This is a genomic window from Mesorhizobium sp. (genome assembly GCF_004962245.1).
GTDB lineage: Bacteria > Pseudomonadota > Alphaproteobacteria > Rhizobiales > Rhizobiaceae > Mesorhizobium.
This window is the reverse complement of record NZ_SUHQ01000024.1, coordinates 1-57,116: the sequence shown is the minus strand read 5'-3', so window position 1 is coordinate 57,116 and position 57,116 is coordinate 1. Positions and strand designations below refer to the sequence as shown.

The following is a 57,116-nucleotide window of genomic DNA, read 5'->3' as shown; positions in this document are numbered from 1 at the left end:
CTTGATTGTGTTGGCTGCGCTGGCGAGAAACAATTTCGCATGGTGCCGAATGCCGGCGCTTCATGGCGCGTTGTGTGCGTCAGTGTGCGAATACCCTCGCCGGAGATGCACAAGTTTTGGCACTGCATCAGGTATGCGGGAGCATGACGATGTTTGCCGAGTCCCAGTAGACGCGGGTACGGTCGCCAATCGACGGTAAAGCAAGGCGACCGTTGCGCTGCACCTGGACGCGGACAGGGGACTGGTCGTCGAGACGCACAGTGTAGAACGAGCGGCTGCCGATGAAGACGACATCCTCGACTGTACCTTCGGCCGATTGGGCTGCCGTCTCGCCGCCCTGGAAACTCAACGATTCCGGGCGGATGGAGACAGTGATACGTTCCGATACGTGGCGATCCGCGGTCTCGGCGCCGAGGAAGGGGATGCCGGCCGGCGTGACCGCGGTGGTGCCAATGCCGTTGACTGCGCTGACGGTCGCATCGAACAGGTTGGTCTCGCCGAGGAATTTCGCGGCAAACAGCGATTTCGGCCTGGCATACATGTCCTCGGGCCGGTCGATCTGGACGATGCGGCCCTTTTCCATCAGGACGACGCGGTCCGACAGGATCATCGCCTCGTCCTGATCATGGGTGACATAGACGAAGGTGGCTCCTGTCTCGGTGTGGACGCGCTTCATCTCGGCCAGCATGTGCTGGCGGATCTTCAGGTCGAGTGCGGCCAGCGGTTCGTCCAGCAGGAGCACCTTGGGGCCGTTGACAAGGGCCCGCGCCAGCGCCACGCGCTGGCTCTGGCCACCGCTGATCTCATCGATGTAGCGGTTGGCGAAATTGTCGAGCTGCACGATGTGCAGCATGCGGTTCACCCTCTCCTTGACCTCGGCCTTGGACATGCCCTTGACCTTCAGGCCGAAGGCGACGTTTTCGAAGACATCGAGATGAGGAAAGAGCGCATAACGCTGGAAAACCATGTTCACGGGGCGGCGTTCCGGCGGTGTGCCGGCGCAATCGCTGCCGTCGATGCTGACAGTGCCCGAGGTCAGCGTTTCGAAGCCGGCGATCAAGCGCATGAGCGTGGTCTTGCCGCAACCTGAAGGTCCGAGCAGCGTCAGGATCTCGCCTTGGCGGATCGAGAGATTGATGTCAGTCAGTGCGGTAAAATTGCCGAAGACTTTCTTGCCATCGCGGATTTCGATGATCGTCTTGGGATTGGTCATGGCAAAGGTTCCAACTGTTCGAGGCGGCCGGCAATCGCAGAGCGTCGGCGCGCCTGACCGATCACCCAGGATGCAACCAGGATTGCGATCGAGAAGAAGAGGGCGAGCGTCGAGATAGCGTTGACGAGTGGCGTCACCGTGCGGCGCATCATCGACCAGATGTACATGGGCAGGGTCGTTTCCGTGCCGGCGACGAAGGAAGTGACCACGAACTCATCGAAGGACACGGCAAAAGCCAGGATGGAGGACGCGATCAAGGTCGGCGCGATCAGCGGCAGGGTAACGCGGGCAAAGGTCTGCATCTGAGAGGCGCCAAGATCGCGCGCGGCCTCCTCCAGCGAGGGGTCGAACAACGCCAGCCGCGCCTTCATCGCCACGATCAGGATCGGGATCGCGATGACGACATGGGCGATGACGATCGTGGCGGTCGAGAGCTGGGTGCCCGACTGCGCGAAGAGTACGAGCAGCGAGACGCCGACGAACAGACCTGGCAGCGCGATCGGCGTCACGGTCAGCGCTTCTATCATGCCGCGGCCGGCGTGGCCGAAGCGCAGCCAGGCCAGCGACGCCGTGGCGCCAAGCAGCAGCGTCACCAGCGCCGTGAGGAAAGCGATCGTCATGCTCTTGATGACCGCAGATGCCAGTTGCGCATTGCCGAACAGTTCCTCGTACCAACGCAGCGAAAATCCCGCAAAGGGGAAGGACAGCGCTGGCGAAGCGTGGAACGAGAACAGCACGATGATCAACAGCGGGGCGAGGAGGAAGGCCAGGATGGCCCAGACGATGATCCGCAACAGCACAGTCAGATCTCCCGTTCGGTTTTCGCTCGCCGCTTGACGATCAGGCCGGTGGCGCGGCCAAGCACCGTGATGACGACGTAGAGGATGATCGAGACACCGAACATCAGGAAAGCCTGCGCCGCGCCGAGCGGCCAGTTGCCGGTCTTGCGGAACTGGTCGGCGATCAGCAACCCTGTCGTCTGGCCCGACGAGCCGCCCAGCATCTGCGGCGTCACATAGTCGCCCGCAACAAGGATGAAGGTCAGCATGAAGGCACCGACCAGGCCATTGGCCGCATTAGGCGCGATGACCTTGAAGAATGCGCCGATCGACGACGTACCCAGGTCACGCGCCGCATCGACCAGGTCGCGCTTGATCTCGCTCAGCGAGGACACGACCAGCAGGATGCAGAACGGCAGGTAGATGTGGACCAGCGTGATCGTCACCGCGAAGGGGCTGAACAGGAAAGCCGAGACCGGGTGATCGATGACACCGAACTGCAGGAGCACGGTGTTGAGCACGCCACTCGTGCCAAGCAGTGTGCGCCAGGCGTAGATGCGCACCAGATAGCTCGAGAACCAGGTGATGAGGATGAGATAGAGGATGGTCTGCGAACGGCTGACATAGACCAGGTAGTAGCCGACCGGGATCGACAGGATCAGCGTGATCGCGGCGGTGAAGAGGCCGATGCGGATGGCGTTGAAGGTGACCTTCCAGAAGACCGGCGAGGCCAGCGAGCCGAGATAGTTCTCGAACTGGAAGTCCGGCACGATACGATAGGACGCAGACGACCAGAAACTATAGGCGAACAGGATCAGGCTTGGCACGACGAAGAAGACAAGCATGTAGAGTATCGCCGGCGTGGCCAGCAATGCTCCCGTCCTCGTGCGTGAAAGGCTCATTCGCAGCACTCCCAAAGCTTCGCCCATCGCCCGCCCGCTCGAGCAGGCTCCGTTCGACACTGTCCGCGCCGATCAACAGCGCCTTCGTGGTTCCCGTCGGCAGGTCGTCAGATCGATCGATCCGTCGCCTGCTCTTGCCTGGTGATAGTCCGCGGTTTCGCGCCGGTTAACAATTTCGCACGACAGGGTTTCATGAAGCGATGTTGCGCACGATGCGCGAAGTATCGCTTCCAAATCGAGGCATCAGCGCTGGGACAGAGAAGCCGTCAGGCGTTCACGCCGGCCGCATCGAAAGCGGCAGCGATCGAGGTCGCGGATTTGGCCGCGACCTCTTCGGTCGACATGGCTGCCAGCATCGGGGAAAACACCTCCGGCCCGACCTGGTTGAGGCCGCCGCCTTGGGCCAGGATCCGAATGATCTCTGCGTTGGGAAAGCCACCGTCGCCGGGGAAGAGCCTGTTGTAACAGTCATCCTTGATGGAGACACCGGCCGGAAGGTCAAGCGGGCCGTCATTCAGCTGCAGGCAGTGGATCATGTGGCCGGGAAGCTGGCGAAGCGTGTCGAGCCTCGAGCGACTCCTGACGAAATGCCAGACATCGAAAACCAGACCGGAATTCGGCTGGTCCGCGGCGCTGACGATTTGCCAGGCCATGTCCAGCGTCGGCACGCCCCACAGTGGGATGAATTCGAGGTCGCAGGTGACACCGTGCGCCGCGGCACGACGGCAGATGGAGGCGTAGTGCTGGGTGATCTCGTCGATCGACATGGCATTCAACGGGAAGGTGGCATTCAGGCTCATATGCGTGCAGCCCAGCCCATCGGTCAGCCGAAAGAAGGCATCCGGCGTCGTGTCGACGGTGCGGATATAGGCTTCGTCCATGTTGTCGGGACGCCAGATGCGTGGCCAGGTGTTGAGCGGATCGAGCCGGGTGATCGAGACGCCGTGATCGGCCGCGCGGGACTTCATCTCGGCAAAACTCATGCCGCTTTCCAGCAGGCGCTCGACCTCCAGGGGCATCAGCGACAGTTCGCCGAATCCGGCCAACTGCGTCGCGCGCAGCTTTTCCCCGAAGGGCAGGTGCGCCACGTTGGAAAACGGCATCATGGTCGAATTGACGGTGGCCACCAAAATCGCGCTCCTTCTAACCGGACGTTCGGCATTCTGTCGGACCGCCCCAATTGACACGGCTGCGCTCGCTCCCGCAATTTCGTGGCGAACGCATTGGCGAGCGTGTTTGACGCTTTGGCCGCGTCGGATTGCGTCAGCCGAGCTGGATCATTTCGGAGCCATCGCCGAGGAATTGCAAGGCCTCGCGCGGGATTGAGGGGTCGCCGCGGTCGAGCACGGTCAGTGCGTCGAGGTGCTCGCGCTTGAGCAGTCCAGGTCCCCGGTAGTGCAGCGCCACCTTGGTCGAATAGGGCTGGCGGAACATGGTGGCCGCGATGCCTGTGGCGATGCCGAACATGAATTTCGATGAGCTGCGCTTGACCGGCGCATAGACGCCGAAGGTCAGCTCGTTACGCTGAATGCCTTCGAAGTCGGCGGTGAAAAGTCGGCCGGCTACCGGAAAGACGAAGCCGTAATATTTGAAAACATATTCCGTCTTCGTCGGATCGTCGTAGCTCGGAAACCGCTCGATATAGTAGTGCTGCAGGAACTGGTTGTTCTTGTAGATGCAGAACGCCGAGCGCAGGATGAACCCCTTGTAGATCGACGAGTACTGGTAGCGGTCCCAGACGCCAAGCACCTCCTTCTGGTCGCCGCTCGATTCGACGATCATCGCTTCGACGAACTTGTTGAGCTCGGGCGAACGGCGCACATTTTCCATCGCGTGGAAAAAATTGCCCTCGACGAGGGTGCGGAACTCGTCCGGCTGAGAAAACAGGATCGGCACGCTCAGGCCGAAGTAATTGGCGATCAGCCGCAGGTTCTGCGGCGACGGCATGTGCAGCCCAGAAAGATATTTGTTGAATTGCTGACGATTCAGATTGATCTTCCGGCAGACGGCGGAGATCGAGCCGTGACGCTCGCAGAGCAGGCGCAGGTTGGCCGAGAAGTGGGCCACCTGGTTTTCGTCGTGTTCCATCGACTTCGCCCGCTTTAAGTCACATGTCGCATATGTTGCGTCATATCGCGTCAATATTCAAGTGTCTGCGAAATTGTGCGTCAATGACTATTTCCTGAAACTCTGCCTCGATCCTGCTGCCGGGCGCCGAGCCATCGACCCGCCGGCTACGCGAAAAACGAGGTGGAACCAATGAATTTGACGGGCGGACAAATCGTAGCACGCGCGCTGAAGGAGTACGGCGTCGAATATGTCGCCGGCGTTCCCGGCCACGGCATCTGGTCATTGTTCGACGCATTTCTGGAGTCCGGCTCGCAGATCCCGTTCATCCAGGTCATGCACGAGCAGAGCGCCGTGCACATGGCCGACGGCTATTTCCGCGCTTCGGGTAAGCCGATGGCGTGCTCGACCTCGATCGGCCCGGGCGCGACCAACACCATCATCGGCCTGGCGACCTGCTATACGGACTCCATTCCGGCCTTCTACGTTTCCGGCGGTCCGGCGACGCACATGAAGGGCCATGGCGTCATGCAGGAGTTGGAGCGCCAGCAGGAGAATGCGTTCCCGCGCATCACCGAGCAGGTGACAAAGCGCGTGTACAAGGCGGGCCGTGTGGACGAACTGCCCTTCATCATGCACCGCGCCTTCAACACAATGCTGTCGGGCCGCCCCGGGCCGGTGCATGTGGAAGTGCCGATGGACCTTCAGACCGAAGCGGCCGACGTCACCATCCATCCGCTCGCCTCGCGCATGGCGATCGGCGTCGCCTATCCCGATCCGGTCGCGGTCGAGAGGGCGGCGGCGTTGCTGTTGTCGGCCGAGCGGCCGGTCATTGTCGCCGGCGGTGGCGCAATCAGCGCCAATGCCTCGGAGGCGCTGCTTGCGCTGGCCGAGAAGGTCGGGGCTGCCGTCTCCTCGACCTGGAATGGCAAGGGCGCCTTCCCCGAGGATCATCCGCTGTCGATCGGCGCCGTCGGTCAGACCGGCACGGCCTGCGGCAATCAGATTACTGCCAGCGCCGATGTCGTCATGTCGGTTGGCTGCCGCTTCACCGACTGGTCGGCGTCGAGCTATCGCAAGGGCGCGTCCTTCTCCATTCCGCCCGGCAAGCTTATCCATATCGATCTCGACCATAATGAAATCGGCAAGAATTATCCGACCGAAGTCGGCATCGTCGCCGATGCCCGCGCCACGCTCGAGGCGATGCTGGCGTTGATCTCGGACCAGCAGTCGAGCCGCGCGCTCGGCCGGCGAGAACGCTTCCATGCCGATATCCGCAAGGCCAAGGCCGAATGGGAAGAGATGCTGGCGCCGCGCCGCGACTCGAACGAAAGCCCATTCACGTCGCAGCGGCCGCTCGGGGCGCTGCGCAAGGTGATGGACCGCTCGGGCATCATCCTGGCCGGGTCGGGTAACACGCAGGGCGCGGTCAAGCAGACGTTCCCGGTCTATGAACCACGAACGCACCTCACTTCGGGTTCGTTCTCGCCGATGGGATGGGCGGTACCGGCGGCACTCGGCGCAAAGCTCGCACAGCCTGACCGCCAGGTGGTTGCAGTGGTCGGCGACGGCGATTTCATGATGTCTCTGCCGGAGATGGGCACGGCTGTGATGAACAATATCCCGGCCGTGTTCCTGGTCCAGAACAACCGCGGCTACATGTCGATCCGTGGCGGCCAGCGCAAGTTCATGGGGCGCCATGTCGGCAGCGAGTTCAACCACCATAAGGGCAACGGCGAGCCCTACAGCGCCAACATTGCCGAAGTGGCCAAGAATTTCGGCATGGAGGCCTGGAAGGTCGAGGACTCGGCCGATCTGGAAAAGACGCTGAAGGCTGCGCTCGATAGCGGCGCGCCGGCACTGGTCGAGGTGACCACCTCCCGCGATGCGGCCGGGCCGTTCGTCACCGGCTGGTGGGATTTCCCGTCGCCTGCCTACTACGAGAAGGAGCAGGCGGAGTACGCCGCCGGCCGCGAACTCGAACAGCACATGTGAGTTCGAAGAGCGGCTGCCTTTCCAAAAGACGCCGCTCCGGCTTCGCCCTCGAATGAAGGGGCAACGAAACGCCTCGGCAAAGGTCCAGACATGATCAGACGGCTGAAATCGTCGAAGGCTGCTATCGGATTTTCGCAGGATGCCACGTTGACGGCGACTGTGGAGGCGCTTCTGGCGGATGTCGCCGCGCGCGGCGATGCGGCGGTACGGGAACTGTCGACCAAGTTCGACGGGCTTGACCGGCCGTCCTACAGGCTGAGCGACGCCGAAATCCAGGCGTGCGTCGACAGCCTCACGGCTCAGGAGCGCGACGACATCGGCTTCGCGCAGGACCAGGTGCGAAACTTCGCACAGGCGCAGCGCGATTCCCTGCTCGACATCGAAGTCGAGACGTTGCCCGGCGTGATCCTTGGCCATCGGCACATCCCGGTCGAGAATGTCGGCTGCTACGTCCCTGGTGGGCAGTACCCGCTGCTGGCCTCCGCTCACATGTCGGTCTTGACGGCGAAAGTCGCCGGTTGCGGGCGTGTCATCACCTGTGCACCGCCTTTCAAGGGTCGTCCAGCGCCGCTGATCGTCGCCGCCCAGCATCTTGCCGGCGCCGACGAGATCTACTGCATGGGCGGAGTCCAGGCGATCGGCGCGATGGCCTATGGCACCGAGACCATCAAGCCGGTCGACATGCTGGCCGGACCGGGCAACGCCTATGTCGCGGAGGCCAAGCGCCTCCTGTTCGGTCAGGTAGGTATCGACCTTTTCGCCGGGCCGACTGAAACACTGGTCATCGCCGACGACACGGCCGATGGTGAACTGTGCGCCACCGATCTACTCGGTCAGGCCGAGCACGGCGTGAATTCGCCGGCGGTGCTTTTGACCAATTCCGAAAAGCTCGCCCGCGACACCATGCGTGAGATCGAGCGATTGCTGAAGATCCTGCCGACCGCGGCCATTGCCGGCAAGGCCTGGGAAGACTGCGGCGAGGTGATTGTCTGCGATACGCTGGAAGAGATGGTGGAGGAGGCCGACCGCATGGCTTCCGAGCATGTCCAGGTGATGACTGCCGATCCCGACTACTTCCTCGCCAACATGACCAATTACGGCGCGCTGTTCCTCGGCCATCGCACGACCGTGGCTTATGGCGACAAGGTGATTGGCACCAATCACACGCTGCCGACCAAGACGGCGGCGCGCTATACGGGCGGCCTCTGGGTCGGCAAGTTCCTGAAGACCTGCACGTATCAGAGGATCGTGACTGACGAGGCTTCGGCGATGATTGGCGAGCGCTGCTCGCGGCTTTGCATCATGGAAGGCTTCGCCGGCCATGCCGAGCAGGCAAATGTGCGGGTACGCCGCTTCGCGCGCAAGAATGTCGGCTATGGGCAGGCGGTCGAGGCGGCGTGACCAGCATGCGGCGAGCACCCACGAGGCATACGCAGTGACGGAACTCTCCGCCGACATCGTCATCATCGGATCGGGCATCGGCGGCGCGACGGCTGCTTCCGTGCTTGCCGATACGGGCGCGCGGATCCTTATCCTCGAACGCGGCGAGCTACTTCAGGATACGCCCGAGACGCGCGACGAGCGCGCAATCTTTCAGCGCAAACATTTCCGCACCAAGGAGTCCTGGCTCGACGGCACGCGGACGCCGTTCAGCCCCGGCAATTTCTACAATGTCGGCGGCAATTCAAAATTCTATGGCGCGATCATGTACCGCAACCGCGCGGAGGATTTCGCCCCACAGCAGCACATGGAGGGCTCGACGCCCGGTTGGCCGTTTTCTTATGACGAGATCGAGCCGTGGTATGGCCAGGCCGAGCGGCTGTTTTGCGTCCGCGGCGAACTGGGCGACGATCCGACGGAACCGCCGCATTCAACCCGCTACGATTTTCCGGCCGTTCCGGACGAGCCCTCGATCGGCAAGGCCCGGCAGCGGCTGAAGAAGATCGGCATCCATACGAGTTCGCTGCCGATCGCGATCGATCATGTCGCGTGGCTGAAGCGCGCGCCGACGCCATGGGATGCCTTTCCCGACACCTTCACCGGGAAGATTGATGCGGAGACCGGTCCGCTCGCAGCGGCACTCGCGCACGACAATGTCGAGCTCTTGACCGGCGCGGAGGTGCTACGCCTCGACACGGACGCCTCGGGCAAGACGATCACGCAAGCAATGATCCGTCACAAGGGACAGGACGTGCCGGTGCGCGCCAACAGCTTCATCCTGGCGGCAGGTGCGGTCAATTCCGCAGCGCTCCTGCTGCGCTCGGCGAACGGGCCGCATCCGAACGGTCTCGCCAACGGCTCCGACCAAGTCGGCCGCAACTTCATGAACCACAATTGCTCCGCGATGATCACGCTCGATCCGCGCTTGCGCAACACCGCGGTCCATTCCAAGACCTTCGGCTTCAACGACTTCTATCTGCACGACACCAAGACCGGGTTTCCACTCGGCAACGTGCAACTGCTCGGCAAGATATCGGGGCCGATCTTCAAGGCCAACATGCCCAGCGTGCCTGAGTTCGTTACGGGGCTGATCGCCCGCTATTCCTTCGACTGGTACGTTATGAGCGAGGACCTGCCCAATCCGGAAAGCCGGGTCATGGTCGACGGGTCGGCGATCGTGCTCGACTGGCAGCGCTCCAACATGCTCGGTCATAGGACGCTGGTCGAGCGGGTGCGCGGTGTGTTCAAGGCGGCCGGCTTTCCGATCGTGCTTTCGCGCGCTTTCGATCGTCGTACGCCGTCGCATCAGTGCGGCACAGCCAAGATGGGCACTGATGGAGCGACCTCGGTCGTGGATACGCATTGCCGATCGCATGACGTCGAGAATCTTTACATCATGGACGCAAGCGTACTGCCGACCTCGGCCGCGGTGAATCCGGCGCTGACCATCGTCGCCGTAACACTGCGCGCTGCATCGAAGCTGCGCGCCGAGCTGGTCCAGCAATCGAATGCACAGGAGGACCGATGACTAGATCCGTGAAAGTGGCCGTTCTGGGCGCCTGCGGCTGGATGGGCAAGGTCCACACAATGTCCTACCAGAACATACCGTTCATCTTTGGCTCGGACAAAGGCACGGCCGAAATTGCCTGGCTGGTCGACGGAAGCGAGCAGGCGCTGAAGAAGGCCGGCAAGCTGGTCCCGAATGCGAAACTGTCGACCGACTGGCGCGCAGCGGTGGCCGATCCGTCAGTGGAGTTGGTCGATATCTGCCTTCCCGACAGTCTGCACCACGAGGTCGCCAAATCGGCGCTTCTCCAGGGAAAGCATGTCTATTGCGAAAAGCCGCTTGCCAACTCAGCGACCGAGGCGCGCGAGCTCGCCGACATCGCGGCTGAGAAGGGTGTCATCACACGCGTCGGCCACGCGTTCCCGCGCAACCCGATCCACGACGTTGCCAAGGACATCATCGATTCCGGCGAGATCGGTGACATCAAGCTGTTCAGGGCGTGCCAGCATGTCGATGTGCTGGGCGATCCGAACGCACCCTTCATGTGGCGCGCGGACGGTAAGCTCGCGCCGACGGGCATCGTCGGCGATACCGGCAGCCACGTCTTTTCTTTCATGGAGCGGCTGGTCGGGCGCGTGTCCGAACTGATCGCCGATTGCGCGATCGTCACGCACAAGCGCCCCGTCGTCGCCGGGTTCAACTATGGCAGCGGCGCCGCGCTCACCGGCAATGAGGACATGGCCGAAGTGACCAACACCGACGCCACGAACCTGCTCTGCCGTTTCAAGAACGGCGCGATGGGCATCGTCGATTTCAGCCGTGTCGCGACCGGCCGCAAGTTCAAGCAGACCTATGAGATCTACGGCACCAGGGGCAGCATCGCCTACGACTATGACGAGGTAAACCGCCTGCGCTTCTACACCAACGACGACCGCGTCGGCCGAAGGGGTTTTCGCGAGATCGACGTCGGGCCGGAGAACGCCACCTATGCCGCGTTCCTGCCCATCGCGAACTTCGCGCTCGGCTACAATGAATCCAAGCAGATCGAGATCGCCGAGGTGGTGCGCTCCATCGTCACCGGCGAGCAGATGTGGCCGACCTTCGAGAGCGGCCACCACATCACCCAGATCGTCGACGCCTGTCTCGATTCCTCGCGGCTTCGCCAATGGGTCTCGATCGACTGACTGGAAGTGTTCCGATGGCCCTGCGCAGAGCGAAGAACTCCATCCATGCCGGTTTGGCCCCGGCCAGGCCGCGCGCCCCGACGGTCGCCATCGAGTCCCTCGACGGCTTCGGCTGGGGTCTCATCGGCGCCAGCACCATCGCGCGTGAATACATGGTCGACGCGATCCGCCGCAGCGGCGGCCGGCCGCTTAGCGTGATGAGCCATGACGGCGCGCGCGCCGCCGGCTTCGCGCGCGATCTCGACATTCCCGACTCGTGCTCCGATCTCGACGCGCTGCTCGCCGACCGGCGAATCGGCGCGGTCTACATCAGCTCAACCAACACGCAACACCGGCATCAGGTGCTGGCCGCCGCGGCAGCCGGCAAACATGTGCTGTGCGACAAACCGCTGGCCACCCGCTCGACAGATGCCCTGAAGATGGTGCGTGCCTGCGAGAAGGCCGGCGTGGTGCTTGCCGTCAACCACCATCTGCGGTCGTCACCGGTGCACCAGACGATGCAGCGGATGATCGCGGCCGGCGAGATAGGCGCCGTCCGCTCGCTGATGATCGTCCATGCCGGCTATCTCAGACCCGTTCTGCAATCGTGGCGGATCAAGGACGCGGCCGAGGGCGGCATCTACCTTGATCTCAGTGTCCACGACATTGACCTGGCTTCGTTCCTGTTGGAGCAGACGCCGGTGACGGCGGTCGCGTTGGGCGCAGGCGTGGCGCTCGGTTCCAACACCGTCCACGATCATGCGATGTACGCCCTGAAGATGAGCGGTGGCACCTTCGTTCAGGTGCACGAGAGCTTCGTCACGCCCGACGTGGAAAGCCAGGTCGTGGCGCTGGGCTCGGAAGGGGCGCTGATCGCGGCCGGCACACTGGCGCAGCGTTCCACGGGAACGCTGATGCGGCGGGTGAATGGGCGCAACGAATCGATCCCGCTGCGCGCCAACGATCTCTACGCGGATACGGTCGAGCAATTCCTGGGTGCCATCGCCGGGACTGGCAGCCCCCGCGCCACGGGACGCGACGGGCTGGCGGCGCTCGCTGGCGCTGAAGCCGTGGGAAAGGCTGCCTCGACCGGCAGGGCGGCTGCCGTCAAACGTCACGAGTAGGCCTAGATCCGGGCGAGGGGTGATGATCGATGCCCCACGCAGTTGCGTCTACCGACCGGCCAGCCTCTCATCCGCAGACCATGCCGCCAACAACCGGCCGGCCCGCCGGCAAGCAGGATTCAAATGATTGCCGCCGAGAAAAAGCCGCCGTCACGCCTGGCCTCCTTCATGGTTTTTCTTGCAGGCGGCATTGGTATCGGCGCGTGGGCCGCCAGCCTGCCTTCCATCAGTGCGGGACTGCAGATCGACAAGGGCACGCTGGGCTTCGTGCTACTCTGCTTCGCGGCCGGCGCCATCCTGACCATGACCAATGTCGGCCGGCTGATGCCGCGGTTCGGCACGCGCACCCTAAGCCTGGTCGCCTGTACCGGCTTCGGGCTGGCGTTGATCGTTGCACCGCATGCGCCGAGCGTGACGTCATTGGGGCTCGTCGTCACCTTCGCGGGCGCCTCGTTCGGAGCGCTCGACGTGTTGATGAATACGGACGCCGCCTTCCTGGAGCGACGCGTCGGCCGCCATATCATGTCGTCATTCCACGCATTGTTCAGCGTCGGCAATCTGGGGGGCGCGGGCGTCTGTGGGTTGATTCTATCTGCCGGTGGCAATGTGCAGGCGTGCCTCGGCGTCACCGGAATGGGCGTGATCCTGTTCGGCACAGCCGGCTGTTGGCTGAGCGAACCGCACACATCAGTCCGCATGAGTTCGAACGAAGGCTCGGCGCGGCTTGACCCTGTCCAGCGGCGGCGGCTGTTGCTCGTCGGTGTGATTGCGTTCCTGGCGCTGTTTTCGGAAGGGGCGCTGATGGACTGGACAGCCGTCTATCTGGTCGGCAATGCCGGTGCGTCGGAGAGCGCGGGAGCCTTCGGCTTCGCGGTCTTTGCCGGCATGATGGCGGTCGGTCGCATGGTCGGCGACGCGATGGCCAATACGTTCGGGCCGGCACGGCTGTTGCGGCTCGGCGCCGCGGCAAGCGCTCTTGCGCTGGCGGTGATCCTTGGCATCTCGACGGTGCCGGTCATCTTCCTGGCGCTCATCTTGTGCGGTTTCGGCATCGCCAATGTGGTGCCATTACTGTTTGCCGCAGCTGGACGGATCGGCGGCCACGCGGCGGGCTCGGCGATGTCGCTCGTCGCCACGCTCGGCTATGCTGGCCTGCTCGTCGGCCCGGCCTTTATCGGCATGCTGGCCCAGGCCACCTCGCTGCGCGCCAGCCTGTGGGTGGTGTTCGCCGCCTTTGTCGTCATCACACTGGGTGCCGGCGCGACCCGTCCATATAAGGTCTTGACGCAAACTGGCGCATAATTTGCTTACTTATGCGCCAGTAATACACTTGCCGCGAAATTGAACAGCGATCAGGAGCGTGGTTCCATCCGCCAGAGTTGGACGAATGGAATTAGGATACCGATGGCTTACCAAGAGAACGCGCGTCGCAATCTGGCTTTTGCCGATGATTTCATCTCGGCGTCATTGGTCGACAATGTGCGCGACTTCGCCGTCGAGGACGGCGTGGTCGTCAACCTTTCGCCAAAGCCGATGGTGACGTCGGGATCGGCCGTGCCCGGCATCGTGCCGGCCTGGAAGTCGACCGCGCTGAAGGGGGCGAAGATCGTCAGCGCAGAGCGTGCGGCAGTGCTGAAGATGAACAAGACCACCAACCTCGGCGGTGTCGCCCTTCGCGGCTGGGACTGGCTCGGCAACCGGATCAAGAGCTTTCCGCGCGACACGCCACTCTACATCTCAGCGCAGGACACGATCGGCACCGTGACGACCAATCCTCTCGCCTTTACCAACGAAAACCCCACCGTCGCGGCAAATCAGGAGTTCGAGCTGAAGCTGAACCTTTGGTGGTCGCCGGGAGAAACCGACTGCTTCATCCACAATGAGCACCCTTTCCTCGAGGTGCATACCCAGATCCATGGCCTCGGTCGCATGCAGAAATTCCATGAGCGGGAGCCGTCCGCGCTCTATGAGGATATCATGATGCCGGTTGGTTACACGCATGACCCATTCTGCCGCGTCGCCGGCAGGAACCGGTGGGAGTATCCGTGGCATCGCTACTATGCGGACACGGACTCGATCTGGTTGGCTATCGAGTTGCACCCGATTTCCTAGATGCTCTGTCTCGGCGCCTGAACGGGCAAGATGGGGTCCATGTCTGCCTATTGCGTGGAAAAAGCCAATGTTGAATCAAATCCGAAAAAAGCCTTTGATTCCAATCGCAGCTCTGGCGGGCCTGATATTATTGTCGTTGGTGGGATCATATTTTTTCGGGGGAAAAATCGTGGCTTTTGTAATCCGCACAAATCAGGAGACCGTCGAGTTATCCAGAATTAAGTGCGTGGCGTATTCTGAAGTATCCCATGCGTATAGCGAGCAACTTTGCGAAGCGCCCGTTGACGCGGAATAAGCGCGGGAAGCGGCCGCCGCATGGGTCGGGCAGAACATCAGAGGATCGTGATACCCGAACCGAAGCATTCTCATCCGTATCGGCCGCGGCCAATTCTCCGGCTCGAACACATTTGCAAAGGACAGGACCGTGGACAGCATCGAACGCAACGCGCGCGCAGTCCTCCTTCCCGCTATCGACAGTCTGGAATTGACTGATGATTTGAAGCGCTACTTCGACGAAGGTGGCCGATCTCTGCTGCTCGGCGAGACACGGGCCGAATATGTTTCGCGGCGAATGAGCGATGCCAGATGCGCCTCTGAAAGAGCGGAGGATTTCCGCCGTCTGGCTGACGAAGTGGCCAGCCGCGCCGACAGGATGATGATCGCGCTCGATCAGGAACCAGCCGGAATCGAACGTCTGCATGGACTGGCGCCAAGCTTTGGCGATCGGGCGGAACTGCTCTCGATGCAGGAAGAGACCATTCGCCAACGGGCGCAGGAAGTTGGCCTGAGGGCCAGGGAACTTGGGGTGGGAATGTTCCTGGGTCCCGTGGTCGATGTTCTCACTGGCCGCAATCCCTGGCTGCATGGACGAACGCTTCACACGGATGCGCTTCAGGTCGCTCGCATCACGAGGGGGTTCATCAGCGGTGTCCAGAGTGCTGGTGTTGTGGCGACGGCCAAACACTTTCCCGGCCACCATGACATCACGGGTGACCCGGCAATCGAACTCGCGGATGTTCGAGGGACAGCAGAAGACCTTCTCCCGGGATTTGATGTTTTCCGCTCGACAATCCAAGCCGGCGTACGCGCGATCATGACCGGTCCGACGCTGGTACCCGCCGTCGATCCGGAATATCCGTCCTCTCGCTCGGAGAGGACCATCAATATGCTGCGTTGCGATTTTGGCTTTCCTGGCATCATCGTCAGTGACGATATCGATGCCGTTGGAATGCTGCGAGGCCTCTCAGATGGCGAAACCGCAGTCGCCGCCGTGAAAGCGGGTGCCGACCTCATCCTTCTTCCGGCAGGCAGGGCAGACGAGGTTGCCATGCACATCGTCGCGGCAGTCCGATCGGGAGATTTGCCTGAACACCGGTTGGCCGACGCGATACGAAATGTGGAAATCAACAGCGATGCCCTCCAATAAGCCGTGCTCGATCGTCATGATGATCGGATGTGACGGATCAGGCGTGTTCGAAGTGTTCCGGTCCAGATCGTCGGCATGGTTGTCAGTCCCATGAATACGAAGGTTGCGCATGTGGCACTTTGGACTGCTGACCTGGAAACATCCGCCGCTTTCTGGTCACGCTATTTCGACGCCACGATCGGCGAGCGGTATGAAAGTCGGCGACGCCCAGGCTTCGAATCCCGCTTCGTGGAATTGGACGGTGGACCATCCATCGAATTGATGACCGGTCCGTGGGTTCCCGAAGACATCGCGCGCGCCGGGGCGGAAGTCCCGGGCTGGGCGCATATCGCCGTCTCCGTCGGTTCACATGAAGCCGTAGATGCCCTCGCCAGGCGACTTGATGAAGACGGCCTGCTGGTCTCGCAGCCGCGCATGACCGGAGATGGCTACTATGAAGCGGTCGCGCGAACACCGGACGGCTCGCTGGTGGAGATCACGCCCTGACCGCTGTGACGCGATTGCAGAGGCTCGCGATCATGCGGCGCAGTTGGGTAGATGCGCCTGTCGACTCCACTTCGAATTGCCGGTGTTCCTTGCAGGCAACGACGAAGCGATCGCCGAGACTGTCTTGGCGCCGGTCTCCAAAGCCGGGTTTGCGAGCGAAAATACCGGCGGGCTGGATGCAGCGCGGCTGCTCGGGCCGCCAAGCCTGCTCAACATTCGGCTCGGCTACGGTCTCGGTCGCGGCACGGCCATCGCCTAACTGGCAGAAGACCGGCCGTCATCCATCATGAACCCACAGGCGGCGCCGCCAATCATGCTCTTGCCGGAATCCCAGAAGCTCACGCAGCTTGCGATTTGAGATTGGTCCCTCAAATTCCTCCATCGAGCGCGTAATCGGCGTGCCTGGTGCATGCTTCTTGAGAAATTCTTCCGTTGGCGCGTCGGCGACGATGTTGTCGTTCACGGCATTGAAGATCTGGAACCCCAAACCGTTCTTCTCTATGCAAAGATGCACGATCTGGCCCAGATCGCGCGCGTCCATATAGGTCCAGGCGTCGCGCCGCCGTTTCGAGGCGTCAGCCAGGAACTCCGGGAAGCGGGCATAGTCTTGCGGTTCGACAACGCCACCTATCCTGAGGGCATAGATGTCGGATCCAGTGCGGGAAGCGAAGGAGCGTGCGATCTTCTCACCCAGGACCTTGGAAAGACCGTAGCTGTCGGTCGGGTCGGTATCGTAGTCCTCTTCCACCGGAAACGATGTGAAATCGCGTTCGCCTTCGGCAAAACACACGCCATACACCGTCTCGCTGGACGCGGTGATGATCTTGCGGATGCCGAGCTTGGTGGCGGCCTCGATCACATTGTAGGTCGACAGCACGTTTGCGGCGAACATGGCGTTGTCGGGTCGCAGGAATATTCGCGGGATAGCCGCGAAATGGACCACGGCGTCGACTGGGCCACGGCCTTTTTCGCCAAAATATTCGCTGAAACCGAAATGCAATGTCAGCGCATTGTACGTCTCGCCGGCATCGGCAAGGTTGGTGATGATGGTGTCCACGCCAGGGACGTCAAGCGGCGTCAGGTCGAGGTTCAGGACCTGATGCCCACGCTTGAGCAGGTGGGGTATCACGTGACGGCCGATCTTGCCGCTGCCACCGGTGAAAATGATCCGCTTGCTCATGGTTCCTCCAACAGACTTCTATCGTCGAGCGGAGATCTGGCCAAAAGGCATTTCCGCGGGTCAAAAGCTCTCAAGTCGCGCGCTATTCAAAGATGCCGTAGCCGGCCACGGCGTATTTGTGAACGCCGTCCATGTTGAGTTCGACGCCGATGCCAGGCGCTTCAGGCACGACAATGTGACCATCCTGAACGATAGACTTGGCCCCATCCGGCAGGCGTACATAACTGTCCCAGGCTTCCCGCTCTTCGAGGGCATGCCACTCCAGCACGAGGAAGTTCGGAACGCTCGCACAGACATGGCATGTCGCCATTGTACCGAGCGGCGTCGACACGAGGTGCGGCGCGAACGGCACATAATACATCTCAGCGAGATTGGCGATCTTGCGGCTTTCCGCAAGGCCGCCGCATTTGGGTACGTCGGGCATGATGACGTCGGCGCCATAATTCTGGAACAACTCGCGAAAGCCCCAGCGCAGGTAGAGATTCTCGCCGACACAGATTGGCGTCTTGGTGCGCATGCGGATCTGCTTCAGTGCCTCGACATTTTCCGCCGGAATGGGCTCTTCCAGCCACAGAAGATTGAACCGCTCCATCTCGGCCGCTATGCGGCTGGCACTGAGCACGTCATAGCGTGCGTGCAGGTCGATGCAGAGGTCGATGTCGGGGCCGATCGCGTCGCGCACCGCGGCAACGCGTTCTATCATGAAGCGTAGCTCCGCGCCGTTGATGGTGTGGTTCACCGCGTCGAACTTCGCCGGATGGCGCAAATTGTCGATGTCGAATTTCAGCGCCGTGAAGCCCTCGTCCACCATGCGTCGGGCGCGCGCCGCGCATCCCTGCGGCGATCCCGATTCGTCATCGCCATCGCCGCAATCGGCATAAAGCCTGATCCGGTCACGGAACTTGCCGCCGAACATCCGATAGAGCGGCTGGCCCGCAGCCTTGGCCGCCACGTCCCACAGCGCCATTTCAAGTCCGGTGAGCGCGATGAGAAAGACGCCAGCCTGCGCGCCAGAAAACACGTGGTCCCGACGGATCTTGTCCCAGCAATATTCGACGTTGCGTGGATCCTGGCCGATGAGTTCGCACTTCAGCTCCGAAATGAGCCCGACGATCGCGGCCGCACCCGCGTCGGGATTGGCCTCCCCGTAACCGGAGATACCGGCGTCCGTGTCGATACGGATTAAAGTCGCCTTGCCGTGATAGGCGACGACCGCCGTCTTGATGTCCACGATCTTCATCGAAATCCTCCTCCTTAGATGGCGCAACGCGCTTTCAAACGCATGTCACAGGCTAAGCCAAACTTGTCCGATGAGCATATAAGACGAGAAGATGAGACGTAAACCCCTTTGAACGATCTTGCAGAAATGCGCTGTGGATGTACGGAGCATTGAATATCTGGGGATCTGCCGTTCCAGCCAAACGCTTCAAATAGGCCAAAATCCACTTGTTAGACGAGCATATAAGCGTATAAATAAAGCGTCAGCAGGGCGATAAGCGCAGCCAAGCATGCCGCCAACCAGGAGGAACAAGGATGCAACAGCGACAGCTAGGATCGTCGCCGGTCAAGGTATCGGAGATCGGCCTGGGGACTTGGGGTATGTCCGGCGCGTTTTGGGGCGCGGCCGATGACGAGGAATCAATCCGGGTGATCAGACGCGCCTTGGAACTGGGCATCACGCTGATCGACACAGCCGAAGCCTATGGGCATGGCCATGCAGAGGAGATTGTCGGCAAGGCGCTTGCCGGCCGCCGGGAAAAAGCGGTCATTGCAACCAAGGTTGCTCCCAACCATCTCGAACCCGCGGCCATAGAGGCGGCACTCGACGGCTCGTTGAAGCGGATGCAGACCGATTATGTCGATGTCTATTTCGTCCACTGGCCGAATTCGGACTTTCCCACCGGCCCGACCATGGAGATGATGGAGCGCCTACGGTCATCAGGACGGATCAGGGCCGTCGGCGTCTCCAATTTCTCAACGGCTGACATGGACAACGCACGCCAGCACGGCGTCATCGACGTTCTCCAGCCGCCTTACAATATGCTGTGGCGCGAGGTTGAAGCGAAAACTCTGCCCTATTGCCGCAAGCACGATATCGGTGTCATGCCCTACAGCGGTCTTGCCCAAGGGCTGCTCACAGGCCTGCTCTCGCCTGACACCAAGTTCGTTGAGGGAGATGAGCGGCGCACCACCGTGCTGTTTCAGCCGGGAACCTACGAGCGAGCGGTTGAGGCCGTCGACGCCCTCAAGCCGATTGCGGCCCGGTATGGCAAGACGCTTCCGCAACTTGCGATCCAGTGGCTTACCAGCAGGCTAGGCGTGAGTTCGCCGCTGGTCGGCGCGCGCACCGTCAAGGAACTGGAGGAAAACGTCGAGAGCGTCGGCTGGACGATTTGCGATGCAGACGTCTCCGCCATCGACAAGATCACCGCGCCGGTCTGGGCGGAAATCAAAGACAAGGGCGACATGTTCGGTTTCCGCGCGCGCCAGCACCAGGAACAGCAAGCAAAGAGAGCCTAATTCCGGCCGTGTCCTCCCTGCACGCAGCGGCGCGGCCAGTTCAATTGCTGGCCGCGCCGTACCAGGGATATAAAATGGCTAATCCTTGTGGGGCAACCCGACGGCGGTGGTCGCCTTCAAGTGCCGGCGCATCGCCTCTTCCGCACGTTTTGCGTCGCGCGCAACGAGTGCCTCGTAGATTGCCCTGTGCATTTCCGTCGCGGAGGGCAGAGCATGAGGCATCTGGTTGCTGATGCGCCTGCTTGCCGCCTGCCACCATCGTGACGAATACATGAAACGGTCGAGGATCCTGTTCTGGGCAGCCCGGCAAATCTCCATATGGAAGTCGAGGTCGAGTCTCAGATAGCCATCCGGATTGTCCTCGGTCGCGGACATTGCTGCCAGCAGCGTGCCAAGACGCTCGAGGCTTTCCTTGGTCATGTGTTTGGCCGCGATGGCGGTGATTGCGGGTTCGATGATTATGCGCGTCGCGTGTGCTTCCGCGAGCAGTTCGCGGATCTGCTCGGGCGGCAGCCAGTCGATGAGTAATGGACTGAGATAGTCCCATTCCTCAGCCGGGCGCAGCACCACGCGCCGTCCCTGGGCGATCTCGATCATATCGAGAGAAGCCAGAATCTTCAGCGCTTCCCGCGCAACAGCGCGCGAAACCCCGAATTCCTGAAGAATTTGCTGCTCCGACAGCCCCTGACCGGCGGGAATGCCGCCGGTGGCGATGCGACGCGCGAGCACGCCCGCCACTTGCTTGGGCAAAGTTTGAAGCTTGACCTCCATGGCAACCACCATTAACATCAACTTGTCTGATAAGCTTATAGGACGATAGCTAGATATGCAGTCGACTTATCTTATGAAAATGCTCACTAACCTATAAGTCGGGCTGCGGGAAGGGATGATTGAACGTTGGAGATATCCAACCTCGGCATTCCGGCCTTCGGCGTCCGAAATCAGGATCGATACGCGCTCGCTGAGCGCGCCAGACACATCGGGGGCATCGTTGCCCAATCGCCCAGCCGGCCCACAAGCGTTGCTCGGGTTGCATGAGAAAGAAACGTTGCGCGTCGCAAGGCGCGCCGGAAGGAACGGGAAGGCCGGAAGAACGACAAGAGAAAGGCAGAACCTCCGCCAGAAGCCGGTGAGGTCTTTGGGCCTGCGGCAGGGCAAGGCGGTGTGTGGACGAGGGTAATCCAGGCAGTCTCGTGGCGGGAGGAGCAAGCCGCCGCGGATTTGACGGGAATGCCGCAAGTCGTCGCTCGCCCCACGGATGGGCCGATCAATCATAACCAAGGAGGAAATTGTGATGTCCGGAACCTTATCGAGGCGTAAATTCCTGGTCGCGAGTGCCGCGGTAACGGCCGGCTCGCTTGCCGCGCCGTGGATCGCCAGAGCAGAGGCGAACGAGATCACTGCACTATTGATCACCGGCGGCCCGCTCTATCCCAAATACTGGGAGAAGATCGTTCAGGATTTCACCGCTAAGACTGGCATCAAGGTTCGCTACGATCTGCTGGAATTCACCCCACTGACATCGAAAGTCGTCACGCTAAGCGCCGCGAAGTCGAGCCAGTACGACGTCTACAGCACGCACACCGCGCAGATCGATTCCTATTTCAACCACTTTGCGCCGCTGAACAGCTACTTCAGCGACACGGAATTGGCCGACTTTTATCCGGTCGCGGTCAAGTATCTGCGCGATCCCAAATCCGGCAATCTGGCGGCCATTCCACGCAACATGGATTCGCGCGTTCAGTACTATCGCAGCGACATCTACCAGGAGAAAGGCCTGAAGCCGGCCGAGACCTGGGAAGACCTGGTTGACGTGGGCCTGAGACTTACCGGCAACGGCCATTATGGGCTGGTCGTGCCGGGGCAGGGTGACCCCGCCCAGCGCACTTTCAGCGATCTCCTTTGGCAAGCCGGCGGAGACTGGGTCGACCAGGCCAACAAACCGGCTTTCAACTCCGAAGCAGGCATCAAAGCCCTCACCTTCTACCGCGACCTCATCCAGAAGCACAAAATCGTGCCGCCAGACGCCGTCGGCTATCAGTGGAACGAAAACTCCACCGAATTCTCGTCGGGAACAGTCTATGCGAATTTTGATTGGCCAGGCGCCTTCGCGACGCTGTCCAATCCGGAAACCTCGCGCGTCGTCGGCAAGTGGTCGACAGCGCCCTACATCAGGGACAAGGCAGCGATTTCATGCGCCATCTCCCATGCCATGGCTCTCAATGGACAATCTGGACGCACAGAGCCCGCCGTCGAATTCATCAAATATACGGTCGGTCCGGAGGCGCAGCGGCTGCAGTTCGATCAGTTCACCAACTTCCCCAGCAGTCAGGCGATCGCCAAGGAAGTGATTGCGGCGGCAAAGGGGCCGCAGGCCACGTGGCTGCAGCAACTCGAGACGACGATAGCGAACGGCAAGGAATGGCCAAAGCTGGCCGGGTTTTCGAAAGTCTGCACCTTGATGTTTTCGGCTATTGAACAGGCTCTGACAGACCAGGTCTCTCCGAGCGACTCGCTCAACCAGGCGGCGACCGAGGCGGAGGAGATCATGCGTCGGGCTGGAGCATACGACTGAGCATGCCGCCCGTCGCGCAGCATCAGGTGACGGGGCGTCGGCGACGTTCGCCGCTGCCCTACACCTGGCAGAGAGGGTACCTCCTGGCCACCCCGGCGCTCCTCGTCATGGTCGCCATCCTTATCTATCCGCTCGGATACTCTTTCATAATGAGTTTCTTTCGTTGGGATCTGAGCGGCTCCGCGCCATTTGCCGGGGTGGGCAACTACACCGACGAACTCTTCGGCCGCCAGTTCAATCAGGCTCTGCGAAATCAGACCATCTTCAGCGTCATTTCCATCACCGTGGAAGTGGTGGCCGGAATGGCGATCGCCCTGCTCGTCAACGGCAAATTGCGCGGGATGCGGCTCGCGCGCACCTTGCTGCTGGTGCCGCCGATGATCGCGCCCGCCGTCGTGGGGCTGAATTTCCGCTGGCTTTTCAACACCCAGTACGGCCTCGTGGACGCGTTGCTGCGCATGTTCAACCTACCCAATATCCCGTGGCTCAATCATCCGACCTGGGCTCTTGTCTCGGTGATTGTCGCCGATGTCTGGCAGAACACGCCGCTGATGGTGCTGCTGTTCCTTGCCGGTCTGCAATCCTTGCCGCAGGAGCCGCTCGAGGCTGCTACGGTGGACGGCGCCACACCATGGCAGCGCTTCTGGCACATCGTGCTGCCGCTGATGCGTCCGGTCATCATGATCGCGCTGATGCTTCGCATCATCGACACGTTCCGGACCTTCGACGTCGTATGGCTGATGACGCAGGGCGGGCCGGGAGGCGCCACCAACCTGCTTACAGTTTACGCCTATCTGCTGGCGTTTCAGGCGGTGGATTTCGGACACGCGGCGGCGGTTTCCTACATCGCCTTGGGGATGTCGCTGTTCGTGCTCGGCCTCCTCTACGGGATACCGTGGCTGATTGCGAAACGGAGAGCGATATGACCGAAGCCGCGACCGTCAGCGCGCGTCCCAAACCAAAATGCCGGCGCCGCAGGCTGACCGCAGGTGTTGCAGGGCGCTACCTGGCCCTTGTTCTAACCATCGCCTTCACCGTTTTTCCGCTGGTGTGGCTGTTCCTGACATCAATCCGGAGCTCAGCCGACATTTTCTCGGTGCCGGTGCACATCATCCCCGAGACCGCGACCATTACGCAATACGTCTCCGTTTTCACGGAGTACGACACGATGGGCTATGTGTGGAACACCGTCATCGTCTCGGTCGCGACGGTTATTCTGGTCCATCTGTTGGCCATTCCCTGCGCCTACGCCCTGTCGCGCTTCAGGATGCCGGGCGCCATGCTGATTTTCGGGCTACTTTTGATCATGCGCATGATACCGGTCATCGCGCTCGCCATCCCGCTCTTCGCCGTGTTCGCCGCGATGGGCCTGCTGGACACCATTTGGGCACTCATCCTGAGCCATACGGCGGCAAAACTGCCTATCGCCATCTGGTTGCTGCTGGGTTTCATCCAGGATGTGCCGAAAGAGATCGAGGAGGCTGCCCAGTCGGACGGCGCCGGCACGATCCGCACGCTGGTCCAGATCGTGGCGCCACTGATTGCGCCTGGCATCGGCGCCAGCGCGGTCATCACCTTCCTCTTCACGTGGAACGACCTGCTGCTCGCATTGACCCTGACCTCAAGCAAGGCCGCGCAGACGCTGCCAGTCGGGCTTACCAACTTCGTCTCGCAGTTTGGCATTGACTGGGGAGCCATGTCGGCGGCCGGCGTCCTCATGGTGATCCCGACCTTGGTGTTCGTCTGGTTTGCTCAAGGCCTGTTGGTCAAGGGTCTAACGACCGGTGCAGTTCGCGGCTGAGTTGAGAGATCATGAAAACCTTGATCATTCCTTGGTTGGTAGCGAACGATCTATGGCTTTGAGGACGGATGACTACGCATTTGAGCGAGATTGGCGGCGTGGGCTCATCGCCGACGTAACGGGAGAATGAAACGTGGAAGTAGACCAAGCACCGGCGATAAAGGACATTTCTCGGCCACCGAGGCAACTGGTCGACGCACTTGCAGCGATCGGTTCAGCGACCTTGGCCAGCGAGCTTTATCACAAGTGGGTATTCGCGATCCGCAGATCCGAGGGCCCCGGCCGCTAAGGCCCGGCCGCACGGCGGCCGGGCCCGCTCTCACGCTCCAATGCATGCCGAAGCGCGAAGATCTTTACAACGAGTCTGAGTATGAGGAGCCCGAACGCCAACTCCACCGTCACGTACTGTACCCCACACAGCCGGGCGACATGGTGGTCGTCGATGCGCGTGGCGATCTTGGCAGCGGTATCTTCGGTGAGATGATGTTGACCTATTTCGCCGGGCGTGGGGGGGCCGGCGTCGTTGTCGACGGGTGTATCCGAGATTCTGCCCAGGCGGCTGCCTTGGACATCGGCATCTGGGTGAGGGATGTCACGCCGAATTTCCATGCCCAGACCAACATCGTCCCCTTTGCCGTTAACGTCCCCATCGCCTGCTCGAACGTGCTCGTCATACCGGGAGACATCATCGTCGCCGACGATGATGGCGTCGTCGTGGTACCGGTGGCCCTTGCCGCAAAACTGGTTGAGCTCGCCGGCGAACATGTCGAGTGGGAGGAATTTTCCCGCACGCGCTTGGCCGAGGGAGGCGACCTGCGAAAATACTACCCATTGAGCCCCGAAGGCGAGGTCGAATATCGCGCCTGGCGGCACGTTCAGCGAAAGTGAGCAGAGCCGGAAACGGGAGGACAGTGAGTGTCTGGAATTCAGATCGACCAGCTGGGTAAGAGCTTCGGCGCCGTGGAAGTTCTGCACGATGTGAACATCGAGATCGCTAGCGGGGAATTTGTCGTCCTTGTCGGTCCCTCAGGCTGCGGTAAGTCAACCCTTCTTCGCATGATTGCCGGGTTGGAGGAACAGACGACCGGCGAGATCCGCATCGGCGGGCGGGTCGTCGACGAGATGCCGGCCAAATCACGCGACATTGCGATGGTCTTCCAAAGCTATGCGCTTTATCCGCACATGAGTGTCGCGGACAATATGAGCTTTGCGCTTCGATTGGCCAAGGTCCCCAGAGAAGAGATTGTCGCGAGGGTGAAGGCGGCCGCCGAAATCCTCGGCTTGCAGGATCTGCTTGGACGGATGCCACGCCAACTGTCGGGCGGTCAGCGCCAACGCGTCGCTATGGGACGGGCGATCGTGCGCGATCCAGCCGCTTTCCTGTTTGATGAACCGCTCAGTAATCTCGATGCCAAGTTGCGTGTCAAGATGCGCGCCGAGATCAAGAAGCTTCACCAGCGGCTGGGCCGAACGAGCATCTACGTCACTCACGACCAGACCGAGGCGATGACCCTTGCCGACCGCATAGTAGTCCTGAACCGAGGCCGGGTCGAGCAGGTCGGCACGCCTTCAGAGCTCTACGAGCAACCCACCAACCTGTTCGTCGCTGGCTTTATCGGGTCCCCGGAAATGAACCTGATCAGAGGCCGAATCGACAACGGCGTATTCGTCGCCGAGCAGGGCCTACGCTTACCCTTACCGGAGGACGCTCGGATGGGAGACGGGGAAGCAGTGGTATACGGAATTCGTCCGCAGCACATTGCAATCGGCGGGAACCACGCTCGGGCGAGGGTTCAGGTGGTCGAGCCGACCGGTGAAGCCCAAGAACTCACCTTAAGTGCAAACGGCGTCGACCTTATGGTCGAGGTACGGGATCAACCGCCCTTCAAACTTGATCAGGAGATTGGGTTGGAGATCATGGTAGATAAGCTGCATCTGTTCGATGCCCGAAACGGCGCGAGGATTGTTTAGGGGGAGGCGCGGACGGGCAGAGCACTGCCTATCGTGTCCCTCCATCAGACTTCGGGGGGGCTGGATCGCGCTAATCCGGGCTGCCAGATCGAAAGCGGACGCCCGGCGGCGCAGTCGACTCCTGCTTTTTGCGCAGATGCCGGCGATACCGCCAGAAGGTCCGCCGCCCGCCGCAGGATAATCCATGCGCTAACTCGGGTTCTCCAAGCGCTTTGTCTTGCGCCATTCCTCGTATTCCCCGCGGGCATCATCATGCAGCGGATAGTAGCGTTGCAACGGGGCGCCCTGCATGAGCTTCTCTCGCGAGAACTCTTCCCAATCGTGATGCTTCTGTGATTCTTCGATTACCTTCGGGGCCATTGCGACGGGAACCACCACCACCCCGTCATCGTCGGCAACGATAATGTCGCCGGGGATCACCGTAACATTGCCGCAGGCAATCGGAACGTTGACGGCATTGGGATAAATACTGGTCTGCACATGATAGTTGGGCGTCCAGCCGCGCAGCCAAAGGGGCAGATCGAGCTTTTCGACATTGGGCCGGTCGCGCATGCATCCGTCGATGACGATGCCTGCCCCGCCTCTGCCCTTGAAATACGTCGACATCATATCGCCGAAGACGCCCGAGCTCATGTCGCCGCGCGCGTCGACCACGACCACATCGCCCTCCTGGGCGTGGTAGAGCACGTGCCGGTGCAATTGCGTCTCTGGATCGGCATATTCTCCCTCGGTGAAGAGGTCGGGCCGCTGCGGCAGGAACTGCAGCGTCAGCGCCGGCCCGACGATCGACTTCCCGTGGTTCTGCGCCACCGGCCCCACCATGTGCGGATTGCGGAAGCCCATGTGGCCAAGCGTGCCGGCAACCGTCGCGGCGCCGATCTCCCTTAGCGCCTCGATCAGGTCCTTAGGTGGTCGCGTGATGTCGGGAGTATGCGTCATCTTAGACTCCGGTGGGATGGAAACTACCAGTTCGTGACAGAACCGTCGCGGCGCTTGAGGTGGGGAGCTTCCCAGAAACGGAAACTCTCCGCTTGGATCGCCTCCTCGTTGATCTCGACGCCCAGCCCCGGCAGATCGCTGACAACATAGTCGGGGCCGCATAGCCTTGGTTGCACGGGGAAGAACTCGGAATTGTCGAAGCCCAGCTTTCTTTCCGGCACCCTGGTCTCGAGCCACGCAAAGTTCGGTACAGCGGCGGCGAGATGCACGGTCGCGGCCGTGCACACTGGACCAAGGGGATTGTGCGGCATCAGGTCCACATAGTGCGCCTCGCTCCAGCCAGCGACTTTCATCGCCTCGGTGAGCCCGCCGACATTGCAGACATCGATCCGGTTGAACTGGTGGATGCCGCGCTCAATATAGGGCAGAAACTGCCACTTGCTGGCAAATTCCTCGCCGATTGCAAAGGGGATGTCGGTCATCGTTCGCAAGGACTCGTAGGCCTCCGGTGTCTCGTCGCGTATCGGCTCCTCGAGGAAATCGAGCACGCCGCGGCCGAGCTTGTTGCAGAAGCTCGCCGTCTCGGCCACCGACAGCCGATGATGATAGTCGATGCCGAGGACCACCTCTTCGCCCAGCGCCTCGCGTGCTTTGTTTAGCATCCTCGCGGTAGCGCCGATCGACCCGCGCGGCTCGAAGATGTCCTTGCTGCTTTGCCCAAACGGGAAGAAGCGGATCGCCTGCCACCCCTGCGCGTGCAGTTCCCGGGCTCGTTCGATGGCAGCGTCGCCCTCGGCCTCGTCTCCGGTCGAGGCGAAGGTGGGGATGCGGTCGCGCTGCTTGCCGCCTAGCAACTCGTAGACCGGCACCCCCAGCGCCTTGCCCTTGATGTCGTGAAGTGCGATGTCGATGGCGGAAATCGCCGCCTGCAGAACGCGCCCGCCTTCGAAATACTGGCTGCGATAGACTTCTTGCCAGATCCGGCCGATCTGCATCGGGTCGCGGCCGATGAGAAACTCGCGAAAGTGCTCGACCGCGCCGGCCACCGCCCTCTCGCGACCGCTCAAGCCGCTCTCTCCCCAGCCGAAGATCCCCTGGTCGGTCTCGACCTTGACGAGCATCTGGTTGCGCGTTCCTACCCACACTGGATAGGGCTTGATCGCGGTGATCTTAAGCTTCGTAGTCATCCACGCCCACGCTCCACACGCATCCGCCCTGTTTCAGTTGGCCTTGAGGGCCATTTCAGTTTCGCCATCGAACAGATGCATCCGCTCCTGGTCGAACTCGAGCCAGATCTGCTCGTCGGGCGCGACGGCAATGTTCGGCGGCACGCTGACGTTGACGATGGCGCCGGACAGAAACGCCTGCACGAAAGTGACGTCTCCGGTCGGTTCCACCGTATAGGCCTTGGCCGGAATGGCACCAGGGACCGCGCTCTTGTGCAGCTTGATCGTCGAGTGTCGTGCACCGAGCACGACCTTCTTGGTCGTCGCTCTCTGGACCTTGCGGGCATTGAGTTGCGACAGCTGGAGGGTCCAGCCTTCCGCGCTCGTCAGAACGGTGTCGCCGTTTGCCGTCGATGCCTCTAGCGGAATAAGGCTCATCGCAGGGCTGCCGACGAAGCTCGCGACGAACATGTTGGCGGGATGGGCGAAAACTTGCGCCGGCGAATCGTATTGCTGCAGATAGCCGCCGTTCATCACGGCCATCCTGTCTGCCATGGTCACGGCCTCCAGCTGGTCGTGCGTCACATAGATAATCGTCGCCTTCAGGTCCTGATGGAACCGCTTGATTTCGGACCGCATCTGCACGCGCAGCTTTGCGTCGAGATTGGAGAGCGGTTCGTCCATCAGAAACACCGCCGGATCTCGAACGAGGGCGCGGCCCAGGGCCACGCGCTGCTGTTGACCGCCTGAAAGTTCGCGCGGCTTGCGCTCGAGCAACTGCGTCATGTCGAGCACTCGCGCCGCTTCCCTGACCTTCTTGTCGATCTCCTGCTTTGGCAGCTTGCGCATCTGCAGCGGGAACGCGAGGTTCATATAGACCGACTTTTGCGGATACAGCGCGTAGTTCTGGAACACCATTGCGATGTCCCGGTCCTTGGGGTCGAGGTCGTTGACCACCCGATCGCCGATGAATATGTCGCCCGATGTGATCGGGATCAGCCCCGCGACGAGATTGAGAGTGGTTGTCTTGCCGCAGCCTGAGGGACCGACGAGCGCAACGAACTCGCCGTCATTGACCTTCAGCGAAACGTCATTGACAGCTTTGAAGCTGCCATAGCTCTTGACGAGATCTTTGAGGACCACGTGGGCCATCGGCAACTCCTTAGTGCTTGACCGCGCCTTCTGTAAGGGCGCGTACGAAGTATCGTTGCAGGACGAGGAACAGCACTACGACGGGCACGCTCATCATAAAGCTGGCCGCCATCAGGCCCGGAAAGTCCGTCGTATTCTCCGAGAAGAACCGCTGGATGCCGACCGGCAGGGTCAACTGGTCGTTCTTGGAGAGGAAGGTGTAGGCGTAGATGTACTCGTTCCACGCGCCGATAAAGGAATAGATTGCGGTGGCGATGATTCCGGGCGCCGAGAGCGGCATCACGATCAGGATAAAGGCCTGGAACCGCGTTGCCCCATCGATCCGCGCCGCCTGCTCGAGCTGTATCGGGATGTTGTCGTAAAAGCCCTTGAGCAGCCAGATCGCCAGCGGCAGGCCGAAGGTGAGATAGGTGAGAATCAGCGAGCCATGCGTGTTCACCAGCCCGATCGCCCGCATCAGGATGAACAGCGGCACGAGAAAGATCACCGCGGGGAACATGTTGCGCAGCAGCACAGCGAAGAACAGGAAGTTCCGGCCCGGGAAGGTGAAGCGCGAAAACGCGTAGGCCGCAGGGACTGCCACGATCACCGAAAGGATGGTCGTGGCGGTCGACACGAAAAGGCTGTTCCAGAAAAAGCGGAGGAAGTCCTGGCCGACGCTGTTCTGCGGATCGAGCAGCTTCTGGTAGCTGGCAAGGGTAGGTTGGTCGGGCCACCATTGCGGCGGGAATTGCATTGCCGCGAAGCCGGACTTGATCGAGGTGAGCAGCATCCAGATCATCGGCAACGCGGTGTAAAGCAGCATGAACAGGAGAAAGATTCGCCCGCCCCACCGCCATCCGTCGACGCGCATACGGCGACGGGCCTGGCTTCGAGGGGCTGGCTCGGCAATCGTGCTCATGCGCTCCCGTCCTTCCGCTCGTTGCCGCTTAGCGCACGGACGTAGAAGTAGCCGAGCGACATCAGGATGAGGAACAGAAGCACCGAATAGGCCGATGCCACCCCCCAGCGCTGGCGGCCAAAGGCGAGCTCATAAATGTGGGTGATCCAGATATGGGATGCGTTGGACGGCCCGCCGCCGGTCATGATCCAAGGGATGATGAAGGAATTGAAGTTGGCCACTGCCAGCAGCAGGATCGTCACCGTGGAGACGTTTCTCAAGTGCGGGAAGGTGACGTGCCAGAAGCGCTGCCATGCATTGGCTCCGTCGACTTTTGCGGCGCGCAGCAACTGGTCCGGGACTGTCTGCAGGCCGGCCATCATCATGATCATGGCGAACGGGAACTCGCGCCAGATATTGACGACGATCAGCGAGGGCAGCACCGTGCTGACGCTGTCGATGAAATTCGGTGGTCGGTCGGCCAATCCGAGTTGGACCAGCACCGCGCCGATGATGCCAAAGTCCGAATGGTAGATCCATTTCCAGATATAGGAAGCGGCGACTGCACTGATGACCCAGGGAATGATCAGGATGGCGCGCAGGACGCCACGGCCGATAAAGTCGCGATGGAGCGCCAGCGCGGTGGCAAACCCCAGGACAAAGGAAATGAAAGTCGATCCCAGCGTCCAGATAAGGGTGTTCCAGGTGACCTTCCAGAACACCTCACTGGTGAGGATCGCCGTGTAGTTGTCGATGCCGATGAAGTTCTTGTCGCGGAGCTGCAGGCCAGGCGGCGTGTTAAAGAACGACAGCTCAACTGTGTAGTAGATGGGATAGGCGATGACGATGAGCATCACGGCAATCGCAGGAAGCACGTACGCATAGTCAGCGCGATGCTCCCATATCTTGCGCAGCATACCGGACCTACCGGTTTGCAAACTTCGGCGAGCCTCGGCCTTCCCGGTCACGATCGTCACTTTGGCGTGCCCTTGTTCTTCGGAACGAACCGGCTGCACTCTCGGCGCAGCCGGTGAGATCGCGGGTCAGGTTTCGGCTAGAGTCCGCCGCCCATCAGATCTTTCACCTTCTTGGCCGCGTCGTCCGCTGCCTGGTCGACGGTCATCGCTCCGGTCAAGGCATTCTGCAGCATGTCCGGAACGATGATGTTCATGATCTCGGGAGACTGCGGCAGCGCCGGGAACGGGATGCCGTATGGCAGCATCGAGGTCGTGACATCGAGGAACTTGATGCTGTCCAAACGTTCTTTCATCCATTTGGTCTTGAAGCCGTTGAGGTTACCCGGGTTCGATCCGGCGTAGGCCATCTTCAGCGACCATTCAGGGCTCGTCCACATGCAGATGATGGCCTTTGCAGCCGGCTCGTCTACCTTGCCGCCCTCGACGTATTCGGGCTTCAGGATGTGAATGTTCGAGCCGCCGAAAACGACTGCGCGCTTGCCGTCGGGGCCGGTCGGAATCAGGCCATAGCGCATGTTGTCGATGACGGTCTGCGCCTTGTCCTTGTCGGTGCCCGTCGCCTTTTTCTGCAGGTCGAGCATGACATTGTAGTCGGACGGGTGAGAGATCATCATGCCGAGCTGGCCGGCGAGGAACAGCGGCTGGTTGTCGGCCTGCTGGTTGGTGAGTGCCGAAACCGGAACCGACTTGTCGCGGACATACATGTCGTAAGAGGCTTGCAGCGCGGCCTTGCTCTGCGGGCTGGCGAGCTCGATCTGCTTATAGGTCGGGTTCGCCGTGGCTTCGTCGAAGACGCCGCCGCCATAGGCCCACAACTGAGGCATGAAGCGGTATGGGGTATTGCCGGCATTCTTGCGAGCCACGAGGCCGTAACCGGCAATGCCGAGCTTGTCGTGGATCTGCTTGGAGTACTTCACGACGTCGTCCCAGGTTGCCGGAGCCTTGTCCGGATCGAGACCTGCGCGCTTGAAGATATCGGCATTCCAGATGAACGCCATCGTTTCATTGTTGGTTGGAATGCCGTAGGTCACGCCGTCCCAAGTCACGGCTTTCATGGCGCCGGGCCAGAAGTCCTCGGTCGAATACCCCACGTCCTCGGGCTTGAGCGGCTCCAGATAGCCCTTTGAGGCGAACTCGGTGCCACCCAGGATTTGCAGGCGTACCGCCATCGGCGCGGCATTGCCAAGGAGCGCCGTGCGGAACTTGTCAAGGAGATCGTTGTAGGTGAGGGCTTGTTCCTCGAGCTGGATGTTCGGATAGGTCTTTCGGAAGGTCTCGAAGAAATCCTTGTAGTACTGGCGCAGGAGGTCGGGGTCGCCCTCGAACACGCCCTGATACCAGAAAGTCAGTCGCCCCTTGTAGTCGAGCGGGGTGACCTTGGCGCAATCGGCCGCCGTATCAAAATCCTGTGTGCCTGCAATGGAGCGCACATATTCCGGCGACCACTTGCTCAAGTCGACCGGCGCCGCACCGAGCGCCGGCGCGGACATCAACGATGCCATTAAAGCAGTGGAGACAGTGCCGCGCAGGACGGCACCGCCGAGTGTAATCCTCGTCATAGGTATCCTCCAGGTTTCTCTCCCATGCCGCTCTGCATCAAGGCGAGCGGTCTTTGCTCGTCGACCGCGGGACAGCTCATTCAATGTATCCCTTCGAGCACTTTGTACGTTTTCAGATCGCAGATTGTCTGTCAACGCGATAAATCGTACATTGTTTGTGGAAACCGTGCGTGATATCGAACAAAATGTGTATTTATCGAGGGAGCCGGCCTTGGCCGAAACAAGCGATTTCAAAGCAGAGCCACCCGAAGGGATTGACCCTCTCGGGGCCTCCAGTGAGGGCGCCTCGCTTTACGAACTGATCAGGGAAGACATCATCGAAGGGCGGCTCACCGCCAACGAACGGCTCGTGGTAACCGATCTCGCCCGTCGTCACGGCACCTCGACCAACCCCGTGCGCGAGGCTCTGCAACTGTTGCGCGGGGAGGGCTTTGTCACCTTTGTTCCCAACCGCGGGGCGCGCGTTCGGCCTATAGATCAGGATTTTGTGCGCGATATCTACGAGATCGGAGTCCTGATCGAGCCGGCTCTGACGCGATGGTTCGTGAATATGGCGACCGGCGAAGACATTGCCGAACTCGAACGTATCCAAGGCCTGATCGAAGAGAACAACTTTGCCAACACGTTCAGGCACAGTGAGCTGGATACCGCTTTCCACACCGTGATGTACCAGCGGCACTATAACCGCCATGCCGCGGAGCTTTGGTGGAAGCATCGCGAAGTGCTGCGAGCCGTGAGCCGGCGTTTCAATTTCACGCTCGCTCGGCGTGCCGCGATCATTCGCGAGCACCGCGAGCTCATCGCGCATGTAAAAGCGGGAAATGCGGACGAGGCAGCCGAGCTCATTGCCCGCCACGTCGAGGGTTCCGGCCGGCATGTCCTCGAACACATGCGTGCGCGTAGCGCCGCTCGGGCAGGATAGAATATCCGGTCTGGAACATCGATGTCCCGACCACTTCAGATAAAGGCAGTTGAGATGAAAATCACGAGCATTCGTCCGTGGCTGATCAAGTCCGATGCTTCTTATTGGGGAGAGTACCTGTTCGTCGAGGTGACGACCGACGAGGGAGTGAGCGGCTGGGGAGAGATCACCACCACAACAAAGCTGGCCAACCGCGCTCTCTGCACGATCCTGCGGCAGATCGGGGTCGCCGTGACCGGCGAGGATCCGGCGCGGATCGAGCATCTGTGGCACAAGATTTTCCGCAGCTTCACCTATATGGGCAGCCGCGGCGCCGCCGTCGAATGCGTGAGCGCCATCGATATAGCCCTCTGGGACATCCGCGGCAAAGTCCTTGGCAAGCCGATTTACGAGCTGTTGGGCGGACCAGTACGCGATGAAATCGCGCTCTACACCCATCCCAACCAGGCCAAATTTACCAGCAAGGAGGCTGTGGTCCGCGAAATTCGGGATATCGTCGAGTCTGGGCATACTGCGCTCAAGTTTGATCCCTTCCCCCATCAGGGCCACACCGCCGATGGCCTGTCCCGCGAACAGCGGGACGGTTACCTCGATGGCAGCATGACCCGCAAGGACGAGCGCAAAGCGGCCGAACTTACGGCGCTGATCCGCGAAACGGCGGGCCCTGACATCGACATCCTCATCGATGCGCATGGCCGCTTCGACGTTCCCACCGCCATTCGCCTCTGTCGGAGCCTCGAGGAAGCTGGTCAGATCGACTGGTTCGAGGAGCCCTGTCCGCCCGAGAGCCTTAACGCCCTCAAGCAGGTGCGTGAGAAGGTCAGTGCCGCTATCTCGTGGGGCGAGTGCGGCCACACCAAATGGGATTTCGTGCCGGTACTCGAGAACAAGCTCGCTGACTACATCATGCCTGACGTCACCTGGACCGGCGGCATTACCGAACTCAAGAAGATTTCCGCCCTGTGCGAAGCCTACTACATCCCGGTCTCGCCGCATGATGCCGCGGGGCCGATTAACGTGGTTGCGGGAGCGCAGGTGATGATGACCGTTCCCAACTTCTACAAACTTGAGACGTCGGAGTGGAACCTCGGCAAATACGATCATCTCATCGACAGACCACTCGACGTTTCGAACGGCAGCCTCAAGCTGACGTCGAAACCTGGTCTCGGTGTCGAGATGAACCGCAATTACCTGCAGGCCCATGAGATTGAGCTGAGTTAACAACGCTCCATGCCGGGCGGCGTTTGGGGCGACAAGCCCCCGACCAGAACGAGGACAAGTCATGCCAAAGACGGACGGAGCCGACGAGGCTCTCAATCGGGTGAACACGAACTCCAAGCCGTCCGACCTTCGCATCACCGACATGCGGGTAGCCGAAATCGTCGGCGCGCCGTTCACCTCAGCACTGCTCAAGATCTACACCAATCAGGGGATCGTCGGGCTTGGCGAGGTGCGTGACGGCGCCAGCGCCACCTATGCGTTGATGCTGAAAAGCCGGCTGCTTGGCGAGAACCCTTGCGACGTCGATCGCCTGTTTCGCCGCATCAAGCAATTCGGCGGGCACGGCCGGCAAGGCGGCGGCGTCTCGGCGGTGGAAATCGCGCTCTGGGATCTCGCGGGCAAGGCCTATGGCGTCCCCATCTACCAGATGCTCGGCGGCAAGTTTCGCGACAAGGTGCGCGTCTATTGCGATACCGACGCCGAGAAACCGAGCGGGACCGAAACCGGAAAGCGCCTCAAGGAGCGCATGAGCCGCGGTTTCACCTTCCTCAAGATGGACCTGGGCTTGATGCAGATCGCCCATGTCCCGGGCGCCGTGGCCGCGCCCGCCGGTGCGCTCGAAGGGTTTCGCGCCAATCCACGCGGCCGTGGCGGCGCGCTCGAGGAGCGCAAGGCGCGCAATCTCGCCTACGACGTGCAGAACGTGCAGCACCCATTCACGGGCCTGCATTTCACCGAACAGGGGATCGACCTGCTCGAGCAGTATATCCACGAGGTTCGCGAGGTGATCGGATACGAGATCCCGCTCGCCATCGACCATGTCGGCCACATCTCGCTGCAGGACGGCATACGCCTGTCGCGCCGTATCGAGAAATACGTTCCGGCCTGGCTCGAGGATGTGATCCCATGGCAGTACACCGAACAGTACCGACAATTGCAGGAGGCCACCACGGTGCCAATCTGCACCGGCGAGGACATCTACCTTAAGGAGGCCTTCGAGCCTTTGCTCAGGAGCGGCGGCCTCTCCGTTATCCACCCGGACCTGCTCACAAGCGGCGGCATCCTTGAGACCAAGAAGATCGGCGATATGGCGCAGGACCACGGCGTCGCCATGGCGATCCACATGGCAGAAAGCCCGATCGCGGCAATGGCCGCGGCACATGTCGCGACCGCGACCGAAAACTTCATGGCCCTCGAATATCACTCCGCCGATGTCGACTGGTGGGACGATATCGTCACCGGCATTCCCAAGCCACTCGTCAAGGACGGCTTCATAACTGTTCCGGACAAGCCGGGCCTGGGGATCGACGATGTCGTCGACGAGGTGATCGCGCGGCATCTGCAGCCGGGTGTCACCGGCATCTGGCAGCCCACGGATCACTGGGACAATGAGTATTCCTGGGATCGCACCTGGAGCTGAGGCGAGAAAGACCAGAAGATGAAGATCACCGACCTTCGCTGCGCCGTTATCGGCAGGCACCCGATCGTCCGCATTGTGACCGACGAGGGCCTCTATGGCCTTGGCGAAGTTGAATTCACCAAGACCTACCTCAAGCCCTTTGTGCTGCATTTCCGCGAGGCGCTGATCGGCGAGGACCCGACCGACGTCGAGCGCGTGATGCTGAAGATCCGCCAACGCGGCTCTTTCAAGCCCTATGGCGCCGCGGTAAGCGCTATCGAACATGCGCTATGGGACATTGCCGGCAAGGCCGCGGGCGTGCCGGCCTACAAGCTGCTCGGCGGCAAGGTGCGCGACAAGGTGCGCGTCTACAACGGCTCGATCCGCAAAAAGAGGACTGGCGACAGGCCCGAGGACTATGCGGCGGATGTCAAATGGATGATGGAGCGGCCCGAAAACTTCTTCATGGTGAAGCAGGGCGTCAGCTTCCACTCCAACATGAAGACGAGCGTACCTGACTTCCACTACGGTGTCCGGCAGCCGCCGACCTATCACGGCGCGATGGACCAGGGGCAGATCAGCGAGCGCGGCATGGCGCACATGATCGACTGCGTCATCGCCATGAAGGAAGTGCTCGGCGACAAGGTTTCTCTCGCGCTGGATTGCGGTCCGGGCTGGTTCCTGCCCGACGCCATCCGCTTCGCGCAGGCGGTCGAGAAGTACAATCTCATGTGGCTCGAGGACATGCTGACGGGCGACTACGTGCCGTGGGTCAATCCGCAGGCCTACTGCGAACTCACGACATCCACCTCCACCCCCATCCACACCGGCGAGCAGATCTATTTGCGTCACAACTTCAAGGAACTGATCGAGACCCAGGCGGTGCGCATTATCGGTCCCGACCCCGCCGATATCGGCGGCATCGCCGAGCTCAAATGGGTGGCCGAGCACGCCTACATGCACTCGATCCTGATGGCCCCGCACGGAACCGCGAACGGCCTTCTCGGCCTCGGCGCGCTGATCAATGTCTGCGCCACCTTGCCCGCCAACTACATCGCTTTCGAGTATCCGAGCGCCTCCGACCCCTGGTGGAGCGATATCGTCATCGGCCTGCCTAAGCAGGTGGTGAAGGATTCGATGATCGATCTGCTCGAAGCTCCCGGGCTCGGCCTCGACATCGACGCCCAGGGTGCCAAGAAGTATCTGCTGGAAGAGGACGCCGGGTTCTTCGACTGATTGGGCGTCGAGCCAGCCCGAGCGAGCTATCGACATCGGGCCGACGCGAGGCAATATTGTGCGCTGGCTGCATCTTTGCCCCCGGCGTATCGGCAATCGGATGGCACCTTCACACTTACGTCTGGATGCTCATTGCCATTGACGCGTCAGGCAACGGAGCGCGACCGCCTAATGCCACGAGGCGTTTCGCCGATCTCGCGCCGCATCCAATGAGAAAGGTGAGATTGGTGAGCGAAGCCAGTTAGATGCGCCACCTCGCTTATGCTGAAGTCGTTTGCCAACAACAACACACGCGCTCTCTCAACCCGGCGACGAAGCACATAGCGATGGACTGTTAATCCCGTCGCAGCTTTGAACCAGGTTCTGAGGTGTGAATTGCTGACCCCAGCGACCCTGCTCAATGTTTCCAAGGACAGCGGTGTCTGGATTTGGGCTTCGATGAAGTCTAATACACGCTTTAGTTGGATTTCGGACAAACGGCTCGATCGCTCGCTCTCCTTTTCCTCTAGACCCAGCAGGCGAACCGCTAGCGCAACGCCGATGCTGTCCGCGAACAGCGATCCGCTCGGTGTGCCGGCACGGAAATCGTTCTCGAGCGCGCGAGCGAGATGCTCAATCCGTTCGTCACGGAGAAGGTGACGCGTCTCAAGCCGTCGAAGGCTTCCCGAACCCAGTTCCGCTGCGACGTTCTCTATCAAGGCTGGTGAGAGGCTAAGTTCAATGGTGTTGAACTGTGTTTCGGCTTCAAATCCTCCTTCTTCTCCTGCGGGCACGAGATCGATATCGCCGGCGCGCCGTACGAAATACTTCCCGACTTGGTTGCAATAGGAACGCGTCGCTGCGCTTGCGTGGACGAAGACGCGGTGCCGATGGGCTTGGGGCAATTGGAACCTGCCAGCCTCAACCTGCAATGCCGCGATCGTAACGGCATTGGCCGCAGACGAAGCAGGCTGTGAATGCATCGGCAGCCTCAACGATTGGCGAAACATGCTGAACATTTGGCGAATGCCGCGCGATTTTCAATGCGTTGCCTCGCTAACGTTGACGTTATCGCAACCTTCGAAGGGATTGACATGAGTACCTATGTTGTTGTGGGCACCGGCCCGGTGGGGCTCGAAACCGCTCGCCTTCTTGGAGAAGACGGACATGAAGTTGTTCTCACAAGCCGCGGTGTCGGCTCCATTGATCTGAAGCACGTGCGCGCGGTCCAGGCAGATGCCACGGACGCCGACGCGCTTGCGCGGATTAGCCGGGGCGCGGACGCCGTTTTCATGTGTGCCATGGCCGCCTATGACCGTTGGCCAATTGATTTCTTTCCAATCATGGATGGGGTCACACGCGCAGCGGAGATGGTCAACGCAAAACTGATCGTTCTGGGAAATCTCTATGGATATGGCGCAAATGCCAAGGGCCAGCTTCGCCCAGATCTGCCGCTTGATCCCACCTCGCGCAAGGGCACCGTCCGCACCATAATGTGGCAGCGAGCCCTTGGCGCCGGTGTTCCCGCCATTGAGGTTCGTTCCAGCGATTACCTTGGTTACGGCGCAGTCACCTACTTCTCGATTTTGGCATTGCCCTCGCTGTTGGAGGCGAAACCCGTTACCTTTCTGGGCAATCTTGATGCGGATCATGCCTGGACCTTCACGAAGGATGTGGCCAGAACACTTGTGGCTGCCTCATCCTATGCTGGAGAATGGGGCCGTGCATTTCACGTTCCGTCCCAGCATGCTTCGCCCCGGGACATCATGCAGAAGACCTCGGCGATGCTGGGAAAAAAACTTCCCGAAGTCAGCACCTACTCGCATGACCAGATGGACGCGTTGGGGATGCACGAGCTCGTGGAAATGAGCTACCTCTTCGAAAGTCCGTTGCTAGTCGATTCCTCCGATTCCGAGACGAGCCTCGGAGTGTCAGCACAGAGTATTGATGTAATGATCGCCGACACTCTTCGCGAGCATATCTAGCTTCACATCCGCGGTTGCAAATGTATCACGTCGACGCCCAGGAAACGCCTAGCCGCGACCAGGGCGATTCGAACAGCTGGCACGTCTACGAAACGGCTGCAGGCAGAATCGGGGCAATGTGTGGTGGGGCATTCTCTTATTTTCATCCGCTGGCGTTGCTGCCATGGCTGACCAGAGTTTCAGGCTGCCACGAGGCGGGCCAGCAGTGACGCGGCATCGGTGCCAGCCAAGCCAAGGTCGCGGACGCTGCTCATGTGGTTGGCTGCTGCAAGGGTAGTGCGTGCGACATCCAGTCCTTGTTGCTCCAGATGGTCCGCGAATATTGCGGCCTGACTGTGGAAGGGGGGCGTTTCATCGGCTCCGACCGAGATTTCGACAGCCACTGATGGATCGCAGGTTTTGTTGATTGGCGAGAACAGGCGGACTTCTTCGTCTGTGATCGCAATTTCGCTGGCAAGGAATGAGGTCTGCAATGGTTTCAGGTCATAGAGGCCCCCAAGCAGCACTGCGGCTTTGATGCCAGATGGCCGGCTATCGTCGTCAAAAAGCATTGTTGCCAGATGCGCTCCGGCTGAATGACCGCTAATGGTCAGCAGGCCAGGATCGCCTCCGTAGTCCGCGATGTGGTCGGCTACCCACTGTCTTGCGCGGCGTACCTGGTCCACGATCGCCGCCATCCTAACGGCAGGCATGAGGGCGTAATCTACAATGACCGCGATCGCACCTGCATTGGTGACGGTCTCGGCGACATAGGAATAGTCGCGTTTGGAGAACATCCTCCAGTAGCCACCGTGGATGAACATGTGCACCGGCAGGCGCTCGCGTTTGCCTTTCGGGAAGAACAGATCAACGGTTTCAGTTGCATCAGGTCCATAGGCTACGTCTGCGACCATGGGTATGTTCGCCCTGCTTTCTGTGCTGCGGCGAACAATCTCGGCGACGATGTCGTCAAACTCCGCCACGTGATCACGAATGCGGAACGGATCTTTCTGCACCGTATCTGCTCAGATGGTCACGGCGATGTACTTCGCCTCCATAAACTCGGCAACGCCGTGCTTCTGCCCACCTTCGCGGCCCAGTCCGCTCTGCTTGACCCCGCCAAAGGGCGCCGCAGGATCCGACATCAGGCCGCGGTTCAGGGCGATCATGCCCGCCTCGATCTTCGATGCCACACGCATTCCCCTGGCCAGGTCGCGCGTATAGATGTAGGCGGCGAGACCGTATTCGGTGTCATTGGCCTTTGAGATCACTTCCGCCTCGCTGTCGAAGCGCATAATCGGAGCCACCGGACCGAATATCTCCTCGTGGGCCATGACGGCGTCGGGGGACACGTCGCGAAGCACTGTCGGCGGGTAGAAGTAGCCTTTGCCTTCGGCGATCGCCCCTCCGCACAAAGCCTTGGCGCCACGGGCAACTGCGTCCTCGACGAGCCGATTCATCTTGTCCACGGCCTTCCTGGTGATCATCGGGCCGCATTCGGTTTCCGAGTGTGTGCCAGGACCTACATGGAGGGCAGCCATGCGTTTGCGCAGTCCATCCGCGAAGGCATCATGGATGCCGGCTTGGACGTAAAGCCGATTGGCGGCGGTGCAGGCTTCGCCGGCATTGCGCATCTTGGCAACCATCGCACCGTCGAGCGATGCCTCAAGGTCGGCGTCGTCGAAGACAATGAACGGTGCGTTGCCGCCAAGCTCCATAGAACAGGAGATGACGTGTTTTGCTGCTTCGGCAAGGAGCATGCGGCCGACGCCGGTAGAGCCGGTGAATGACAGCTTTCGCACGCGTTGATCGGCCAGCATGGCCGCCGTCACCGGCCCGGGGGTCGAGGTCGTCAGGACGTTAACGACGCCGGGTGGCACACCAGCTTCCTCATAGAGCGCTGCAAGCGCATAGGCCGTCAGCGGCGTCTCACTGGCGGGCTTCAGGATCACAGTACAGCCGGCCGCGAGCGCTGGCGCGATCTTGCGTGTCGCCATGGCGGCCGGAAAATTCCATGGCGTGATGAGCACGCAAATGCCGATGGGCTGGTAGTCGACAATGATTCGGTTCGCGCCCGAGGGCGCAAGGCCGAACTCGCCGCTGATGCGGACCGCCTCCTCGGCGTTCCAGCGAAAAAACTCAGCGGCGTAGGCGACCTCACTGCGCGCGTCACGTAGCGCCTTGCCGTTCTCCAGCGAGATCAGCGCAGCCAAAATCTCCGCCCGTTCGGTCATCAGTTCGAAGCAGCGCCGCAGGATTTCCGAACGCTTGCGTGGCGAGGTCTCGCGCCAGCCGGCCGCGGCCTTCGCAGCCGCGTCGACGGCTGAGGCCGCGTCGGCAAGCGTGGCATCGGGAACCGACGCGATCACGGCTTCGGTTGATGGATCGACCACTTCGATCATACGGCCCTCCGACGAGGGCTGCCAGCGTCCGCCAATGTAGAGACCGTGCGAGACCGTGGCGTAGTCGAACATATCTTGATCCTCGTTGGATATGCCTGCGACAATATTCATGGGATGAGCTCCTGGTCGATCACATCATGGTGGCGGACATGTCGCCGTCATAAGCAGCCCTGACCAGCCGTCGCATCGCGGCGAGGTCGAACGGACGCGGATTGTTCTTGATCAACCGGTCGATGCCGAGCGCCTGCTCAGCTGTCCAGTCGATCTTGTCCTCGGGAAGGCCAAGTTTGGCCAAGGTCGGTGGAATGCCGATGGCGCCAAACAGCCGGCTCACCTCCCGGATGGTGGCGTGTGCCGATGCATCGGCGCCGTCGCCGCTCTGACGGGAAACGCCGAGAGCGGCGCCGACTTCGGCAATCTCTGAGGCCGCGGCGGGAAGGTTGTAGTTCATCACATATGGCAGCATGGTGGCGACGCCCAGACCATGCGCAGTATGTGTAAGTGCGCCAACAGGATACTGCACCGCATGCGCAGCGGCCGTTCCCGCCGTGCCGAAGGCGCAACCAGCGGCCAGCGCTCCCATCATTACGTCGGCGCGCGCATTCTCGTCCGATCCGTTGCGGTATGCCTTTTCCAGACTGCGACCGAGCAGCCTGATAGCTAGAAGCGCGAAATGATCGGTCAGAGCGCTCTTGCCGACGAAGACATGCTGCTGCGGCAAACGAGGATCATCGCCGCGTTTGGCCGCGGTGAAGGCCTCGATTGCGTGCGTCAGCGCGTCTGCACCGGCGATCGCCGCCAGGGACGGGGGACATGTCGCCGTCAGATCCGGATCGCAAAGCGCCACCGCGGCGATAAGGTGAGGACTCGAGATACCCACTTTCAGCGTCCGATCCGGATCGGAGATCACGGCGACGGGGGTCACCTCTGAGCCAGTCCCAGCCGTTGTCGGCACCGCGATCACGGGAAGGGTAGGGCCTGGTACCTTGAACTCGCCATAGTAGTCCTGGAGTTCGCCGCCATGGCTGAGCAGAAGTGCTGCGCACTTGGCCATGTCGAGGCAGCTGCCACCGCCAATCCCGATCACCATGTCCGGCTTGTAATCCTTCGCCTGCGTAATGCAGGCGGCGACGCTATCGCGGGGCACATCCGGCAGCGTTCGGTCGTAGACCAGCGTCTCCACCGCGGCGGCGCGCAAGCCAGCAAGAATCTCGGCGAACTCCGTTGTCGTCGCGAAACGCTCATCAGTGCAGACGAACGCGCGCCGTCCATACTTGGCGGCAACGGCAGGCAGCACATGGTGCTGGCCTTTGCCGAACAGAATCTCGCGCGGCAGGCGCACCGCTGCAAACAAGGTCATGGACGGGATCCTTCAGTTCCAGAGACCGGCCTCTACGTTCCGGATCATTCTCGCGGGATATCCTCTATTAAATCGTATAGGATATAGTATTGAATTGGTCGGACCATCGTGCTAGTGAGTGCTCCTGTCAAGAGGCAAAACAATGCAGAACGCGGACCTGACGGTTGACAATGAAGCCCGCTCGACTGGCCGTATCCAGCGAGCCAACAGCCTGGCGGGCGACGTTTACGAGGCAATTTTCGCGCAACTGATGTCTCTCAGGATTGCTCCGGGGTCGCGCATCACCGTCGACAATCTCGTGAAGGAATTCAACGTCTCGCATACTCCCATTCGCGAAGCGCTTGGCAGGTTGGAGGGTGAGGGCCTGGTGGTGAAGACCCACCTGATCGGCTATCGGGCCGCCCCGCAAATCACCCGCCGCCGCTTTGACGAACTTTACGAACTGCGCCTTCTGCTTGAACCTGCTGCTGCGGCCAAAACCACCGCAACACTGGACGACGAGCGCCTGACCGTGCTGCAGGAGGCGGCTGGCGTCATGGCCCGGCGGGTGGGGAAAGACGAACGCCTGCGTTATTCGAACTTCGCCCGTCAGGATGCGATCTTCCACGACAAGATCGTCGAGTTCGCCCAGAACGAGCTCATTCGCGAGACACTGAATCACCAGCATACCCACTTCCACATCTTCCGCTTGATGTATCACTCGCGGGTGACCGAAGAGGCGCTAGACGAGCACGAGGCCATTCTCGCTGCCTTCTCCGCAGGCGATCCGGACGCCGCCGAAAAAGCCATGCGTGTGCACATCGAGAATTCGCGGGACCGGCTCCTGCCTGCGTTCGAGTAGCCATCGCGATGTCACTTGTCCGGGGGACCGCCAAGCTCGACGCGCCGCTGATCACCCAGGCCAACGCTATGGAACATTATTTCCCCGACTCACTGTTCTGCCCTGATTTCGATCCCTAGCTGGCGAGGCGCCAAGTGCACCTCGCCCTGCCACACACCGAGAGGAAGACCCATGCCAGGCAAAAAGATCCTGATGCTGACCGGTGAATTCACCGAGGAATATGAAATCTTCGTCTACCAGCAGGCGATGGAGGCCGTCGGCCATACTGTTCATGTCGTCTGCCCCGACAAAAAAGCCGGCGACGTGATCAAAACATCGCTGCACGACTTCGAAGGCGACCAGACCTACACCGAAAAGCCCGGCCACAATGCACTGATCAACAAGACTTTCTCCGAGGCCGAGAAGCAGCTTGATCAATATCATGCGGTCTACTGCGCCGGCGGGCGCGGACCGGAATATATCCGCACCGACAAGCGCGTGCAGGCAATGGTGCGCCACTTCCACGAGGCGAACAAACCGATATTTACGATCTGCCACGGCGTCCAGATCCTGATCGCGGTAGACGGCGTCGTCCGCGGCAAGAAGGTCGGCGCGCTAGGGGCTTGCGAGCCGGAGGTGACCCTTGCTGGTGGCACTTACATCGACCTATCTCCCACCGATGCCTATGTGGATGGGACGATGGTTTCGGCCAAAGGTTGGACCGCGCTTGCGGCGTTCATCCGTGAATGCCTGAAAGTGCTGGGAACGGAAATACGCCACGCCTGATACTTTGTCTCGACGCATTCCCGAGGGGATGCGTCGGTTTCCCCAACGACGCCCCGACTTCCGTCATTCATCAGGTCCAGATCAGCGAACGCATCAGCGTTGCTCTTGCCGAAGCGAGATGCGCCTGGCAGGCCCGTTTGATGCGCTCGGAATCACGGCTTTCGAGCGCATCAATATAGTCGAGATGCTCCAGGATCGCAGCCTGGTTGCGCTGTTTTTCGTCATGCTTGTTCCACTGATAATGGTAGTGAAAAATGAAGCTGATGATATCGTAGAAATCGTCGATGAAGCGGTTCGGCGAAGCCTCGTTTATGAGCCGATGAAACCGGTTGTCGAGGCCCGAAAAGTCGTGAAATCGGCTTTCAATCCGCTTCAGCAGTTCGGTATGCGCAATCTTGAGCACGGCCAGCTTCTCCCACAGGGGAGAAGTGTCGGGCTGTCGTGAAAACAGATGCGCCGAGCGCAGCTCGAACATCACCCGGATTTCGAACAGCTCAAGTGCAAAATCTTCCGTAAAGCCCTTGAAAAGCCAACCCGTGTTCGGCCTTTTTTCGAGCAGCCCAAATCGGCTGAAGCGGATCAAGAACTCGCGAATTCCGTTGGTCGCAACGCCGAACTGCCGCGCGAGTTCGAGCTCGTTGATGCTTGTTCCAGGTCTGGTGTCACCGCGCAGCATCCATTCCATGAACTGCTGTTCCACGTGCTTGGCCCGTGACGTGGTTTCGGCGTCGGGATAGTAATCGCTATCCTCGACCGCACGGCCTGCAGTCCTGACGCCGCTGCGCTCGGCGATAAGTTCGCGGTGGGCAAGTTCTTTCAGGACCTTTCGGACAGTCGTGCGGCTGACTCCCATTTGCCGTCTAAGCTCATTCTCGGAAGGGAGCTCGCCGGTCAATTGTCCGTCGCGCAGCATACTGGCGACGCGGTTGAAGGCCTTCTTGTAGACAGTGTCGGTTCGCATCGGATCTACCTCAGAGCAACACCTTGTCCTTTCTAGTATGAACTTTATCCATAAAAAACAACTTGACTAAGTGATGCTGGTTGTTTTTTATCGATAAGAGGGAGCTAAAATACAGCATAAGTTTTTGACGACGCGGCTTACACAAGCCGCGGCGGGGAGGGGAACTTTGCCTGAAACGGGAAACACCGGCACCACTGTCGGCGAGGCCGCATTGCGAGCACCCAAGAAGCAAGAAGCCGTTCCCGGCCTTGCGCTAGGCTTGGCCCTGCTGAGCGCTGGTCCGGTTGTCATCCTGGCGTTGCTGATTGTCGTTCTCAGTTTTCTGTCACCCTATTTTTTGACGGGGCGTAACCTCAGCAACATCCTCGCTCAGACCGCCGTCATCTCGGTTGTGGCGATGGGCCAGCATCTGGTCATCCTGACACGCGGGATCGATCTCTCCGTCGGCTCGAACGTTGCACTGGCTTCGGTCGTCGGCGCGCTCAGCTTTCATGCCGGCGCTCCCGCCTTCCTGGTGATCGCGGTGATGGTTGGCTGCGGTGCGGCGGTCGGCGCCATCAATGGGCTCTTCTACGTCTTCGGCCGGCTGCCGCACCCGTTCATCATCACGCTGGCGACATTGAGCATCGCCAAGGGGCTGGCGCTTCAGCTGGCCGACGGGCGCGCCATCCCTGGAATGCCGGATGCCATCGATGCGCTTGGCCGCGAGGCGGTCTGGGGTCTGCCTGGATCGGTTTTTGTGGTTGCGGGCGTTGCCGCGGTTCTTTTCGTTATGGCCAAGACGATGGTCTGGGGACGCTGGATTTATGCAGTAGGCGGCCGGCCCGATGCTGCCGTGCGCATGGGCATTCCCGTGTCCTGGGTCCTGGTTTCGGTCTATGTGATCTCGGGGCTGTGCGCTGGCATCGGCGCGGTCATCCTTGCTGGCCGCACCGACGCCGGTTCACCCCTGTTCGGCAATCTGCTGGAATTGGATACGATCGCGGCGGTGATCATCGGCGGTGCCAGTTTTCTCGGCGGTCGCGGCCATCTCGGCCATGCCTTGATCGGCGCCATCATGATTGGCGTCATCCGCAACGCGCTCAACCTGCTCAACGTCAACGTCTTCTTCCAACTCATCGTTATCGGCGTGGTCATCGTCATAGCGGTCGAGTCCGACGTGCTGCGCAACTATCTCGAAGGGCGCGTGCGTGTCATGCAGGCCGGGAGGCAGTCGTGAGTGCCGTTCCAGCAAGCGTCGATCATGCAGCCACCGCGGAACATCCTGTGCTTGCGGTACGCGGCGCTACAAAGCGTTTCGGCTCAGTTGTGGCGCTGGACGACGTCAGCATCGAGGTCCGACGCGGCGAGATCTTGGGGCTTCTCGGCGACAACGGCGCTGGTAAGTCGACGCTGACCAAATGCATCAGTGGGGTGCACCAACTCGATGCCGGCGCGATCCTTCTGGACGGTGCGCCAACGCAGATACGCTCCCCTGCGGATGCGCGCTTCGCCGGCATCGAGACCGTCTATCAGGATCTGGCGCTGTTCGACAATCTGACGCCGGGACAGAATTTCTTTGCCGGTCGCGAGTTGGCGGGACCGCAATGGCTTCCTCGCGGCATGCGATTTCTTCAACAGCGCAGGATGGATGCCGAAACGCGCATTCTGCTCGCCAATTTGAAAGTCACGTTGCCAAGGCTGGACGCCGTCGTTGCCATGATGTCGGGTGGACAAAGGCAAGCCATTGCCGTGGCCCGTTCGACAGTATTTGCCCGCAAGGTCGTGATCTTGGACGAGCCGACCGCCGCACTTGGGCTGCGTGAATCGCGGCAAGTGCTCAACTTGGTCGCTGCGCTGCGTGACCAGGGGAATGCCGTCATCCTGATAACTCACAACATGGAGCATGTCGTCGAGCTTGCCGATCGCGCCGTGGTGCTTCGCCAAGGCCGCAAAGTCGGCGAACTGGTGCCGACCAAGGACAACAAGCAGGAACTGGTCTCCATGATCGTTGGAGCCTGATCCGTTCGAAATTTGGGGACTGTTCCGGTCCGCAAATGACTGAAGCGACTTCCGTCCGGAAGCCGCCTCAATTCCAAGGGAGGAATGGAATGCCAATGAACCGAAAACTGTTTGCTGGGCTGGCGATCGCCGTTGCGTTTGCGATGCCAGCTTCGGCCGCCGACAAGATCAAGGTCGGTCTGATTACGAAATTCCCGGTGCCGTTCTACTCGACCATGGAGGACGCGGCCAAGAAATACGTGGCCGCTCATCCTGAAGTCGAGTTGGTCACCGGCCAGGGCCAGGCGGCGACCGACATCGAGGGCCAGATCGCGCTCATCGAGTCCATGATCACGCAAGGCGTCAAGGGTCTGGCGATCACTCCGGTCGATCCGACCGTTGCGCCGGCGCTCGACAAGGCGGTCGCTGCCGGCATCAAAGTGGTTCTTGTCGACAACAGCATTCCGAACTGGAAAGGCCAGACGGCATTGGTTTCGACCAACAACCTCAACGGCGGCAAGATCGCCGGAGAGTACCTGAAGACCGTGCTCAAGAGCGGCGACAAGATCGGTATCCTGCAAGGCGTTCCCGGAGTGCCGGCGCTGGACGACCGGGTCACCGGCATGATGAAGGGCCTCGGCGACGTCAAGGTCGACGTCGTCGGCAAGGGTGCAACCAATTGCACGCTCGAACTTGGCACGTCAGTGACCGAAGACATCCTGACCGCCAATCCCGATCTCAAGGCGATCTACGCAGCCTGCGGACCGCCAATCCCAGGAGCCGTCAAATCAATCAGCAATGCGGGGATCGCCAACGACAAGATCATCCTAGTCGGCTTCGACGCCTGCTGCGGTGAGATCGAAGCGATCAAATCCGGCGCGGAAGATGCCAGCGTTGCGCAATTTCCAGCAAAAATGGGCGAGCTTGGCATCGATACTGTCGTCAAGGCGATCCGCGGGGAAACCGTCGAAGCCAATGTGGATACCGGTGCAGGACTCGTGACGCTGCAGAACGTCAAAGACTTCGAATAGTCTCCACATCTTGGCCCGGCGGTGATTTCAGCCGCCGGGTTCTTTTTGAAACATTTCAGAAAGATAATTCGCATGAAAGCGCTCGTATGCCGAAAGCCCGGCGAATTGATCTTCGAGGATCGCTCGGCGCCCGGCCCGCCGGGCGCCGGATGGGCGCTGGTCAGCATCAGCCATGTCGGCATCTGTGGCACCGATTACCACATTTTTGAGGGCAAGCATCCCTACCTGGCCTATCCACGTATCATGGGGCATGAACTCTCTGGTACCGTGACCGCGGTAGGCGAAGGCGTCGCCATCGAGATCGGTGAACGGGTCGTTGTAAATCCCTATTTTGCCTGCGGCAAATGCATTGCATGCCGTCACGGCAAGCCGAATTGCTGCGTATCAATCGAAGTGTTGGGCGTTCATCGCGACGGCGGCATGTGTGAAGAATTGCTGGTGCCTGCCGGCAACCTCTACCCGGTCGCAGGACTGCCGCTCGTTGACGCGGCAGCTGTCGAGTTCCTGGCGATCGGCGCCCACGCGGTGAGGCGTTCCAGACTTGCAGCTGGCGCACGTACGCTGGTCATCGGCGCCGGGCCTATTGGACTGGGTACGGCATTGTTTGCGCGCATTGCAGGCCAAGCGGTGACGATCATGGACACGAGCAGGGAGCGGCTCGACTTCGCCGAAAGCCAACTCGGGTTTCCCGTTATCGATAGTGCTTCGGTTTCACCTGTCGACCTAGTGAGAGAGCGAACCGATGGCGATTGTTTTGACCTCGTCTTCGATGCGACCGGTAGCAAGGTCTCGATACAAGCCGCGTTCGGCTACGTGGCCCATGGCGGCGCCCTGATAATGGTAAGCGTCATCAAGGACGAGATCACATTCTCGGACCCCGAATTCCACAAACGCGAGATGATGTTGATCGGCAGCCGCAACGCGCTTCGTGTCGACTTCGACCACGTCATGGCGGCAATGCGCGATGGTGCCATTCCTGCGGCCAAGCTCATAACGCACGACACGACCCTTCAGAACAGTCTGCACGATATTGCTCGTTGGACATATCAGAAGTCGGGGCTCATAAAGGCCGTGATCGCCTTCTAAAAAGTTAACGATTCTGACACACCTCCGGCTCGGTGTCGGGATTGCAAACCTCATGCACCTCTACAGTCCCGATGTCGTCGTTGTGGGGGGCGGCTTGGCCAACAGCTTCGATGCCCTGATGCCCGGCATTCGCAACAGGTTGAACCTGGCGGTCATGCCCCCGTTTCGCGAAATTCCGGTGGTAGCTGCGTCGCTCTCGGAGAATTCCGGCCTGATTGGCGCAGCGATCATGGTCTTTGATGACCTGGACAGAAACGCCCTCGCCGTCGCGGCCAAAACCAATGGCGGACACAGTGCGGCCCCCGGCACGGGTTCCGGCGTGCGCGCCACCTGAGAGCCGCGGAGACACCCCGTGAAGAAGGCCAGGAAGGCTGCGGACCCAAGAGCAGCCTTGCGCATGGAGTCCAGCCTCTCCCTTTAGCCCTGAGGGCGACACTCCGCGTTACATCCAAGTTGCTGATGCCTTGCGTCATCGCATCCTGGATGGCGAATTCGCGGCCAACGACCCGCTGCCGTCCGAGTCCGAAACGGTGCGCGCCTTCGATATCAGCCGGGTCAGGTGAGGCAGGCGATTGGACTGCTGTTCGAAGAAGGGCTGTTGGGCAAGACGCAGGGCAAGGGCTCTTTCGTCAAGGCGCTGGCAGTGGAACAGGACTTCCTCGGCCTGCTCGAATTCCGGCGGGATTTGCGCCGCCAGGGGCACGAGCCCTCGGCAGAGATTTTGAGCTACGAGAAGATTGTACCGCCGCTGGGCACGTCCAGCGCCTTGACCATTATCTCGATGGCGGCGCTCGGCCTGTCGGTCAACATCGTGACCGTCCTGGCCTCCGGCGGACGGGTGCTTGCTGCCGGAACGCTTTCGTTCGCCGCTCTCGCGTCGATCAGCCTGCTGATCCTCCTGAACGTGCCGCTCGTTTGAACGGTTCAGTGGAATTCGGCGTTTTCGGCGCTGACGTCGATGAAGAATTTCGCCGCATCGCCCGGAATGACGGACCGCGTCAGCAGGACCGGCAGGCCGTCTCGGCCGACGGCCAAATGGTGCGGTCGACCAGCAACCCGATTGAACTCGGCCGAACGCTCAGTTTCTTCGCTTCCGCGTTCTCCATAACGATCGGCTACACGATCTTTCGCGCGCGCGCCAGATGGATGCCGTGGCTGATCAGCAGATCGGCAAACCACGTCGTCCTCAGTTCGAGTTGGTCGAGTTCGGGCAAAAGGTGGCAAGGCAAAAACAGTCTGTCCAACATGATCGGCTGGCCATCACAGCGCTTCAGTCTTTCCACGCTGTGCACCTGCTCTTGCTCACCGAAGCCGAACATCGTGCGGACGTCTCCTTGATCGCCGGCAGCAGTCCGTCCCGGATGAGATTGAATGACCTCGGCCATCATGCCGAGGAAGCCGAGGATGAACCACGGCACAAGCCGCAGCAGGCTTGGCCGTTCTCCGCAGTCATGGTGCTCGGTGCCCTGCCGCAGAGGCCGATCTCATCTGTCAGGTCCAGGCCGCGAAATCCTTGAAACCATGTCCGGTCACAATGCAGACCACGGTATCGGTCGATCCGATCGTGCCTTTCATGAACAGATCCCGAGCCGCCGCCAATGAGGCAGCACCCGTCGGCTCACAGAAAAGACCGGCTTTGTGCGCCAGGTCGATCATCGCCGTGCGAATGTCGGCATCGCCGACGGCGTGAGCAACACCCTTGCTTGCGCGGACAAGCGAAAGCGTCAGACTGCCTTCCTCGGGATAGCCCAGCAATGGGTCGGAAATGCCAGAAGCGATCGTTTTGGGGTTTTCCCAACCATCAACGTCGATTTTTTTGTCCCTGAAGGCTCTCGCTATCGGAGCACAGCCCTCGGACTGCGCCGCGATCAGGCGCGGCACCTTGCCAGCCCTGTCCATGAAGCCCTGAAAGACGCCTTTGACCAACGGCCCGGAACTCGTCGGGATGGCGATCCAGTCGGGTCCGACGCCTTCCATCTGCTCATGGAGCTCCTGCCCGATCAGTCGCAGGGCATCCACGCCATAAGGGTTCAGATAGGTCGTCGTCAGATTTGCATAGCCGGTCTCGGCGCAGAGTCGTCGGGCATGTTCAAACGCGTTTCCGTAATGGCCAGGCACCTGCTCGAGCGCGGCACCATAGGCGACAATCTGCGCCAACTTGCCACGTGGCGTCGTATCCGGGCAAACGACGATGGCGGGAATTCCGGCATTCGCGGCATAGCAGGCGGCAGCGGCACCAGCGTTGCCGCTCGACGCACTGACGATACCCGTCGCGCCAAGCGCAATCGCCTGGCTCAACGCCGCTGCCACAAGGCGATCCTTGAAGGAGCCGGATGGATTGCGGGTTTCGTCCTTGACGAGCAGCCGGCCTCTGAAGCCGGCGTGGAGGAGACCGGGTCTGAGTTCTCGAAACGGCGTGCCGCCTTCTCCAAGCGTGATGTCATCTGCGACGAAGTCGGCTCTAAGCCAGCCGCGGCCTTCCGGTTTTTGACGGACAACCTCCAGTATCCCGCCGCAATCGGGGCAGCGGTAGATCAGGGTTGGCGGCAGGGCGGCATCGCAGCCAATGCAGCGCAGCTTCAGTTCCCGAGACATGGTTTCTGGAAGAACCGTAAGCGTCATTGCATCATTCCGCGCGCTGCGACAGGAAAGACGCATTCGACCCGCTTGCCGCGCATGCCGACATACCAGTCGTAGCGGTCGACCGTTGGATCGCAATGGCCGGGAACGAGGCGCAGCGTTTCTCCGATGGCAAGGTTTCCGGGGTCCGAACGCAGGATGAGCGAACCGTGCTCATCGGATGCGCCGGCATAGTCGATATCCTGTCTGGCGTGGATGAGAGGAAGCCCGCTGTCGACGGCAATCCCCTTGTGGCCGCAATCCAGAACCGCGATGCCGTGGCGCGCAGCACTCATGACGGTGCTCAACACGAACAGCGATTGTTTGAAATCGGGAGCGGGACGATTTCGCGCATAGTCGGCATCCATGAACAGATAGGAGCCGGCCTGCAGCTCGTTGTAGACACCGCTGGCCGCCTCGTGGGCGAAGGTTCCCGTGCCTGCACCGCCGACGATCGCGCATTCCAGGTTCCGCTTCCTGATTGCCGCAACTGTATCCGCCGTTCGCGCCGCAGCCTGGTCTATCGCGTCGCGCCGCTCCTGTTCGGTGCGCAGGTGCTGAGCGCGCCCGTGATAGGATTGCAGGCCGCCGAACACCAGATGGCGGCTTTTCGCTATGCGCGCAGCGAATGCCGCGGCAGGTTCGCCGGCTTCGATGCCGCAGCGGCCGCCGCTGACGTCGATCTCGACCAGCACGGTCAACCGCGTGGCGAAAGATTCGGCCACTGCCTCGATCTGGTCGACCACGGCTGCGCTATCGGCGCAAAGCGAGATTTTCGACATCCTGGACAGCGCGGCCAGTCGCGCCAGCTTGCGGGAGGAAACGATCTCGTTCGAAACGAGAATGTCGCTGATGCCGCCCCAGGCAAGAACCTCGGCCTCCGCTGTTTTTTGCACGCATTGGCCGATGGCCCCGCGAGCGATCTGCCAGTGGGCGATGACGGGGGACTTGTGGGTTTTCGCGTGAGCGCGCAACCGCACACCTGCGTTACGGCAGAATGCGGCCATACGGTCGAGATTGTTTTCCATTGCATCGAGATCGATGAGGAGGGCAGGGGTATCGATATCCGCTTCGCTCATTCCGGGCTCGGCAGGGGGGCGTTGGAGCATTTTGTCTTTCTCTGATCGCAGTGATGCCAATCACAACTACTCGGGCAGAACCTGCCGATCGTCTTTCTTTGGGGCGCGAGACGATTGTCGGATGGCCCGCGTCATGCGGCCATCGATGACCGCGTCTGCTGCGACAGGGTTTCGAAATTGTCGCGGATATAGGCCGCAGCACGTAAGGCGAGCGCTGAGATGGTCGGTGTCGGATTGACGACACCGCCGGTGGCAAGCACGCTTCCATCGACGATGAAGAGATTAGGAACCTCCCAGGTCTGATTCCACCGGTTGACGACGGATGTCGAGGGATCACTGCCCATGCGGCAGGTGCCGATCATGTGCCAGGCGGGTGTACGATAAACGCCCTCATTGTCGCGATAATCGTGCAGCCGATAGTCGAAAGCGCCGCAGGCCTTTGCAAGCTCTTCGAGACGATCAAGCATGTAGTTCATCATGCGCTTGTCGTTTTCGCCCGGCGCATAGTGGGTCTTTGCCGCAGGCACGCCATCGGAATCTTTCAGCACCGGGTCTAGCGTCACGCGGTTTTCCGGGTTCGGCAGATCGTCGCCAATGCCGAAAACGCCGATAGAATGGCCGAAATGGCGCTCGAACCATTGGTGATGGTCGCGGCCCCAGGGCGCACGGGCCGGTGTGAACCAGCCTGCCGCAAGCTCTCCTGCCGAAGGCGTGGAGGTGATGCAGTTGAAATTGAAACCGTTGACGAAACCCCGCGACGCGTCCGTTTCGGCAAACTGTCGTGAAATCAGGGATGCGACGTAACCGATATGACCATCGACCGGCTCGTCGACCCACATTTCGCAGGCAACCAGCGTGTGATGCAGGAGATGGCGTCCGACCTGATCATTGGTGTTGGCAAGATTGTCGGATGCAAGAAGGAGCCGTGGCGTTCCGATGCCGTTCGCAGCCACGATAACCAGTTTTGCCTTCTGGAAATGTTTCATCCCTGTGTTCCGGTCGACATAGAGAGCTCCGCTCGCGCGGCCGTCCGGGTTCTTCTCGATCTTGAGCACACGGGCATTGATGCGCAGTTCGCAGCCGGCATTCAATGCCTTCGGCCAGATGGAAAGCGAGTATTTGCTCATCGATCCACGTGGGCAGCCATTGCATGTGCCGCAGTTGTTGCAGGCCGGTCGACCGTCATAATCCTCGGAGATGGCTCCGGCCTCGACCGGCCACCAATGCCAGTCAAGCGCATCGAAACCGGAAGCAAGGCGCTTCGCCACCTTGGACACCGGCATCGGCGGGGTTGGGCAGCGTTCTCGCGGTGGCATGGCCGGGTCGCCGGCAAGTCCCGATACGCCGACGAGCTTGTCGGCCTGCTCGTAGAAGGGCGCGATATCCTCATAGGTGATCGGCCAGTCCGGCTGAAGGCCATGCTCCGTGCCCTTGCGGAAATCGGAAGGACGATAGCGCGGCCAGATTGCGCCATAGACGTTGGTCGATCCGCCGACGGCGTTCCACATCAGGATCTGGGAGGAGTCGGAACTGACGGGAAAATCGTCCGGATGGCTGCGCTTGTTGACGTCCGGGCTCCAGTTGGTCCGGCGCTGCCATGACCAGTCGGCATGCAGATGCGGATGATCGTTCGCCTCCACCCAGGAACCCTGTTCCAGGCAGACGACATCGAGACCGGCTTTCGCCAATGTCAGCGCCGCCAGCGATCCCGTCGCGCCGGCGCCCACGATCAACACATCACAGATGCGCTCTGTCGTCATCTTTCCAGTCCCCAATGATCTGTCTTTACCGTGTCGAGGCCGAGCGACGATGTATCGACAGGCCTGACGTTTTCAGTCTCCAGGTAATGGCCGCGCCGATGGGCGGGCACGTCCCGGTTGAAATCGAAGCGCGCCATGTCATAGCCTGTGAGATGAGGCCGGTGCGAATAGGGACGCCCGGTGTTTTGGATGGCTTCGATGACAAAGGGCGTTTCGTAGTAGGCAAGCGTCACCGCCGTATAGATCTTGTCGAAAAGCTCCGTGTCGGCGTCCTCGAACGCCTTGACGGACGCGTTGCGTGTTTCGCTATTGCCACTCGACAAACCGTCCTTTTCCCAGCCTAGCAGATCGGCCAGCGCCATTATCTGCACATCGCTCCAGTCCGCAAAGAGACGCATCGCCACGATGCCGTGCACACCGGCCTCGGATGCGGAGGGCCAGCCCTCGGCACCGGGGATCAGTTCATCGACAAGAGCGCGGATCATCCGCGCTCTCTCTGGCGGAGAAAGGGGCGAATTCCGTTCGCCGGCAAAAGCAATCGATTGAGGGCTCACTCTGCACCTGCCTTTCGGTCCATTGTGACCGTGATCATCTTGAGTTCCGTCATGGCTTCCATCGTGTGCACGCCGCCCAGCCGACCGATGCCGCTCTTGGTGCCGTTCCCGCCTCCGAAGGGCAGGTGGATTTCCCACCAGGTGCTGCTGGCATTGACGTTGACGATCCCGGCCGGGATCGCTTTGGCGAGCGAAATCCCCCGCGCCACGTCCGCCGTGAAGACGCCGACCGACAGGCCGTATTCGCTGTCGAGCGCCAGATCGAGCGCTTCGGCCTCGTCCTTGAAGGCGAGAACGGGCACCACGGGGCCGAAGGTTTCCTCGCGATTGATCTTCATCTCGCGCGTGACGCCGGCGATGATCGTCGGTTCGAAGAACAGTCCGCTGCCCAGATCGGGACGCGGCCTGCCGCCATAAAGCACCTTGGCGCCTTGTGAGACCGCCTCGTCGACATGCTCCTTTATCTTGGCCGCGACCTTGGCGTTGTTCAGCGGTCCCATGGTCGTTCCCTGATGGAAGGGATCGCCCAGTACGTGTTTTTCGGCATGGGCGACGAGTTTTTCGCACAGGCTCTCGGCGATTGAATGATGCGCGAGAACACGGCCTGTCGCTGCACAGACCTGGCCGGCGTTGAAGAATGCGCCGCCCGCCGCCGCCGCCGCCGCCGTGTCCAGATCAGCGTCCTCGAAGACGATCACGGGCCCGTTGCCGCCGAGTTCCAGAAGCAGTGGCTTGCCTGCGCCGCGCTCGGCGATTTTCCTGCCGGTCGCAGCGCTCCCTGTAAAGCCGATGGCGGTGACGTCGGGATGAACCACAACGGCGTCGCCCACGATTGCCCCTTCACCGATGACCAGATTGATGACGCCGGCAGGAAGATCGGCGCTCTCGATTGCCTCCATCAACGCGCAGGCGACCAGCGAGGTGGAGGGGGCAGGCACCCAAACGATCGTGTTTCCGGTCGCCATGCCCGGTGCCAGATATTCCACGGGGATGTTGACCGGGAAATTCCAAGGGGTGATGACC

At 60.9% G+C, this 57,116-nt stretch carries 54 protein-coding genes and 1 pseudogene; 30 read left to right on the top strand and 25 right to left on the bottom strand.

Annotation, left to right across the window (positions count from 1 at the left end; translation table 11 throughout):
• Positions 1-127: 127 nt before the first annotated feature.
• From E5X88_RS23625 to E5X88_RS23605, 5 genes are all read right to left on the bottom strand, one after another.
• On the bottom strand, positions 128-1,213 hold the full coding sequence (locus tag E5X88_RS23625) for an ABC transporter ATP-binding protein (protein ID WP_292165630.1): 1,086 nt from the start codon (positions 1,211-1,213) through the stop codon (positions 128-130).
• A complete protein-coding gene (locus E5X88_RS23620; protein ID WP_292165628.1) occupies positions 1,210-2,013 on the bottom strand; it encodes an ABC transporter permease in 804 nt (267 codons plus the stop codon). Before E5X88_RS23620 ends, E5X88_RS23625 begins: the two co-directional genes overlap by 4 nt.
• A 2-nt stretch (positions 2,014-2,015) precedes the next feature.
• Positions 2,016-2,894: an ABC transporter permease gene (locus E5X88_RS23615; RefSeq protein ID WP_292165627.1), complete on the bottom strand. Its 879-nt coding sequence runs from the start codon at positions 2,892-2,894 to the stop codon at positions 2,016-2,018.
• A gap of 266 nt (positions 2,895-3,160) precedes the next feature.
• Complete coding sequence (locus E5X88_RS23610; RefSeq protein ID WP_292165626.1) at positions 3,161-4,021, bottom strand: sugar phosphate isomerase/epimerase; 861 nt, start codon at positions 4,019-4,021, stop codon at positions 3,161-3,163.
• A gap of 136 nt (positions 4,022-4,157) precedes the next feature.
• Entirely contained in the window at positions 4,158-4,982 is an 825-nt protein-coding gene (locus E5X88_RS23605) for a helix-turn-helix transcriptional regulator (RefSeq protein ID WP_292165625.1), read from the bottom strand.
• A 171-nt stretch (positions 4,983-5,153) separates the two neighbouring features.
• On the opposite strand from E5X88_RS23605, the gene E5X88_RS23600 reads away from it, so the two are divergent.
• The 10 genes from E5X88_RS23600 (at position 5,154) to E5X88_RS23555 (ending at position 16,473) form a co-directional block, all read left to right on the top strand.
• Complete coding sequence (locus E5X88_RS23600) at positions 5,154-6,956, top strand: thiamine pyrophosphate-binding protein (RefSeq protein ID WP_292165623.1); 1,803 nt, start codon at positions 5,154-5,156, stop codon at positions 6,954-6,956.
• A gap of 90 nt (positions 6,957-7,046) precedes the next feature.
• Entirely contained in the window at positions 7,047-8,357 is a 1,311-nt protein-coding gene (hisD, locus tag E5X88_RS23595) for a histidinol dehydrogenase (protein WP_292165622.1), read from the top strand.
• A 34-nt stretch (positions 8,358-8,391) separates the two neighbouring features.
• Complete coding sequence (locus tag E5X88_RS23590; protein WP_292165620.1) at positions 8,392-9,924, top strand: GMC family oxidoreductase; 1,533 nt, start codon at positions 8,392-8,394, stop codon at positions 9,922-9,924.
• Complete coding sequence (locus tag E5X88_RS23585) at positions 9,921-11,087, top strand: Gfo/Idh/MocA family oxidoreductase (RefSeq protein WP_292165618.1); 1,167 nt, start codon at positions 9,921-9,923, stop codon at positions 11,085-11,087. Before E5X88_RS23590 ends, E5X88_RS23585 begins: the two co-directional genes overlap by 4 nt.
• A gap of 14 nt (positions 11,088-11,101) precedes the next feature.
• The gene (locus E5X88_RS23580; protein WP_292165617.1) at positions 11,102-12,190 is read left to right on the top strand and encodes a Gfo/Idh/MocA family oxidoreductase; all 1,089 of its coding nucleotides are present in this window, start codon (positions 11,102-11,104) and stop codon (positions 12,188-12,190) included.
• Between the two features lie 168 nt (positions 12,191-12,358).
• Positions 12,359-13,492: an MFS transporter gene (locus tag E5X88_RS23575; RefSeq protein WP_292165615.1), complete on the top strand. Its 1,134-nt coding sequence runs from the start codon at positions 12,359-12,361 to the stop codon at positions 13,490-13,492.
• A 102-nt stretch (positions 13,493-13,594) separates the two neighbouring features.
• A complete protein-coding gene (locus E5X88_RS23570) occupies positions 13,595-14,302 on the top strand; it encodes a hypothetical protein (RefSeq protein ID WP_292165613.1) in 708 nt (235 codons plus the stop codon).
• Between the two features lie 424 nt (positions 14,303-14,726).
• Complete coding sequence (locus tag E5X88_RS23565; protein WP_292165611.1) at positions 14,727-15,728, top strand: glycoside hydrolase family 3 N-terminal domain-containing protein; 1,002 nt, start codon at positions 14,727-14,729, stop codon at positions 15,726-15,728.
• Positions 15,729-15,818: 90 nt separating this feature from the next.
• Complete coding sequence (locus E5X88_RS23560) at positions 15,819-16,214, top strand: VOC family protein (RefSeq protein WP_292165610.1); 396 nt, start codon at positions 15,819-15,821, stop codon at positions 16,212-16,214.
• Positions 16,215-16,296: 82 nt separating this feature from the next.
• Positions 16,297-16,473: a hypothetical protein gene (locus tag E5X88_RS23555; protein ID WP_292165609.1), complete on the top strand. Its 177-nt coding sequence runs from the start codon at positions 16,297-16,299 to the stop codon at positions 16,471-16,473.
• Positions 16,474-16,491: 18 nt separating this feature from the next.
• Here the strand turns inward: E5X88_RS23555 and E5X88_RS23550 are convergent, their stop codons facing one another.
• Together E5X88_RS23550 and E5X88_RS23545 are read right to left on the bottom strand one after the other, a co-directional pair.
• Positions 16,492-17,394, bottom strand: a complete 903-nt coding sequence (locus E5X88_RS23550; RefSeq protein ID WP_292165607.1) for an NAD(P)-dependent oxidoreductase — start codon at positions 17,392-17,394, stop codon at positions 16,492-16,494.
• 82 nt (positions 17,395-17,476) lie between these two features.
• On the bottom strand, positions 17,477-18,634 hold the full coding sequence (locus E5X88_RS23545; protein ID WP_292165605.1) for a mandelate racemase/muconate lactonizing enzyme family protein: 1,158 nt from the start codon (positions 18,632-18,634) through the stop codon (positions 17,477-17,479).
• 293 nt (positions 18,635-18,927) lie between these two features.
• Here E5X88_RS23545 and E5X88_RS23540 point away from each other — a divergent pair, with 293 nt between their 5' ends.
• A complete protein-coding gene (locus E5X88_RS23540) occupies positions 18,928-19,914 on the top strand; it encodes an aldo/keto reductase (protein ID WP_292165604.1) in 987 nt (328 codons plus the stop codon).
• 78 nt (positions 19,915-19,992) lie between these two features.
• Here the strand turns inward: E5X88_RS23540 and E5X88_RS23535 are convergent, their stop codons facing one another.
• Positions 19,993-20,685, bottom strand: coding sequence for a FadR/GntR family transcriptional regulator (locus E5X88_RS23535; protein ID WP_292165602.1), 693 nt, complete (start codon positions 20,683-20,685; stop codon positions 19,993-19,995).
• 523 nt (positions 20,686-21,208) lie between these two features.
• Between E5X88_RS23535 and E5X88_RS23530 the strand changes: the two genes are divergently transcribed.
• The 5 genes and pseudogenes from E5X88_RS23530 to ugpC all read left to right on the top strand — a co-directional run bounded on the left by E5X88_RS23530 (position 21,209) and on the right by ugpC (position 26,261).
• The gene (locus E5X88_RS23530; RefSeq protein ID WP_292165600.1) at positions 21,209-22,489 is read left to right on the top strand and encodes a sugar ABC transporter substrate-binding protein; all 1,281 of its coding nucleotides are present in this window, start codon (positions 21,209-21,211) and stop codon (positions 22,487-22,489) included.
• A gap of 2 nt (positions 22,490-22,491) precedes the next feature.
• Positions 22,492-23,415: a carbohydrate ABC transporter permease gene (locus E5X88_RS23525; RefSeq protein ID WP_292165599.1), complete on the top strand. Its 924-nt coding sequence runs from the start codon at positions 22,492-22,494 to the stop codon at positions 23,413-23,415.
• Positions 23,412-24,290: a carbohydrate ABC transporter permease gene (locus E5X88_RS23520; RefSeq protein ID WP_292165597.1), complete on the top strand. Its 879-nt coding sequence runs from the start codon at positions 23,412-23,414 to the stop codon at positions 24,288-24,290. Before E5X88_RS23525 ends, E5X88_RS23520 begins: the two co-directional genes overlap by 4 nt.
• A 157-nt stretch (positions 24,291-24,447) precedes the next feature.
• Positions 24,448-25,178, top strand: a pseudogene (locus E5X88_RS23515) (ribonuclease activity regulator RraA).
• A gap of 27 nt (positions 25,179-25,205) precedes the next feature.
• Positions 25,206-26,261: a sn-glycerol-3-phosphate ABC transporter ATP-binding protein UgpC gene (gene ugpC / locus E5X88_RS23510; RefSeq protein WP_292165595.1), complete on the top strand. Its 1,056-nt coding sequence runs from the start codon at positions 25,206-25,208 to the stop codon at positions 26,259-26,261.
• A 189-nt stretch (positions 26,262-26,450) separates the two neighbouring features.
• On the opposite strand, the gene E5X88_RS23505 is transcribed toward ugpC, so the two are convergent.
• The 6 genes from E5X88_RS23505 to E5X88_RS23480 all read right to left on the bottom strand — a co-directional run bounded on the left by E5X88_RS23505 (position 26,451) and on the right by E5X88_RS23480 (position 32,934).
• Positions 26,451-27,200, bottom strand: a complete 750-nt coding sequence (locus tag E5X88_RS23505; protein ID WP_292165594.1) for a ribonuclease activity regulator RraA — start codon at positions 27,198-27,200, stop codon at positions 26,451-26,453.
• Between the two features lie 23 nt (positions 27,201-27,223).
• Positions 27,224-28,387, bottom strand: a complete 1,164-nt coding sequence (locus E5X88_RS23500) for a mandelate racemase/muconate lactonizing enzyme family protein (protein WP_292165593.1) — start codon at positions 28,385-28,387, stop codon at positions 27,224-27,226.
• A gap of 33 nt (positions 28,388-28,420) precedes the next feature.
• A complete protein-coding gene (locus tag E5X88_RS23495; protein WP_292165590.1) occupies positions 28,421-29,518 on the bottom strand; it encodes an ABC transporter ATP-binding protein in 1,098 nt (365 codons plus the stop codon).
• A gap of 10 nt (positions 29,519-29,528) precedes the next feature.
• Positions 29,529-30,419 (bottom strand): carbohydrate ABC transporter permease, encoded by an 891-nt coding sequence (locus tag E5X88_RS23490; protein WP_292165588.1) that lies wholly within the window; start codon positions 30,417-30,419, stop codon positions 29,529-29,531.
• Positions 30,416-31,375 (bottom strand): sugar ABC transporter permease, encoded by a 960-nt coding sequence (locus E5X88_RS23485; protein ID WP_263781493.1) that lies wholly within the window; start codon positions 31,373-31,375, stop codon positions 30,416-30,418. The genes E5X88_RS23490 and E5X88_RS23485 overlap by 4 nt, the downstream gene beginning before the upstream one ends.
• A 77-nt stretch (positions 31,376-31,452) precedes the next feature.
• Complete coding sequence (locus E5X88_RS23480; RefSeq protein WP_120013792.1) at positions 31,453-32,934, bottom strand: sugar ABC transporter substrate-binding protein; 1,482 nt, start codon at positions 32,932-32,934, stop codon at positions 31,453-31,455.
• A gap of 211 nt (positions 32,935-33,145) precedes the next feature.
• Between E5X88_RS23480 and E5X88_RS23475 the strand changes: the two genes are divergently transcribed.
• The 4 genes from E5X88_RS23475 (at position 33,146) to E5X88_RS23460 (ending at position 37,712) form a co-directional block, all read left to right on the top strand.
• The gene (locus E5X88_RS23475; RefSeq protein ID WP_292165582.1) at positions 33,146-33,856 is read left to right on the top strand and encodes a GntR family transcriptional regulator; all 711 of its coding nucleotides are present in this window, start codon (positions 33,146-33,148) and stop codon (positions 33,854-33,856) included.
• A 54-nt stretch (positions 33,857-33,910) separates the two neighbouring features.
• Positions 33,911-35,077, top strand: coding sequence for a mandelate racemase/muconate lactonizing enzyme family protein (locus tag E5X88_RS23470; protein ID WP_292165580.1), 1,167 nt, complete (start codon positions 33,911-33,913; stop codon positions 35,075-35,077).
• A 61-nt stretch (positions 35,078-35,138) separates the two neighbouring features.
• Positions 35,139-36,497: a mandelate racemase/muconate lactonizing enzyme family protein gene (locus tag E5X88_RS23465; RefSeq protein WP_292165578.1), complete on the top strand. Its 1,359-nt coding sequence runs from the start codon at positions 35,139-35,141 to the stop codon at positions 36,495-36,497.
• A gap of 18 nt (positions 36,498-36,515) precedes the next feature.
• Positions 36,516-37,712 (top strand): mandelate racemase/muconate lactonizing enzyme family protein, encoded by a 1,197-nt coding sequence (locus tag E5X88_RS23460; RefSeq protein ID WP_292165576.1) that lies wholly within the window; start codon positions 36,516-36,518, stop codon positions 37,710-37,712.
• 146 nt (positions 37,713-37,858) lie between these two features.
• Here the strand turns inward: E5X88_RS23460 and E5X88_RS23455 are convergent, their stop codons facing one another.
• The gene (locus tag E5X88_RS23455) at positions 37,859-38,701 is read right to left on the bottom strand and encodes an AraC family transcriptional regulator (protein ID WP_292165690.1); all 843 of its coding nucleotides are present in this window, start codon (positions 38,699-38,701) and stop codon (positions 37,859-37,861) included.
• Between the two features lie 84 nt (positions 38,702-38,785).
• Between E5X88_RS23455 and E5X88_RS23450 the strand changes: the two genes are divergently transcribed.
• Positions 38,786-39,676 (top strand): NAD-dependent epimerase/dehydratase family protein, encoded by an 891-nt coding sequence (locus E5X88_RS23450; protein WP_292165575.1) that lies wholly within the window; start codon positions 38,786-38,788, stop codon positions 39,674-39,676.
• Between the two features lie 179 nt (positions 39,677-39,855).
• On the opposite strand, the gene E5X88_RS23445 is transcribed toward E5X88_RS23450, so the two are convergent.
• From E5X88_RS23445 to E5X88_RS23435, 3 genes are read right to left on the bottom strand one after another with little or no spacing between them, the layout of a single operon-like run.
• Complete coding sequence (locus tag E5X88_RS23445; protein WP_292165573.1) at positions 39,856-40,671, bottom strand: alpha/beta hydrolase; 816 nt, start codon at positions 40,669-40,671, stop codon at positions 39,856-39,858.
• A gap of 9 nt (positions 40,672-40,680) precedes the next feature.
• Positions 40,681-42,168 (bottom strand): NAD-dependent succinate-semialdehyde dehydrogenase, encoded by a 1,488-nt coding sequence (locus E5X88_RS23440; protein ID WP_292165572.1) that lies wholly within the window; start codon positions 42,166-42,168, stop codon positions 40,681-40,683.
• A 19-nt stretch (positions 42,169-42,187) separates the two neighbouring features.
• Positions 42,188-43,417, bottom strand: a complete 1,230-nt coding sequence (locus tag E5X88_RS23435) for an iron-containing alcohol dehydrogenase (protein ID WP_292165571.1) — start codon at positions 43,415-43,417, stop codon at positions 42,188-42,190.
• Positions 43,418-43,559: 142 nt separating this feature from the next.
• Here E5X88_RS23435 and E5X88_RS23430 point away from each other — a divergent pair, with 142 nt between their 5' ends.
• Positions 43,560-44,258 carry a GntR family transcriptional regulator gene (locus E5X88_RS23430; protein ID WP_292165570.1) on the top strand — a complete coding sequence of 233 codons (699 nt, stop codon included), beginning with the start codon at positions 43,560-43,562 and terminating at the stop codon, positions 44,256-44,258.
• 171 nt (positions 44,259-44,429) lie between these two features.
• The gene (locus tag E5X88_RS23425; protein ID WP_292165569.1) at positions 44,430-45,023 is read left to right on the top strand and encodes a DJ-1/PfpI family protein; all 594 of its coding nucleotides are present in this window, start codon (positions 44,430-44,432) and stop codon (positions 45,021-45,023) included.
• A 70-nt stretch (positions 45,024-45,093) separates the two neighbouring features.
• Here E5X88_RS23425 and E5X88_RS23420 read toward each other — a convergent pair whose 3' ends face one another.
• The gene (locus tag E5X88_RS23420; RefSeq protein ID WP_292165553.1) at positions 45,094-45,984 is read right to left on the bottom strand and encodes a GntR family transcriptional regulator; all 891 of its coding nucleotides are present in this window, start codon (positions 45,982-45,984) and stop codon (positions 45,094-45,096) included.
• A 166-nt stretch (positions 45,985-46,150) separates the two neighbouring features.
• Here E5X88_RS23420 and E5X88_RS23415 point away from each other — a divergent pair, with 166 nt between their 5' ends.
• From E5X88_RS23415 to E5X88_RS23390, 7 genes are all read left to right on the top strand, one after another.
• Complete coding sequence (locus E5X88_RS23415) at positions 46,151-47,203, top strand: ABC transporter permease (RefSeq protein WP_292165550.1); 1,053 nt, start codon at positions 46,151-46,153, stop codon at positions 47,201-47,203.
• Positions 47,200-47,985 carry an ATP-binding cassette domain-containing protein gene (locus E5X88_RS23410; protein ID WP_292165548.1) on the top strand — a complete coding sequence of 262 codons (786 nt, stop codon included), beginning with the start codon at positions 47,200-47,202 and terminating at the stop codon, positions 47,983-47,985. Before E5X88_RS23415 ends, E5X88_RS23410 begins: the two co-directional genes overlap by 4 nt.
• 95 nt (positions 47,986-48,080) lie before the next feature.
• Positions 48,081-48,995, top strand: a complete 915-nt coding sequence (locus E5X88_RS23405) for a sugar ABC transporter substrate-binding protein (RefSeq protein WP_292165546.1) — start codon at positions 48,081-48,083, stop codon at positions 48,993-48,995.
• A gap of 72 nt (positions 48,996-49,067) precedes the next feature.
• Entirely contained in the window at positions 49,068-50,081 is a 1,014-nt protein-coding gene (locus tag E5X88_RS23400) for a zinc-binding alcohol dehydrogenase family protein (RefSeq protein WP_292165545.1), read from the top strand.
• A 10-nt stretch (positions 50,082-50,091) separates the two neighbouring features.
• On the top strand, positions 50,092-50,415 hold the full coding sequence (locus tag E5X88_RS23395) for an ROK family protein (protein WP_366929968.1): 324 nt from the start codon (positions 50,092-50,094) through the stop codon (positions 50,413-50,415).
• A gap of 37 nt (positions 50,416-50,452) precedes the next feature.
• Positions 50,453-50,644: a GntR family transcriptional regulator gene (locus tag E5X88_RS33685; protein WP_366929967.1), complete on the top strand. Its 192-nt coding sequence runs from the start codon at positions 50,453-50,455 to the stop codon at positions 50,642-50,644.
• 35 nt (positions 50,645-50,679) lie between these two features.
• Positions 50,680-51,000 (top strand): hypothetical protein, encoded by a 321-nt coding sequence (locus tag E5X88_RS23390; protein WP_292165543.1) that lies wholly within the window; start codon positions 50,680-50,682, stop codon positions 50,998-51,000.
• A gap of 196 nt (positions 51,001-51,196) precedes the next feature.
• On the opposite strand, the gene E5X88_RS23385 is transcribed toward E5X88_RS23390, so the two are convergent.
• The 6 genes from E5X88_RS23385 to E5X88_RS23360 form a co-directional block, all read right to left on the bottom strand.
• Complete coding sequence (locus E5X88_RS23385) at positions 51,197-51,469, bottom strand: UTRA domain-containing protein (protein ID WP_292165541.1); 273 nt, start codon at positions 51,467-51,469, stop codon at positions 51,197-51,199.
• A gap of 103 nt (positions 51,470-51,572) precedes the next feature.
• Positions 51,573-52,703 (bottom strand): pyridoxal-phosphate dependent enzyme, encoded by a 1,131-nt coding sequence (locus tag E5X88_RS23380; RefSeq protein WP_292165540.1) that lies wholly within the window; start codon positions 52,701-52,703, stop codon positions 51,573-51,575.
• A complete protein-coding gene (locus E5X88_RS23375; RefSeq protein ID WP_292165538.1) occupies positions 52,700-53,779 on the bottom strand; it encodes a DSD1 family PLP-dependent enzyme in 1,080 nt (359 codons plus the stop codon). Before E5X88_RS23375 ends, E5X88_RS23380 begins: the two co-directional genes overlap by 4 nt.
• 131 nt (positions 53,780-53,910) lie before the next feature.
• Positions 53,911-55,539: a GMC family oxidoreductase gene (locus tag E5X88_RS23370; protein ID WP_292165536.1), complete on the bottom strand. Its 1,629-nt coding sequence runs from the start codon at positions 55,537-55,539 to the stop codon at positions 53,911-53,913.
• Positions 55,536-56,024 carry a hypothetical protein gene (locus E5X88_RS23365; protein ID WP_292165534.1) on the bottom strand — a complete coding sequence of 163 codons (489 nt, stop codon included), beginning with the start codon at positions 56,022-56,024 and terminating at the stop codon, positions 55,536-55,538. Before E5X88_RS23365 ends, E5X88_RS23370 begins: the two co-directional genes overlap by 4 nt.
• Before the next feature lie 65 nt (positions 56,025-56,089).
• Positions 56,090-57,116: aldehyde dehydrogenase family protein (locus tag E5X88_RS23360; protein ID WP_292165532.1), on the bottom strand; the 1,027-nt coding region annotated here is incomplete at its 5' end.

What these genes read in the sequence shown, in the direction of transcription:
- E5X88_RS23495 (WP_292165590.1), bottom strand. Translation starts at nt 29,518, where the DNA reads ATGGCCCACGTGGTCCTCAAAGATCTCGTCAAGAGCTATGGCAGCTTC.
- E5X88_RS23450 (WP_292165575.1), top strand. Translation starts at nt 38,786, where the DNA reads ATGAGTACCTATGTTGTTGTGGGCACCGGCCCGGTGGGGCTCGAAACC.
- E5X88_RS23465 (WP_292165578.1), top strand. Translation starts at nt 35,139, where the DNA reads ATGCCAAAGACGGACGGAGCCGACGAGGCTCTCAATCGGGTGAACACG.
- E5X88_RS23605 (WP_292165625.1), bottom strand. Translation starts at nt 4,982, where the DNA reads ATGGAACACGACGAAAACCAGGTGGCCCACTTCTCGGCCAACCTGCGC.
- E5X88_RS23365 (WP_292165534.1), bottom strand. Translation starts at nt 56,024, where the DNA reads ATGATCCGCGCTCTTGTCGATGAACTGATCCCCGGTGCCGAGGGCTGG.
- E5X88_RS23375 (WP_292165538.1), bottom strand. Translation starts at nt 53,779, where the DNA reads ATGAGCGAAGCGGATATCGATACCCCTGCCCTCCTCATCGATCTCGAT.
- E5X88_RS23425 (WP_292165569.1), top strand. Translation starts at nt 44,430, where the DNA reads ATGCCAGGCAAAAAGATCCTGATGCTGACCGGTGAATTCACCGAGGAA.
- hisD (WP_292165622.1), top strand. Translation starts at nt 7,047, where the DNA reads ATGATCAGACGGCTGAAATCGTCGAAGGCTGCTATCGGATTTTCGCAG.
- E5X88_RS23575 (WP_292165615.1), top strand. Translation starts at nt 12,359, where the DNA reads ATGGTTTTTCTTGCAGGCGGCATTGGTATCGGCGCGTGGGCCGCCAGC.
- E5X88_RS23570 (WP_292165613.1), top strand. Translation starts at nt 13,595, where the DNA reads ATGGCTTACCAAGAGAACGCGCGTCGCAATCTGGCTTTTGCCGATGAT.
- E5X88_RS23460 (WP_292165576.1), top strand. Translation starts at nt 36,516, where the DNA reads ATGAAGATCACCGACCTTCGCTGCGCCGTTATCGGCAGGCACCCGATC.
- E5X88_RS23405 (WP_292165546.1), top strand. Translation starts at nt 48,081, where the DNA reads ATGAACCGAAAACTGTTTGCTGGGCTGGCGATCGCCGTTGCGTTTGCG.
- E5X88_RS23435 (WP_292165571.1), bottom strand. Translation starts at nt 43,417, where the DNA reads ATGACCTTGTTTGCAGCGGTGCGCCTGCCGCGCGAGATTCTGTTCGGC.
- E5X88_RS23525 (WP_292165599.1), top strand. Translation starts at nt 22,492, where the DNA reads ATGCCGCCCGTCGCGCAGCATCAGGTGACGGGGCGTCGGCGACGTTCG.
- E5X88_RS23585 (WP_292165618.1), top strand. Translation starts at nt 9,921, where the DNA reads ATGACTAGATCCGTGAAAGTGGCCGTTCTGGGCGCCTGCGGCTGGATG.
- E5X88_RS23455 (WP_292165690.1), bottom strand. Translation starts at nt 38,701, where the DNA reads ATGTTTCGCCAATCGTTGAGGCTGCCGATGCATTCACAGCCTGCTTCG.
- E5X88_RS23560 (WP_292165610.1), top strand. Translation starts at nt 15,819, where the DNA reads ATGAATACGAAGGTTGCGCATGTGGCACTTTGGACTGCTGACCTGGAA.
- E5X88_RS23520 (WP_292165597.1), top strand. Translation starts at nt 23,412, where the DNA reads ATGACCGAAGCCGCGACCGTCAGCGCGCGTCCCAAACCAAAATGCCGG.
- E5X88_RS23420 (WP_292165553.1), bottom strand. Translation starts at nt 45,984, where the DNA reads ATGCGAACCGACACTGTCTACAAGAAGGCCTTCAACCGCGTCGCCAGT.
- E5X88_RS23385 (WP_292165541.1), bottom strand. Translation starts at nt 51,469, where the DNA reads ATGATGGCCGAGGTCATTCAATCTCATCCGGGACGGACTGCTGCCGGC.
- E5X88_RS23380 (WP_292165540.1), bottom strand. Translation starts at nt 52,703, where the DNA reads ATGACGCTTACGGTTCTTCCAGAAACCATGTCTCGGGAACTGAAGCTG.
- E5X88_RS23370 (WP_292165536.1), bottom strand. Translation starts at nt 55,539, where the DNA reads ATGACGACAGAGCGCATCTGTGATGTGTTGATCGTGGGCGCCGGCGCG.
- E5X88_RS23490 (WP_292165588.1), bottom strand. Translation starts at nt 30,419, where the DNA reads ATGAGCACGATTGCCGAGCCAGCCCCTCGAAGCCAGGCCCGTCGCCGT.
- E5X88_RS23430 (WP_292165570.1), top strand. Translation starts at nt 43,560, where the DNA reads ATGCAGAACGCGGACCTGACGGTTGACAATGAAGCCCGCTCGACTGGC.
- E5X88_RS23580 (WP_292165617.1), top strand. Translation starts at nt 11,102, where the DNA reads ATGGCCCTGCGCAGAGCGAAGAACTCCATCCATGCCGGTTTGGCCCCG.
- E5X88_RS23550 (WP_292165607.1), bottom strand. Translation starts at nt 17,394, where the DNA reads ATGAGCAAGCGGATCATTTTCACCGGTGGCAGCGGCAAGATCGGCCGT.
- E5X88_RS23540 (WP_292165604.1), top strand. Translation starts at nt 18,928, where the DNA reads ATGCAACAGCGACAGCTAGGATCGTCGCCGGTCAAGGTATCGGAGATC.
- E5X88_RS23400 (WP_292165545.1), top strand. Translation starts at nt 49,068, where the DNA reads ATGAAAGCGCTCGTATGCCGAAAGCCCGGCGAATTGATCTTCGAGGAT.
- E5X88_RS23545 (WP_292165605.1), bottom strand. Translation starts at nt 18,634, where the DNA reads ATGAAGATCGTGGACATCAAGACGGCGGTCGTCGCCTATCACGGCAAG.
- E5X88_RS23500 (WP_292165593.1), bottom strand. Translation starts at nt 28,387, where the DNA reads ATGACTACGAAGCTTAAGATCACCGCGATCAAGCCCTATCCAGTGTGG.
- E5X88_RS23470 (WP_292165580.1), top strand. Translation starts at nt 33,911, where the DNA reads ATGAAAATCACGAGCATTCGTCCGTGGCTGATCAAGTCCGATGCTTCT.
- E5X88_RS23625 (WP_292165630.1), bottom strand. Translation starts at nt 1,213, where the DNA reads ATGACCAATCCCAAGACGATCATCGAAATCCGCGATGGCAAGAAAGTC.
- E5X88_RS23535 (WP_292165602.1), bottom strand. Translation starts at nt 20,685, where the DNA reads ATGGAGGTCAAGCTTCAAACTTTGCCCAAGCAAGTGGCGGGCGTGCTC.
- E5X88_RS23615 (WP_292165627.1), bottom strand. Translation starts at nt 2,894, where the DNA reads ATGAGCCTTTCACGCACGAGGACGGGAGCATTGCTGGCCACGCCGGCG.
- E5X88_RS23530 (WP_292165600.1), top strand. Translation starts at nt 21,209, where the DNA reads ATGTCCGGAACCTTATCGAGGCGTAAATTCCTGGTCGCGAGTGCCGCG.
- E5X88_RS23480 (WP_120013792.1), bottom strand. Translation starts at nt 32,934, where the DNA reads ATGACGAGGATTACACTCGGCGGTGCCGTCCTGCGCGGCACTGTCTCC.
- E5X88_RS23505 (WP_292165594.1), bottom strand. Translation starts at nt 27,200, where the DNA reads ATGACGCATACTCCCGACATCACGCGACCACCTAAGGACCTGATCGAG.
- E5X88_RS23440 (WP_292165572.1), bottom strand. Translation starts at nt 42,168, where the DNA reads ATGAATATTGTCGCAGGCATATCCAACGAGGATCAAGATATGTTCGAC.
- E5X88_RS23600 (WP_292165623.1), top strand. Translation starts at nt 5,154, where the DNA reads ATGAATTTGACGGGCGGACAAATCGTAGCACGCGCGCTGAAGGAGTAC.